Here is a 57,671-nt window from a genome sequence, read left to right as displayed (position 1 = left end):
CCGGGTGCGCCCGTCGCGGGTCGCGCCGAGCTGACCGCTTCCGGTCAGCGGGACGACCAGGCCGACGAGGCTGTCCAGCGCCGCCGGGTCGCCGCCGCTGTCGCGGACGAGGTCGCGCAGCCGGTGGGCGCGGGAGACGTCGTCCTCGTCGTCGGTGAGCGCCATCGCCTCTTTGACCGCGTGCGCGGGCAGCGTGACCGGCATCGTGCGGGCCGCCTCCATCGGCGGGATTTCCGCGAGCACGGCGTCCACCAGCGCGGTCTCGTCGACCCGGCGCACCGAAAGCGTGCCGGCTTCGAGCCGCTGACGGCAGATCAGCGCTGAGGACCGGTAAACGAGTGCGGTGACGGCGGTCGCCCCCTCGGCGTCCGCCACCACCAAATCGACGATGCCGCGGCGTTCGCGCAACGCGGTCACGGCTTCCGCGGCGAGACCGTCCGGCCCGGATTCGTCCGCGAGACCGCGCGCCTGCAACGCCTGACCTGCGGTGGCGAACAGGATCTCGCGTTCGCCCTCGATCCGTCCGTAGGACGGCACCCGCAACGGAAACGGCCAGCTCGCCCCGGCGTGCATGGCCAGCAGATCGGCTTCGACAAGTCCGATGTGGACAGTCTCGTCGCCGGTGCGCGGCGCCACGGCGGTCATTCGGCTTGCCGTTCGAGCCGCTGGAACGCTTCCCGCACGCCGGATTCGTGTTCCTGGTAGCGCCGGATCCCGGCCCGCAGCGCCTCGTGGAATCCGGTCAGCTCGGTGTTCGCCGCTCCCAGTTCGCCGGTGAGCCCGGCGTGCCCGGCGGCCTCGCGCAACCGCTGCGCCAGGTGCAGCGCGGGCGGCGCGGTGCCGAGCCGCGGAAGCCGGTCGGCGAGCCGTCCCGCCGAACCGGCGAGTTCCCCGGTCTGCTCGCCGAGCCTGCCCAGCGCGGCGACCTGCCGGTCCAGTGCGTTCGGGGCGACCTCGTGGCCGGTCATCGAAAGCTCCTGTTCGTCACAGCCCGATCACCGGGCTGATGGTCTTGTCTTCGGGGTGCAGGAGCGGCTGGTCGAGCACCGGCATCTTGTTCTTGTGCTCTTCCTCCTCTTCCTGCGAAGCGTTCGCGCCGCGGCCGGGCAGCATGCCGTTCCCGTTGCCGTTCGCGGCGCGGGCGGCGGCCATCTCCGCCATCGCGGCGTTGCGGGCGAGCAGCGCGCTCTCCATGCCGAGCGTGGAGCGAAGTCCGGCGGACAGACCCGATTCGACCGGGGCCGCGGTCGTCAGCGCGCCCCACGGCATACCGCTGCCCGCGCCGGTTCCGGCTCCACCGAGCGGGCCGACGTAGCTCGAGGCACTGGTCGACTCGTCCGTGCCGTAGGAATCCGCGGTCGTCGCCCCGGCGGGCGGTGGATTGATCGCGCGCGAGCTCTTGTGCAGGCTGGCTTCGTAGCGCTGCATTACGTGCACGGCCACGGCTTTCTGTTCCGCCGCGGCGACATTCGAGGCGAACAGGCTGGCCCCGCCGCCCGCGACGGCACCGATCGCCGCGCCCATCAACGCACCCGGACCGGCGCCGATGCCGCCCGCGCCGGCTCCGAGGATCCCGCCGATGACCGCGCCCGCACCCGCTCCGGCCGCCGCGGCGGCGACTGCGCCCCCAGTCGGGTCGCCGGGCGGTTTCGGCATGGTGTTGCGCGCTACGGCGAGCGAATCGCCCGCGTTCTGGGCCGCGCCGCCGACAGTTCCGGCGCGGTCGCCGATCCCGGACGCGCGCTCGCCGAGCGAACCCAGCCGTCCGGACGCGCGTTCGGCCGCCTCTCCGCTCCAGTTCTCGTGCAGCGTCCCCTGCTGCGCCTTGAGCGAATCAGCGTGCGCGCGCATTTCCGAGCCGTGCCGCTGCCACTCCGCCGCGACCGTGCTGACGTCGCCGACATCGGCCTTCTCCCACAGCATTTGGTACAGCTGCTGGTGCGTGTAAGCGTTCCAGTTGGTGCTGCCGGGCGGGATCGGAGCCCCGAAGTAGCCCTCCCACACGTTGCGCAGCGCGGAAACCACCGGTTTGGCCAGGTCGCCGACCGGCCCCGCCTTGTCGAGTCCCGTGAGTGCCGAGTCCGCCAGGTCCTCCACCCCGGCCGACGCGGCGTCGATCACTGATCCGGATTCGCCGGTCATACCCCCACCTTCGCTTCTGCCCGGGAAGCTGCCGCCGGGCGCACGCGCACGGTAAGGGGAAGCGATGAAATCACGATGAAAGCTGTGATCATCGGGGCGGAACGAGGTCTCCGCTCTCGATCCGGGCCGCGGTGCGGGCGAGCCACGCGGCGTCGTGTTCGAGCCGCGAAACCAGGAAATGCACCTCGATCATCTGCATTTCCGGCACATCGGCGCTGTGGAGCGTTTCGGACAGCTCGCGGTGCTGAGCTTCGACCCGGTCCGCCCGGTCTCGCAAGAGGGTCACCGCACTCGCGGGCGGCAGTGCGCCGAGGTAGGCGAGCGCGATCAGGAACCGGGAGTCGAGGTTCGGGTCAGCGTCGCGCAGCTGCCGTTCGATCCGCCCGCGGAAATCGGCGAGACCCGCCTCGGTCAGCCGCACCGGCTGCGGGTCGCCGTCGCCGTCCGGTGCGACGAGGCCGTTCCGGGTCAGCGTGCCGACCAGCGTGTACACGGTTGACGTCTTCGGGTTCAGGAACGGATAGCGGGTGCGGAGTTCGCGCAGGAGCGCGTACTGGTGGCGCGGGGTTTCCACGAGCAGGCCCAGCATCGGCAGCACGAGCGGATTGTCGAGAGCGTTCGTCGGCACCGGGACAGGGTAGCGCACGGTAGTCGTATACGAGTACATTGCTCGTATACGACTACTGGAGGAGATGCTTGTGTTCACTTTTGGCGTGTGGCCCGGCGTGGTCAGCAGAGACCTGGTGCGGCTGGAAACCTTCATCGACGCGCCGCCGGAGGACGTCGAACGGACCGCGGAAGCGTTGCGGGACCTCGCGAAGGGCACGGAACGGTTCTATGTGCGGTGCTATCGCAGCTACCGGGGTCCGCACGAGCCGACGCCGCCGAACCCGGTGCCGTACCTCGGCGACGGACGGGTGGTCGACTACGTGCTCGGCTACGGCAGCCCGGAGGCCGACCCGGACGGGTTCGCCGCCGCGGTGCGCGCCGCGGTCGGCGAGGTCGCCGAGCTGGGCGGCGGAAAACTGCAGGTCTGTGAGGAGGTCAACGTGCCCGCGCCGCTGGACGGCGGCAACCCCGGCTGTTACGAAGCGCTCGGCGCCGGGCTCGCGGCGGCGCTGGACGAACGGGCGCGGCTGGGGGTCGACGTGGCGATCGGGTTCAACGCCGCGGTCGCGCTGCCCGGCGATCCGTTCTGGTCCGCGGTGCGCGCGGCGGTGGACCCGGAGGTGCTGGCCCGGGTGGATTTCCTGGGCCTGGACTTCTTCCCGGACGTCTTCCGTCCGGTGCCCGCCGACGCGTTGGCCGGTGCGGTGACCCATGTGGTGCGGTCGTTTCGCGCCTCCGCGACGGAGATCGGGATCCCGGCGGAAGTGCCGATGCACATCACCGAGACCGGCTGGCCGACCGGACCGGAGAATTCGGAGGAACAACAGGTTCGGGTGATGGAATCCGTGGCGCGCACGGTGTTCGGACTGGCTGCCGAGACCGGGGTGGACACCTACGAGATTTTCGGGCTGCGAGACGGGTTGTCGAGCGGTCCCCGGGAGAATCGGTTCGGGCTGCTGCGCGACGATTATTCCGCGAAACCGGTGTACGAGACGGTGAAGCGGCTGATCGCCGAATTCTCTTCCTGAACGGAGAGGGGCGAAAGGTGGACATTCCGCCGCGCGCAGGACCCGGTTAGTGCCATCTGGCCCCTGGTCACCGGGAAGGCGAGGCACGATTCTGGAGCGGTCAGAGATCACCAGTGCCCTCAGGGAGATACCGTGCGCAGAAAGAAATTGGTGGCAGGCGCGTTGGGTGCCTGCGCACTGGTCGTGGGCGTGGCGCCGGCGGCCAGCGGCTACGTCGGCGAGGGGCTGCCGGACACTGCCCGGCAGCCGGCCGGGGCGGCCTACCGCGACGGCGACTCCGCCTCCGCCACGTTGAAGGACGCCAAGGGCAACGAGGTCGGTTCTGCCTGGTTCACCGCCGACAGCCGCTCGCACGCAGTCTGGGTCGAGGTGTACCTCACTGGTCATTTCGCGCCCGGTTTCCATGGCATGCACGTCCACGAAAAGGGAAACTGCACTGTCGGCGATCCGAAAAACCCGTTCACCGCGGCGGGCGGCCATCTGATGCCGATGGACCACCACACCGGATTGCCGATCGGACAGCTGCCGTCGGTGCTCGTGCGGTCGAATGGCCGCGGCTACACGAAGTTCCTGCTGGACACCTTCACTCTGGATCAGCTGTTCGGTCCTAACGGGACCTCGATCATCGTGCACTCGAAGTCCGACAATTTCGCGAACATCCCCGCTGACCGCTACAGCGTCCGCAACGATCCCAACGCGCCGGTGCCGGACGAAAAAACCAAGGCGACCGGCGACGCCGGTTCCCGGTTCGCCTGCGGCGTGATCACCCGGGACCAGAACTGAGTCCTTTGTGGACTTTTGCCGGGCAAGGTCCGTGAGGGGAACCCTGGGGGAATCCGATTCCCCCAGGGGTCCCCTCACGGACGGTTAGCCGGGGTGGTGGCGCGGGGGCTGGAGGAGGCGGCGGCTACTACGATCGGCGCATGTCGTGCGCAGGTCTTCGATGAGTAGTCAGCCGGTCACGCTCTCGCGGCCCGTGCGGTTTTTCAGTTTCGCGTCCGCGGCGAGCCTGCGCTGGACCGGCTTTGGCGGCGTGCTGCTGCTGGCCGTCGCGGTGTACGCCGGGGCCGCCGGGATGACCGGGGTGCTGCCGTTCGCGGGCGGGATCGCTGGCGTCGGCCTGGTGGTGCTCGCGTGGGCGTTGCTCGGCGGGCGCGTCCTCGCTTCGGACGTCCCGGACGCGGGGTGGCTGAAGTGGACGCTCGCGTTGTGGTGCGGGCCGTTGCTCGTCGTGCCGCCGTTGTTCAGCGGGGACGTTTTCAGCTATCTCGCGCAGGGCGCGGTGGCCGCGCACGGATTTGACCTCAACGTCGTCGGGCCGCAGCAAGCGCTGGGCTCGGCGTCGGACATCGTCGGCCGGGTCAGCGTTTACTGGCGCGAGACGCCTTCGCCGTACGGGCCGTTGTTCGGAGTGGTCGAGCGGGTCATCGCGCAGGTGTGCGGCGGCAATCCGATCGTCGGCGTCGCGCTGCACCGGCTGGTCGAGGTGGCCGGGCTGGTGCTGATCGTGTGGGCGGTGCCGCGGCTGGCGGCCGCGGCGGGAGCGTCGCCGCGGGTGGCGTTGTGGCTGGGCGTGCTGAACCCGCTGGTTCTGTGGCATGTCGTCGCCGGGATGCACAACGATTCGCTGATGCTTGGCCTGATGGTGGCGGGTGTGGCGGTCGCGCTGGACGCGGTGGGCGACCGGATCCGCTGGTGGCCGCTCGCCGGCGGGGTGCTGCTCATCGCGCTCGGCGCGGAGGTGAAGGTGCCCGCACTGGTCGCGCTGGCCGCGGTCGGCACCGCGCTCGCCCGTCGCCGCGGCCGGATCGGCGAGTTCCTGCTCGCCGGCGCGGCGATGGTCGTCGTCTTCGCGGCGGTGTCCGCGGCGGTTTCGCTGGCGTCGGGGATCGGGTTCGGCTGGGTGTCCGCGCTGACGACCTCGGGGGCGGTCAACAGCTGGATGGCGCCCACGAACTGGTTCGGCTTCCTCGTCGGCGGAGTCGGTTCGCTGTTCGGCGCGCACATTACGCAGACGATGATCGGCGTCGGCAAAATCATCGGTTACGTGCTCACCGCGGCCGCGATCGTCGTCGTGCTGCAACGGCAATGGACTGGCCGGATCGACGCGGTCCGCTCGCTCGGGCTGATGCTGAGCGCGCTGGTGATTTTCGGGCCCGTCGTGCAGCCGTGGTACCTGCTGTGGGCGGTGGTTCCGCTGGCCGCGTCGTTGCCTGCCGGGCGCGTGCGATCCGTGGTGATCACACTCGTCGCGGTGTTTTCCGTCGTGCTTCCTCCGGTGGGCGGCAATTTCAGCGGGCGCGTGGGTTTGCTGGTGCTCGGGTATGCGATCGGGCTGGCGGTGGTGGTCGCGGCGTTTTTCGCGCTGCGCAAAACCTCCACAGTGGACTAACGCTGGCTGAGCCAGACCTGTTCGGCGGCTCGCGCGGACGCGATCGCGTCGTCGATCACCAGCGGTTTCGCCGGGTCGAGTGTGGTGTGGGATTCGGTGGTGTAGAAACGGACCTCGTGCCCGTCCGGGTCGTGCAGGCCGGGCAGGATCCAGCCGAGGGTCGCGAAGTGGACGCCCGCGTGCTGTTCGCCGCGGCGGGCGAGGTCGTCGGCAAGTGCGATCAAGCTGGCCCGGTCCGGGACGCCGAGGGAGAAGTAGTCGAACCCGGCCGCGGCGCGGGCGAGGTCCGGGTTGAGCACGAGGCCGAGGTCTGGCCCGCCGCGCGGATGCGTCATGGTGACCCCGGTCCGGCGGCCGTGCTGGCGGAATTCGAGGGTGATCGCGTAGCCGAGCCGGTCGGCGTACCAGGCGGTCGACCGGTCCAGATCGGCCACCGGCAGTTTCAGGTGATGCATCGGGTGAAAGACCAGGTCAAGGCCGATGCTCGAGCCGAGTTCGGTGCTGCCCGGATCGCGCGGACCGAGGCCCTTGTCGTCGCGGCGGCGCGGGAGCTGTTTCTGGAACACGGCTACGCGGCCACCGCGCTGACGCAGGTCGCGCGGCGCGCCGGGGTCGCGCCGAGGACTGTGTACGTCCGCTTCGGAACCAAGGCGGCGTTGTTCCGGCGAGTCGTCGACGAAGCGCTCGTGGGGGACGCGGAGCCGATCGACGTCGCGCATCGGCCGCGAGCGCGGGACGCGATGAGCGCGGCGACTCTCGCCGAACGGCTGACCGCGCTCGCCGACGTCGCGGTCGGAATCGCGGACCGCGCCGGAGCTTTGCTGGAGGTCGCGGCGCAAGCCGAGGGCGTGGAGGCGGAAATCGCCGAGGCGGCACAGTCTGGGCGGAGGGAAACGGCGCGGCTGTGCGAGGAATTCTGGTCCCGTGCAGCGGAGGACGGTCTGCTTGAGTCCACTGTGGACTTAGCGTGGCTCGCGAGCACAACGGACGCCTTGCTGTGCGCGGATACGTTGGTGCATCTGCGCCGAGTCCACGGCTGGTCCGCGGCGGAATACGGCCGCTGGTTGCGAGCGGCACTGGTTGCCCTGGGCGGAGCGTCCGGTTAGGTTGCGATCATGGACATCGAGGTGCTCGTGTTCGACGTGCTCGGCACACTGGTCGACGAACCGGCCGGAATCCGGGCAGGGATCCGGAAATTCGCGCCGTCGCTCGCGGACGCAGAGATAGAAGAGCTGCTTTCGGTGTGGCAGAAGCATGTCGAGCAGGAACAGAGCCGGATTGTCGCCGGGGAACGGCCGTTCGCCGCGAGTGCCGTCATCGACCGGGAAGCAGCGCAGGCCGTCGTCGATGCCGTCGGTGCTGGCGACGCGGCCGAGCTGGCGTTAGCGGCCCGGCAATTGCCGCCGTGGCCGGACACCGTCGAGGGGCTCGCCCGCCTTGCCGAACGCTTCCCGCTCGTCGGGCTGTCCAATGCGAGCCGAACCGTGCTGCTCGACCTGTGCGCGAACGCCGGACTGCGCTGGCACACCGTGCTGTCCGCCGAGGACGCCCGCACCTACAAGCCAGCTCCGGATGTCTACCGGCTCGCCGTCGACGTCGCTGGCCGCGACCCGGAGCGGCTGCTGATGGTCGCCGCGCACGCCTGGGACCTGCGCGGGGCGCGGGAAGCGGGGTTCCGGACCGCGTACGTCGGCCGTCCGGTCGGCGATCCGCCTGGCCCCGGCGACAGCTTCGACCTCCATGCCGACGGGCTGATGGATCTCGCCGCACAACTCGAGCGCGGGACGCGTCGCGACTGAGCCCGGAACGGGGCATGATCTCGGGCGTGACTGCGCCCCAGGTGACCGATCTCAGCGACTTCGAACGCAGCGTGGTCGAGTTCGCCCGGAACGGCAAGCTGCTCAACGCCCCTTCGATCGGCGTCGCCGAGCTGGCCGAAACCGAACGGCCGGAGCACCTCGTGCGCGCGGAGGTCTTCCGCGACCTGCTGCTGGGCAGGCACGGCGACCTCGATCCGCGCGGGATCATGCTGGCCCGGGCGCGCATCACCGGCGAACTGAACCTCGACGGCGCCTCCGCGGCGGCCGGGCTGATGCTGCTCACCTGTGTCTTCGACCAGCCGGTGCTCGCGCGCCAGGCGAGGTTGCCGCACCTGTACCTGATCGGCGGGCGGCTGCCGGGACTGCACGCCTCCCGGGTGCGGATCGAGGGCGACCTGCACCTGTCCGACCACGTGCGGATCACCGGGACGACCGCGGAAGGGGCGATCCGGCTGATCGGCGCGCGCGTCGGCGGAAGCCTGCTGTGCCGGGGCGCGGACATCTCCAATCCGAACGGGCCCGCGCTGGAGGCGAGTTCGGCGGAGCTGGGCAGCGGCCTGTATCTGCATCGGGGCACGCGGATCACCGGTTCGTCAGCCGACGGCGCGATCCACCTCAACGGCGCGTGCGTCGGCGGTCCGCTGGAATGCCAGAACATCACGGTCTCCAATGACCTCGGACCGGCCATCGAGGCGGACACCCTGACAGTCGGCCGCAGCATGCTGATCCGGGATTCGCACCTGAGCGGCAAGGGCGAGATCGGCGCGGTGCGGTTGCAGGGCGCGCAGATCGGCGGGCAGCTCGAGTTTTCCGCGACCACGCGCGTCACATCGCCCGAGGGCAGGCTGCTCGGGCTCTCCGACGCGAAGGCCACCACGGTGTTCATGCCGGACAAGCTCGTGTGCCCCGACGGCAGCACGAGTGCCGAATGCGACCATCCCGAACTGGCGTGGCTGGACGGATTCGCCTACACCGCCATCGATCCATCGTTCGGCTGGCGGCGCTGGCTGCATCTGCTTCGCTGCCACACCGAGTACTACGACGCCACCGGTTACCAAAAGCTGGCGGCGGTAGAACGGACCGCGGGCCACGACGGCAACGCGCGCACCATCCTGATCGCTCAGCAGGACGACCTGCGCCGCCGTTCGCCGGACGCTCTCGGCGGGCGGATGTCGCGAGTGTTCCACTGGATTTGGGGTGCCCTGGCCGGTTATGGCTACCGCGCCCGGCGTACCGCGGCGGCGTTGCTGCTCGCGCTCGTGGCCGCTGGTGCGCTCGGATTGTGGGCGGGGGCAACGGAAACCCAGCCCGGGCACCACGCGGCGGAACGGGTCGCGACCGGGGCGGCGTGTTCGCCGGTGGAACTGATCGGCCTGGGACTCGACCGGGGGTTGCCGATCGCGCCGACTGGTCTGCGGAGCCGCTGCGACCTCGACACAGCGAGTGTCGCCGGTCAGGTGTTCACCGGGGCGATCTGGGGCGTGCAGATCGCGGTGTGGGGGCTGGCGACGCTGGCGCTGGCCGGGTACACGAACCTGGTGCGCAAAACCGGCTGAGTTTCCACGCTGCTCACAGCAGATCTGCCGTCAGCGGCGAAGGCGGACACGGCCGGACGCGCGGCGGCACAGTCGAGGCATGACCAACGAATCGACTCCGCCGATGTTCGATCAGCGGCTCCGGGAACGGTTCCTGAGCCAGCGGGTCCTCGTGCTGGACGGCGTGCTCGACGACGACAACGGGACGGTCCTCGCGACCCAGATGCTGTCCCTGGCCGGAGAAGACCCGGTCAAGGACATCGCGCTGTGGATCCACTCGCCCGGCGGTTCGGTCCCGTCGATGCTCGCGATCCGCGACGTGATGCGGCTGGTGCCGTGCGACGTTTCGACGCTCGCGCTCGGCTTGGCGTGCAGCGCGGGGCAGTTCCTGCTGTCCGCGGGCACGCCAGGGAAGCGATTCGCCCTGCCGCACGCGCGCATCCTGATGCACCAAGGATCGTCGGGCATCGGCGGCTCGGCCGTGGAGGTCGAGGTACAGGCCGACGACCTGCGCTACACCCGGGACACCGTGCTGGGCCTCACCGCGCAGGACACCGGGCAGCCGTTCGACCGCATTTTCGCCGATTCCCTGCACGACCGGTGGTACACCGCCGCGGAGGCCAAGGACTACGGCTTCATCGACCAGATCGTCGACCGCCTGGAGCAGGTCGTGCCGGTGCGCACGCACGCGATGGGCCTGGGGGTACGCGCATGAGCACCTACACCATCCCGAATGTCGTGACCCGCAGCCCGGGCGGCGAGCGGATCATGGACGTCTATTCGCACCTGTTGTCCGAACGGATCGTGTACCTGGGCACGGCGATCGATTCGGGCGTCGCGAACGCGCTGATCGCGCAGCTGCTGTTCCTGGAATCGGACAACCCGGAACAGGAAATCAACCTGTACATCAATTCCGAGGGCGGCGACCCGGCCGCGATGCTGGCGCTCTACGACACGATGCGCTTCATCAAGGCTCCGGTGGCGACGACCTGCGTCGGCCAGGCGGTGGCCACGGGCGCGGTGTTGCTGGCCGCCGGTGCGGAAGGCCGCCGGTCGGTGCTGCCGCACGCGCGGGTGGTGCTGCATCAGCCCGCCGCGCAGGGGCGCGGGACGATCCCGGACCTGATCCTGCAGGCGGACGAGGTGATCCGGGTCCGGACCCAGCTGGAGCGGATCACGTCCCGGCACACCGGCCACGACGTGGAGCAGCTCCGGCACGACACCGACCGCGACCGGGTGTTCGACGCGGCCGGGGCGGTGGAGTACGGGCTGGCGGACCAGGTGATCGAAGCTCGTCCGTGAGGCGGGGTGCGCGGGCCGGCCTGGGGTTGCGGCCCGCGGCCTCGCCGTTCAGGCAGCCATCAGCACCGGCCCGGCCGGACGGCGTGCCGGGCGCGGGCCGACCACGCTGATCCGCCGCATGTCCCCGGCGATCCCGCTCAGCAGACCGGCGAGGCTCACCCCGAGCGCGCCGGTCACCGCGGCGATCATCTCGCTCGACGGTTCCTTCCGGCCGCGTTCGATCTCGGACAGGTACTGCGGCGAGATCCCGGCCCGCTCGGCGACGTCGACGAGCCGCTCGCCCTGGTTTTCCCGGGCGGCGCGGAGACTGCGGCCGAGCACCTCGCGCCACAGGGGTTCCGTCTCGTCGTCCCGGACGGGGGCGCGGCGCTGGTGGAAAGGAAGGATGTCCGCCATAGGCCCAGCCTGGCATCCGCCCGGCCCGCGGCGACAGCGGTTCCGCTCAGGGCAGAACGCCGCCGGTCACCCCACGGCCAGGCTGGCGAGCATGATCATGCCGAACACCAGCGCGAGCGCCGACACCCCGATGCCCACTCCGGACAGCGGCTTTCCGGTGCGCCGCCCGATGACGCCGACGAGGCCGCACGCCAGCCCGGGCAGGCCGAAGGGGAACGCGAGGTACGCCCGGATGCCGGACAGGTCGATCGGCAGCAGCGGGACCACGCAGCCGAGCAGGCCGAGCACCAGCGCCGTCACGCCGAGCCAGACGCCGTTCGCCGGTGGCGCCCATTGCTGGGCAGGCGGGTAGCCCGGGTACTGCGGGGCGTTCGGCTGCGCGGGCCAGGGCTGTCCGGGCCATGGCGCCGGTGGCGGCTGCGGGGGGGGGGTTCGGACGCTGGGCCGTCAGTCATCGGAAGCTCCTCGCCGTGCGCAAGAAAGGTCGTCACACCTTAGATCCCCGGCGCGAGAAGCCCAATGCGCTGGACGGTGGTCGGTAGGGTGCCGACGAGGCAGCAACCAGCGACCGACGAGGTGACGCATGGACCGGCGCGAACTGATCGACCAGGCTCTCCGCGGCGTCGAGGCCTGGGAACGCAAATGGGGTCCGTTCACCCCGTCCCCGGCGAGCCAGCCGGACGTCGATCTCCCCGCGCTGCTGGACGCCTACGCCGCGCGGATGGACGCGTCCTTCCCGTTCTTCCACCCTCGTTACGCAGGGCAGATGCTCAAACCGCCGCATCCGGTCGCGGTCGCGGCGTACCTCGCCGCGATGGTGGTCAACCCGAACAACCACGCGCTCGACGCCTCGCAGGCCACCTCGCCGATGGAGGTCGAGGTCATCGCGGACCTGGCGCGGATGTTCGGCTTCGCACAGCCGTCGCTCGGCCACCTCACTTCCAGCGGGACGATCGCGAACCTCGAAGCCCTCTGGGTCGCCCGCGAACTGGCCCCGGGCAAGGCGGTCGTCCATTCGCGGGACGCGCACTACACGCACGGGCGCATGTGCCAGGTGCTCGGCGTGGAATCCCGTGCGGTGCGAGCACTTCCCGACGGACGCGTTGACATGTCAGCGGTCGAAGCTGAAATCCGCCGCGGCGGGGTCGGGACGGTGGTGCTTACTCCAGGAACCACCGGTCTCGGGGCCGTTGACGACATCCAGCAAGCCCTCGCGCTGAAGGAACGGTACGGAGTCCGCCTGCACGTCGACGGTGCGTACGGAGGCTTCTACACCCTGCTGGACGAGTACGAGGCCTACCGTGCGATCGGCTCGTGCGATTCCGTTGTCGTCGATCCGCACAAGCACGGCCTCCAGCCCTACGGCTGCGGCGCGGTGGTGTTCGCCGACCCGGCGGTCGGCCGGTTCTACAAGCACGATTCTCCCTATACCTACTTCACTTCCGACGAACTGCACCTCGGGGAGATCTCCCTGGAATGCTCCCGCGCGGGTGCCGCTGCCGGAGCGCTTTGGCTTACCCTGCAAGCATTTCCACTGGAACGAAACCGCGGCCTTGGCCGGTTGCTGGCCGCGTGCCGACGGGCGGCGAACGATTTCGCCGGGCTGCTCAAAGATTCCGACCGTTTCGCGCTGCATCTCGAGCCCACGTTGGACATCGTCTCCTACTGGCCCCGACGGACCCGGATGAGCGAAATCACCGAGGCGGCCAACACCATCCTCCAGAAAGGCATGGCGGACCGGGAAAACCCGCTCTACCTGTCCACGCTGCGCGTTGACGCGGACGCTTTCGCCGCACTGCACCCGGACGTCGAACGCGACGCCGAAACCGTCACCATCCTCCGGTCGGTGTTGATGAAGCCGGAGCACGAAGCCTGGGTTCCGGAGCTCAAGCACGCGCTTGACGCGCTGACGGACTGAGCTTCCCCCACCGCCCCCAACTGTGACTCGCGTCAACAACGCGCGCCAACAACATAGCGCGTGTGCAACTATTGCGGAGGCCGACAAGAGGCACCTACACGCAGAGCACGACACCAAGGAGACGCGGGCTCATGCCACTAGCACTGGTAGCGCTGGCCATCGGCGCGTTCGGGATCGGCACCACCGAATTCGTGATCATGGGCCTGCTCCCCGAGATCGCCGCCGAGTTCGCCGTGTCCATCCCGGCCGCGGGCTTCCTGGTGACCGGGTACGCGCTCGGGGTCGTCGCCGGAGCACCGGTGATGACGATGCTGGGCACCAAGATCAACCGCAAAACCATGCTCATGCTGCTCATGGGCCTGTTCATCGCCGGGAACCTGCTGTCGGCGGTCGCGCCTGTCTACGGCGTAATGCTCGCCGGGCGGATCGTCGCGTCGCTCGCGCACGGGGCGTTCTTCGGGATCGGCTCGGTCGTCGCGGCGGAGCTGGTCGCGCCGGACAAGCGGGCCGGGGCGATCGCGATCATGTTCACCGGGCTCACCGTGGCCAACATCGTCGGCGTGCCGCTGGGCACGTTCGTCGGACAGGCGGCCGGCTGGCGGGTCACCTTCGGGATCGTCGCGGCGCTGGGCGTCGTCGGGCTCGCGGGAGTCGCGAAGCTGGTGCCGGATCTGCCGCGGCCCGAGGGAGCGCATCTGCGCAAGGAGCTGGCCGCGTTCCGGAACATCCAGGTGGTGCTCGCGATGGCCATGACGGTGCTCGGTTTCGGCGGGGTCTTCGCCGCGATCACCTACATCGCCCCGATGATGACCGAGATCGCCGGATACTCGCCCGGTGCGGTGACCTGGCTGCTGGTGCTGTTCGGCATCGGCATGTTCCTCGGCAACCTCACCGGCGGGCGGTTCGCCGACCGCAAGCTCATGCCGATGCTGTACGTCAGCCTCGGCGGGCTCGCGATCGTCCTGGCGTTGTTCACCGTCACCGCGCACAGCAAAATCTTCGCCGCGGCAACGATTCTGCTGATCGGCGCGCTCGGCTTCGCCACTGTGCCGCCGCTGCAGAAGCGCGTGCTCGACCAGGCGCACGGCGCGCCGACGCTCGCGTCCGTGGTCAACATCGGCGCGTTCAACCTCGGCAACGCGCTGTCCGCGTGGCTCGGCGGCGTCGTGATTTCCGCCGGATTCGGCTACACCGCACCGAACTGGGTCGGGGTCGCGCTCGCCGGTTCCGCGCTCGGTCTCGCGTTCTTGTCGGCCGCGCTCGAGCGACGGCCGCGCGTCGCGAAGGCCGAAACCCTTGTCCAGAACTGAGAAAGGCAATTGTGATGAAGGTCCGCCTCAACAACGGCGTCGAGATCCCGCAACTCGGCTTCGGCGTCTTCCAGGTCCCGGACGACCAGACGACGGCCGCGGTGGCCAGCGCGCTCGAAGCCGGGTACCGCAGTATTGACACCGCCGCGATCTACGGCAACGAAACGGGCGTCGGACGCGCCATCGCCGACTCGGGGATCTCGCGCCGGGAACTCTTCGTCACCACCAAGCTGTGGAACGACGACCAGGGTTACGACTCCACCCTGCGCGCCTTCGACGCCAGCCTCGCCAAGCTCGGTCTCGATTACGTCGACCTCTACCTGATCCACTGGCCGACGCCCGCCCGAGACCGTTACCTCGACACCTGGCGCGCGCTGGAGCACCTCGCCAAGGACGGCCGCATCCGCGCCGCCGGAGTGTCCAATTTCCAGCCCGCGCACCTGCGCCGCCTGCTCGACAACAGCGACCTCGTGCCCGCGGTGAACCAGATCGAGCTGCACCCCGGCCTGCAGCAGGCCGAACTGCGCGCCTTTCACGCCGAGCACGGCATCGCCACCGAAGCGTGGAGCCCGCTGGCCCAGGGCGCGGTCCTGAACGACCCGGCGATCGCCGAAATCGCCGCGCGCACCGGGAAATCCGCCGCTCAGGTCGTGCTGCGCTGGCACCTGCAGCTGGGCAACATCGTGATCCCCAAGTCCGTGACGCCCGCCCGGATCCGGCAGAACCTCGACGTTTTCGACTTTGAGCTGACCGACGCCGACCTCACTGCGATCGCCGCCGCCGACCGCGGCCTGCGCACCGGGCCGGACCCGGACCAGCTCAACTGAGCGCTCGTTGCGGAGCAACGAAAACCCGGTCACCGGGAGCCTCTCGCGGCTCTCGGTGACCGGTCGCGTCCGGCCCGCTCACGCCGGTTGACAATCGGCGCGACCGCCTGCAAAGGTGGCCGGAGGTGACGAGGCTGGTCGCCGCACTGGGGATGTTCGATGAGGACTCGGCGGTTACAGGCCGCCCGATTCCTTGTGCTGTCACGGCTTTTCGCGGACCTCCCCGCCCCGCCCCAGGAGGACGCCGATGACTGCCGATGCCGGGCTGCTCGCCCAGCTGCTGCCCTACGACCCGTTCGATCCCGCCTTCATCAGCGATCCGTACCCGACCTACCGCACGCTGCGCGAGGAAAGCCCGATCCTGCGGACGCCCGCGGGCCTGTGGGCGCTGACCGGCTTCGAGGACTGCTCGGCCGTGCTGCGCGATCCCCGCTTCGGCTGGGGAGACGGCGCCACGGTCGCCGACCACTTCAACACGGCCGAGGACGGTTCCGTCGTGCGGCCGTTCATCTTCGCCGACCCGCCGGAGCACACGCGAATCCGGACACTGGTCAGCAAAGCGTTCGCCGCGCGCCGGGTCGACGGCATGCGCGACCGGGCTCGCGAGCTGGCGCAGGAGCTCGTTGGCGCGGCCGTCGCGAGCGGAACGGCCGACCTGATGTCGGCTGTCGCGCATCCGCTGCCGGCGTTGCTGCTCGGCGAGCTGATGGCCGTCGAACCCGAACACGAACCGCGCTTTCGGCAGCTGACCAGCGACATCGCCCGCGGTCTCGACCCGAGTTTCTTCCTGACGCCAGAGGAAATCGCCAAACGCGACAACGGCCGCCGCGAGCTGCGCGAGTATTTCGCGACGCTCGTCGAAGCGCGCCGCGGCAAGCCGGGCGACGATCTCGTCAGCAGCCTGGTCGCGGCCGAGGAAGCGGGCGATCGGCTCACTGAATTCGAAATCCTGGTCACCTGCACGCTGCTGCTCGGCGCGGGCTACGCGACCACGGTGAACCTGATCGGCAACGGCATGCTCGCGCTGCTGCGGACGCCCGGCCAGCTCGACTGGCTGCGTGCCCACCGCGACGCGATTCCCGGCGCGGTCGAGGAAATGCTGCGCTACGACGCCCCGGTTCAGGTGGTTTCCCGGACCGCGCTCGCGGAAGCGGAGATCGGCGGGACCACGTTCGGTCCGGGTGAGCAGTTGATGTTGCTGCTCGGCGCGGCCAACCGCGACCCCGCTCTGTTCGAGAACCCGGAGGAACTGCGGGTCGACCGCCCGGCGAGCCGCAACCTCGCGTTCGGGCTCGGCATCCACTTCTGCGTCGGCGCGCCGGTCGCGCGGCTCGCCGCACAGGCCGCGGTGGACGCGCTGCTCGACCACGACCTCGCGCTCGCCGGGGAACCCAGCCGGGTGCCGAACGTGGTGATGCGCGGGCTCGCCGAACTGCCGGTGGAGTTCCGCGGCTGACCGGCGTGCGCGCGAAGCGGGTGCCGGACACGGAAAACCGCGCATCCTGATGAGTGTTGCGCCGGGAACGGTTCGAGAACGCGCCGTACCCTGCCGGAGCACATTGCCGCAACCGTATTCCGGCGGGAATGCGCGGCAGTTACGGTAATTCGTCCGGACGCCCGAGTTAAGTTGCCGACCGGGCAAGCCGCGCCGAGTCCCGGAAATGGCTGACGTTTCCGATATCTGGGCGCTGCCGAGAATGGAGCAACGCGGAATTCCAGTGTGAATATGCTCGGATTCGGCTCCGGGAAGTGACCGATCAGGTGCGCGCGGTAGTCCTTTATGGTCAGTTGTCCTTGGACTGTCGAGGATAGACGCAGGTCACGGCGCTGCGGTGGCGTCGGACACGCGGCGCGACCGAGACGGTACCGCCTGGATAGGCCCAACCGGAGGCTTGACGTAGTTCGGATCCGTGCGGCAATGTCGGGCTCAATCACGGAATGCGCTGGGGGTCGCAAGAGTGGCACAACAACCTGCCCTGTCCACTTCACGCGGGGCTGCCGAAGTCACCGGTCAGGATCTTCCCGAGATCCTCGGCGGTTTCGATCTTTCCGATCAGGACCGGTTCGCCGCCGGTTTCCCGTACGACGTTTTCGCCCGGCTCCGCGAGTCCGCTCCGGTGCTGCGGCATCCGCCGGGACGCACCCGCGACGGCGAGGATTTCTGGGTGCTCAGCCGCTACCACGACATCGTCGAGGCGGCGGAGAACCCGGTTTTCTCGTCGCAGGGCGGCGGTTCCCGCGAGGGCGGCGGGACGCACCTCGACGACCTGCCCGCCGGGACGTACTCCGGCGGAATGCTGAACATGATGGACGATCCCCGCCACCGGCTGCTCAAGGACCTGGTCGCGCCGATGGTCACCGGCTCCGGGCTCGGCAAGCTCGAACCGGTGGTCCGGGACCGCGCCGCGGCCGTGGTGTCCCGTGCGGTCGAACGCGGCTCCGGCGATTTCCAGACCGCGGTCGCCGGCCGGTTCTCGGTCGAGATCATGGCCGCGCTGCTGGGAGTTCCGGCGCAGGACTGGGATCGCCTGGTGGGCTGGACCGACGTCGCGATGGGCTACGAGGACCGCGATTTGGGCGAGTCGAGCGACCGCAGCCAGTCGGTGCTGCTCGACATGTACAACTACAGCCGGGAACTCGTGGCGGCCAAACGCGCGGACCCGGGCGACGACTTCCTGTCCGGGGTCATCCACGCCGACCTGCCGCAGGTCGAAGGCGTCGCGCCGCTGTCGGACTACGAGCGCGAGGTGTTCTTCAACCTGCTTTCGCTGGCTGGCACCGAACCGACGCGCAACGCGATCGCGATCGGCATGCTGGCGCTGGCGGAGCGGCCCGAGCAGTGGCGCGACCTGCGCGCGGACCGGTCGCTGCTGGACGGTGCGATCGAGGAGATGCTCCGCTGGTCGAGCCCGACGCCGTACAACCGGCGCACGGCCACCGAGGATATTCAGTTCGGCGGCCACCTGATCCGGAAAGGCGACAAGGTGACGCTCTGGTGGGCGTCGGCCAACCGTGATCCGGAGGTTTTCCGGAACCCGGACACTTTCGACATCCGCCGCGATCCGAACCCGCATCTCGCCTTCGGCCACGGCACGCACACCTGTCTCGGGCTCACCCTCGCCCGGTCCGAACTGCGCGCGCTGTTCACCGAACTGCTCGACCAGGTCGCCGAGGTCCGCCTGACCGGGCCGGTTCCGTGGGCACGCAACAACAAGCACACGGTCGCGCTCGAAATGCCGGTGGAGTTCGTTCCCGCCTGACGCGCCGCTCCCGGCCGCACCTGCCCGGCGGCCGGGCACCCTCCGAACTCGACCGACGCACCGCCGAACCGATTGGTGTCCCGTCATGTCCGAAACCACCGCGCTGGCAAACCTTTTCCCGTTCGATCCGTCCGATCCCGGGTTCCGCGCCGACCCGTACCCAGTGTTCCGCTCGATGCGCGAGCAGGCTCCCGCGCTGCGGACCGCGCCCGGAATGTGGGTCGTGACCGGGTTCCCGGAGTGTTCGGAGGTGCTGCGCAACCGCAGTTTCGGGCACGGCGACGGCAGCCTCGTCGCTTCGCAGATCACCACGAACGCCGAGGGAGAGGAAGTCCGGCCGTTCGTCTTCCTCGACCCGCCGGACCACACCCGGATCCGCCGCCTGGTCACGAAGGCGTTCTCCGCGTCGATGATCGAGAAGCTCCGTTCGCGGGCGGAGGAACTGGCCAGCGGGCTGCTCGCGAAGGCCGCGGCCGAGCCGGACGGCGAGCCGGTGAACCTGATGACCTCGCTCGCGCTGGCGCTGCCGTCCCAGCTGATCTCCGAACTGCTCGGCGTGCCCGCGGAGGACAAACCGCTGTTCGAACAGTGGTCCGCCGCGCTCGGCCGCGGGCTCGACCCGGATTTCCTGCTGACGCCGGAGGAAGCCGAGCAGCGCGACCGCGCCCGCACCGAATTCGACGACTACTTCGCCGAGCTGGCCCGCCGCCGGCAGACCGAACCGGCGGCGGACCTGGTGAGCGCGCTGGTCGCGGTCGCCGAGGACGGGGACCGGCTCACCCGGACCGAGCTGGTCAGCACGTGCCGGCTGCTGCTGTCCGCGGGCTATCTGTCCACCGCGCACTTGATCGGCAACGGCGTCGCGGCGCTGCTGCGGCATCCGGAACAACTGGAGTGGTTCCGCGCGAACCCCGGCGAGGTGGTCGGCGTGGTCGAGGAGCTGCTGCGGTTCGACTCGCCGGTGCAGGTCGCCGGAATGCGGCTGGCGTTGGAGGACACCGAAATCGCCGGTCAGCCGGTCGCCGCGGGGGAGGCCGTGACGATCATGGTCGGCGCGGCGAACCACGATCCGCGCGCCTTCGAGAACGCGGACGCTCTCGACGTCCGCCGCAAGCCCGAGCGCAACCTCGGGTTCGGCGTCGGCGCGCACTTCTGTGTCGGTGCTCCGCTGGCCCGGCTGTCCACGCAGGTCGCGCTCACCGAGCTGGTCACGCGGTACCGGATCGAGCGGGCGGACAAGGCAGCCACCCGCATCGACAACCTCGTGCTGCGCGGATACGCGGATCTTCCGGTTCTGCTCAACGCTGCGTGATCGACACCCGGGGGGTGGTGCGTCCAGTGAGTTCGGCGAGAGAAGACGACCCGGTCGCGGTCGTCGGGATGTCCTGCCGGCTGCCGGGGGCAGCGAACCCGGCTGAGTTCTGGAAGCTGTTGCGGGACGGGGCGGAGGCGGTCGGGGAAGCCCCGGAGACCCGGTTCGTCCCCGGTGGTCCCGAGCCGCTGCGCACCCCGGACGGCCAGCCGGTGCGGGCCGGTTTCCTCGACCAGGTCGACAAGTTCGACGCACAGTTCTTCGGCATCTCCCCGCGCGAGGCGGCGGTCACCGATCCGCAGCAGCGGTTGATGCTGGAACTGTCGTGGGAAGCGCTGGAGGACGCTGGCACGGTACCCAGCGCGTCCGGTGTGGTCGGTGTGTTTTTCGGTGCTGTCGCTGGGGATTTCGGCACCATCGCGGACACTGTCTCGCAGCACACCGCCACCGGGCTGAGCCGAGGACTCATCGCCAACCGGGTTTCGTACGCACTCGGCCTGCGCGGGCCGAGTCTCACCGTCGACAGTGCACAGTCATCGTCGCTGCTCGCGGTGCATTTGGCTTGCCGCAGCTTGCGGGATGGCGAGTGCGAGGTCGCGCTTGCGGGCGGGGTGAATCTCAACCTCACTCAAGGTGCCCACGACGTCATTGAGGCGTTCGGCGCGTTGTCTCCGGACGGTCGCAGTTACACCTTTGACGCGCGCGCCAACGGATATGCGCGTGGTGAAGGCGGCGGGGTCGTCGTGTTGAAGACACTGTCGCGGGCGCTCGCGGACGGTGATCAGGTCTACGCGGTGATCCAGGGCAGCGCGGTCAACAATGACGGCGGCGGTGCCGGATTGACTGCGCCGAGCCAGCAATCGCAAGAGGAAGTACTGCGGCTGGCTTGCCGCCGGGCAGGGATCTCGCCGAGTGAAGTGTCCTATGTGGAGCTTCACGGAACTGGCACGCCACTGGGCGATCCGATCGAGGCGGCGGCGCTCGGGCGGGTGTACTCCGCGAAGCGGGAGCTGCTGGTCGGGTCGGTCAAGACCAACATCGGCCATCTCGAAGGCGCGGCCGGGATCGCGGGACTGCTCAAGGCAGTGCTGTGTCTCGCGCATCAGTCGGTGCCGCAGAGCCGGAATTTCGAGACGCCCAATCCGGCGATTCCGTTCGACGAGCTGCGGATGCGGGTCGTCACCTCGGCGGAGCCGCTGCCGGAGTCGGCGCGGGTCGCGGTCAGCTCGTTCGGGATGGGCGGGACGAACTGCCACCTGGTGCTGTCGGGCTGGGCGGCCAGCACTTCGCGGACCGACTCCGACCTGCCGGTCTTGCTCCCGCTGTCCGCGCGCAGCGAGGCCGCGCTGGGTGAGTTGGCGTCCGGCTTGCGCGAGGTCGAGGCGGCACCGGCTGACCTGGGGTACTCGCTCGCGACGACCCGGGCCGCGTTGGAGCGGCGGGCGGTCGTGGTCGCTGCGGACGCGGCCGAGGTCGACTCCGGATTGGCCGCGCTCGCGTCGGGGGCTGGGGCGATCCAGGGCACTGCGGAGCCTGGGGAAGTCGCGTTCCTGTTCACCGGTCAGGGCAGTCAGTGGGCCGGGATGGGACGGGCGCTCTACGAGCGATTCGAGGTCTTCGCGGCAGCGTTGGACGAGGTGTGCGCGGAGTTCGACACTCATCTCGACCGGCCGTTGCGCGAGGTGATGTTCTCCGCTTCGTCCACACTGGACGAGACGGCCTACACCCAGCCCGCGTTGTTCGCGATCGAAGTCGCGTTGCTCCGCCTGCTGACAGAGTGGGGCGTGCGGGCGGATGTCCTGCTTGGACACTCCGTCGGCGAGCTGGCCGCGGTCTACGCCGCTGGTGCTTTGTCGCTGTCCGACGCGTGTGCGCTGGTGGCTGCCCGAGGCCGGTTGATGCAGGCGTTGCCGGGCGGCGCGATGGTTTCGGTGCGGGCCAGTGAAGCCGAATTGCGGTCCGAGGTGGACGCGCGGGCCGACATCGCGATCGCCGCGGTCAACGGACCGTCGGCGACGGTGTTGTCCGGCGCTGAGGACGCGGTGCTGGAGATCGCGCAGCGGTGGGCCGCGCGGGGCCGGAAGACTCGCCGGTTGCGGGTCAGCCACGCGTTCCACTCGCCGTTGATGGACCCGATGCTGGACGAGTTCCGGGCTGTCGCTTCGGCGGTCGCCTGGCGCGAACCGCAGCTGCCGGTGGTGTCCAATGTGACCGGTCGTGAGCTGAGCTTCGACGAGATCCGGTCGCCGGAGTATTGGGCTCGGCACGCGCGCGAGGCGGTGCGGTTCGCCGACGGGATCCGGCGTTGTGCCGAACGCGGCGTGACAACCTTTGTGGAGCTGGGGCCGGACGGGACGTTGTCCGCGCTGGGGCGCGATTCCGCTGACGCCGCGTTCCTGCCGGTGTCGCGCGGCCGGGATCGGGACGAGGTTCGTGCGCTGCTCGAAGCTGTGGCGCGCGCGTACGTTCGCGGGCTTTCTGTGGACTGGCAGTCGTTCTATGCCGCGCACGGTGCGCACCGGGTGAAGTTGCCGACGTATCCGTTCCAGCGGCAACGGTATTGGCCGGGCGCGGTGATCGAGCCGGTTTCGGCGAAGTCCACTGTGGATAGTGCGCCGAACTTGCTGGAGCTGGTTCGCCAGCATGCTGCCGCGGTGCTGGAGTACGAGTCGCCGGACGCGGTCGATGTGCGGCGTCCGTTCAAGGATTTGGGTTTCGGGTCGTTGATGCTGGTCGAGTTGAGCGATCGGCTCACTGAGGCGCTGGGGCGGCGAGTCTCGCCTGCGACGCTGTTCGACCATCCAACCCCGGCCGCGGTGGCCGCGGCGCTGTCCGGTGGTTCCGAAACGGTGCCGGACGAGGTGGTGACGCCGGTCGACGAGCCGGTTGCGATCGTCGGAATGGCGTGCCGGTTCCCCGGCGGGCTCGACGGACCGGAAGAGTTCTGGCAGTTCGTGCGCGGTGAAGGCGACGCGATCGGCGACTTCCCGGACGATCGCGGCTGGGACCTGGCCGGGTTGTCCGGCGAATCGGGGACGAGTTACGTCCGGCAGGGCGGTTTCCTGTCCGGTGCGGCGGAGTTCGATGCGGAGTTGTTCGGGATTTCGCCGCGTGAGGCATTGGCGATGGATCCGCAGCAGCGGTTGCTGCTAGAGACTTCGTGGGAAGCGTTCGAGCGGGCCGGGATCGACCCGTTGTCCTTGCGCGGCAGCCGGACCGGAGTGTTCGTCGGTGCCACCGCGCAAGACTACGGCGCACGGATGCACGAATCGTCCGAAGGGGACGGTTACGTGCTGACCGGCACGACGCCGAGCGTCGCGTCGGGTCGGGTGTCGTATTCGTTCGGGCTCGAAGGTCCGGCGGTGACGGTGGATACGGCCTGCTCGTCGTCGTTGGTGGCGCTGCATTTGGCGGCGCGATCGCTGCGGTCCGGGGAGTGTTCGCTCGCGCTGGCGGGCGGGGTGACCGTGCTGGCTTCGCCGGGGATGTTCATCGAGTTCAGCAGGCAACGCGGGCTGGCTCCGGACGGCCGGTGCAAGGCGTTCTCCGCGGATGCGGATGGAACGGCTTGGGCCGAGGGCGTCGGAATGGTGTTGCTGGAGCCGCTTTCGGTAGCCCAACGCAACGGGCGGCGGATTCTCGGCGTACTGCGCGGGTCTGCGATAAACCAGGACGGTGCGTCGAATGGCCTGACGGCACCGAATGGTCCTTCGCAGGAGCGGGTGATTCGGGCGGCGCTTGCTTCGGCAGGGTTGTCTGCTCGGGACGTTGACGCCGTTGAGGCACACGGCACTGGCACCGCGCTCGGCGATCCGATTGAGGCACAGGCGTTGCTGGCCACCTACGGGCAGGACCGGGAACGTCCACTGTGGCTGGGATCGGTCAAGTCCAACCTCGGGCACATGCAGGCGGCGGCCGGGGTCGCCGGAGTCATCAAGATGGTGCTCGCCATGCGGGACGGCGTCTTGCCGCGGACGTTGCATGTGGCCGAGCCTTCGCCGCACGTCGATTGGTCGGCCGGCGCGGTGGAGTTGCTGACGGAGTCCGTGGAGTGGCCTGCGACGGATCGGCCGCGGCGGGCCGGGGTGTCGTCGTTCGGCATCAGCGGAACCAACGCGCACGTCATCGTGGAACAGGCCCCCGCTGCCGAGCGCTCAGCGGTTGAGGGAACGGCTCCGGTGTTGCTGGCCGGACAGAACGCGGCGGCGGTACAAGCCCAAGCCGCGCGGCTGCGGGACTTCGTGACCGACCGTCCAGAAGCGACAGTCGCCGACCTCGCGTACGCCAGCGTGACGACCCGCGCCGCGCTGGAACATCGAGCGGCACTACTGGCCGACGACCGAGCCGAGTTGCTGCGGCAATTGCACGCACTGGCCGATGGACGCGAAGCACCGGGCATCGTCCAGGGCACTGCCGACATCACGGGCGGCATCGCTTTCGTTTTCCCCGGCCAGGGCGGCCAGTGGGCAGGGATGGCACAGCGGTTGCTCGCCGAGTCGCCGGTGTTCGCTGCTCGGCTGAATGCCTGCGCGGACGCCTTGCAGTCGCATGTGGACTGGAAGCTACTCGAAGTGCTCGGCGACCCGGCCGCGCTCGAACGCGTCGACGTCGTACAGCCCGCGTTGTTCGCGGTGATGGTTTCGCTGGCCGAACTGTGGCGTTCCCACGGCGTCGAACCCTCGGCGGTGATCGGGCACTCGCAGGGAGAAATCGCGGCGGCCTGTGTCGCGGGTGCGTTGTCGCTGGAGGACGCGGCGGCGGTCGTCGCGTTGCGGGGCAAAGTGCTGACCGCGTTGACCGAGCCCGGCGGCATGTTGTCCGTGCTGTTGCCGCCGGCCGCAGTGGAACCTCGGCTTACGCCGAAGGTCTCGATCGCGGCGGTGAACGGACCGTCGGCTGTCGTGCTGTCGGGTGATCCGGGCGAACTGACGAAGCTGCTGGCCGAATTCACCGCCGAGGGTGCGCGCGCCCGGCTGATCCCGGTGGACTACGCCGCGCACTCCGCACAGGTCGAACCGCTCCGCGAGCAGCTGGTGGAGTTGCTGTCCGGAATCGTGCCGCGCCCGTCGGCTATCCCGTTTTATTCCACGGTCACCGGTTCCCGGATCGACACCACCGAGCTGGATGCCGAGTACTGGTACCGGAACCTTCGCGAGACCGTCCACTTTGAGCAGGCTGTCCGGGCAGCGGCCGAGGCGGGGAACCGGTTCTTCGTCGAGACCAGCCCGCATCCGTTGCTGGTGGCCAATGTGGAGGATGCCGTCCCCGGCGCGGCGGCGGTCGGTTCGCTGCGGCGGGACGAAGGCGGTTCCGAGAGGTTCCTGGCCTCGCTGGCGGAAGCCTACGTTCGCGGGATCGCGGTGGACTGGCCGATCAACGGGACTGAGCCTGCCCTCGAGTTGCCCACGTATGCCTTCCAACACCAGCACTACTGGCTCGAAACCCCGGCAGGTTCCGCGGACCCGGTGGCGCTCGGGCTGCAGCCGTCCACGCATCCCTTGCTGGGTGCCGTGACGTCGGTCGCTGGGGCGTATCCGTTGCTGGCCACCGGGAACGTGACGGTACGTAAGCACTCCTGGCTGGCTGATCACGCTGTGTTGGGCACCGTCGTGCTGCCGGGCACCGCGTTCGTCGAGCAGGCGGCTTGGGCCGGTGCGCAGCTCGGCTGCCCATCCGTCGAAGAACTCACGCTGCAGGCTCCGCTCGTCGTGCCGGACCGGGACGGCGCGCAGATTCAGCTGACGGTCGGATCCGCCGGGGACGACGGCCAGCGCACGGTGGAGATCTACTCCCGTACCGACCCGAGTGCCGACTGGACTCGCCACGCGACCGGCCTGCTCGGCGCAGGCAGTCGTCCGGTGGCCGACCTCAGCGTGTGGCCACCTGCTGGTGCCGTCGAAGTGCCTTCGCGCTACGAGACGTTGGCCGATCGCGGTTACGGCTACGGTCCGGTCTTCCAAGGGCTCCGGAAGATCTGGCGTCGTGGTGACGAAGTGTTCGCGGAGATCAGTCTGCCGGAAGCGCCAGGCCAGTACGTCGTGCATCCCGCGCTGCTCGACGCCGCGCTGCACGCCATCCTCCCGGACACCGGCGACACCATGCTGCCGTTCACGTTCACCGGAGTCCGGCTGTATCCGACCAGCGCGACCACTCTGCGCGGGCGTCTGACTGCCGCCGGTGCCATTGACCTAGCCGACGAACACGGCAACCCAGTGGCCACTGTGGACTCGGTCGCGCTCCGCCCGGTGACGATGAACCAGTTCGGCACCGAATCGCTTTACCGCGTCGAGTGGTCGCCGATTTCCGTGCCAGCTGAGGGCTCTCTGCTGATGGTGGCCGAGTTGTCCGAAGTGGACGAGGTGTCCGCAACGATCGGTGTCCGCGCGGACACCCCGGACCGGGCGCTCGCGGTGGTACAGCAGTGGCTTGCCGAAGACCGGTTCGCCGAGTCCCGGCTGGCGTTAGTGACCAGCGACTCCGTGGCCGCAGCGGCCGTCTGGGGCTTGGTGCGTTCGGCCCAGTCCGAACATCCCGGCCGATTCGTGCTGGTCGAGGACGGTGACGAGCGGCTGCTCGCCCGCGCCGTGGCGACTGGAGAGCCGCAGCTCGCCCTCCGCGCTGGCCGAGTTCTGGTGCCGCGGCTGACGAGAGCGACTGGTACGGCAACGAAACCGCCATGGGGCCCGCATTCCACAGTGCTGATCACCGGCGCTGGCGGGACGCTCGGCAAGCTGATTGCCCGGCATCTGGTGACGGAGCACGGGGTGCGGCGGCTGGTGCTCGTCAGTCGCCGAGGTGCGGCGGCTCCGGGTATGGCGGAGTTGCGCGCCGAACTGTCCGAACAGGACTGCGCGGTTACCGTGGCGGCCTGCGATGTGGCGGACCGGGACGCCGTCGCGGCGTTGCTCGCGGAGCACCCGGTCACCGCCGTCGTGCATGCCGCTGGAGTGCTGGACGACGCGGTGATCGAATCGCTTACCGCGGACCGGGTCGAGCACGTCATGCGCGCCAAGGTCGCGGGCGCGCGCAACCTCGACGAGCTGACGAGCGACCTCGAGGCGTTCGTCCTGTTTTCCTCGATCGCCGGAACCTTCGGCAGTCCTGGCCAGGCCGCGTACGCAGCCGCGAATGCGGTGCTCGACGCGCTGGCCGCTGACCGTCACACGCGCGGTTTGGCGGCATCCTCGCTGGCCTGGGGATTTTGGGCGGACCGCAGCGAGATGACCGAGCACCTGAGCGAGGTCGACATGGCCCGGATGGCGCGTGCCGGGGTGATCCCGCTGTCCGCCGCCGAAGGGCTGGCGCTCTTCGACACCGCGACCGCGCTCGACGAGCCAGTGCTCGTCCCGGTGCGGCTCGACCTCGCCGCCTTGCGCGCACAGGACCGAGACGGCTTGCTGCCTGCGGTTTTGCGCGGCTTGGTGCCGCGCTCGACCACCGCCGACTCCGGTGCCCTGCTGAACCGGCTCACCGGCAGCGACGGCGAACAGCACGCGCTGGACCTGGTGTTGGCGCAGGTCGCGGTGGTCCTCGGGCACTCCGATCCGGCCGGGCTGTCGCCGGACCGGCCGTTCAAAGACTTCGGGTTCGACTCCTTGACCGGCGTCGAACTGCGCACTCGGCTGAGCCGCCTGACCAGTCTGCGGCTGCCCGCGACGGCCGTTTTCGACCATCCGACCCCGGCCGCGCTGGCGGACTACCTGCGTGGCCAGCTAGTCGGCGCGAAACGCCCGGTCGCGGCTGAGCCAGCGCGTCCCGCGGACGAGCCGATCGCGATCGTCGGGATGGCCTGCCGGTACCCGGGCGGCATCGATTCGCCCGAACAGCTGTGGCGGTTCGTCTCCGAGGGCGGCGACGCGATCGGCGAGTTCCCCGACGACCGCGGCTGGGACGTCGACGCGCTGTTCCACGCCGATCCCGACCATCCCGGCACCAGTTACGTCCGGCAGGGCGGTTTCCTGTCCGGCGCGGCGGAATTCGACGCCGCGTTGTTCGGGATCTCACCGCGGGAGGCCTTGGCGACGGATCCGCAGCAGCGGTTGCTGCTGGAGACTTCGTGGGAAGCGTTGGAGCGAGCCGGAATCAACCCGTTGTCCTTGCGCGGCAGCCGCGCCGGGGTGTTCGCCGGTCTGATGTATCACGACTACAGCGCGGCCTTCGGGGAGATTCCGGAGGAGCTGGAAGGCCAGGTGCTGACCGGCACGAGCGGGAGCGTCGCATCAGGACGGGTGTCGTATTCGTTCGGTCTCGAAGGCCCGGCGGTCACTGTGGACACCGCGTGCTCGTCGTCGCTGGTGGCGCTGCATTTGGCGGCGCAGTCGCTCCGGTCGGGGGAGTGTTCGCTGGCGTTGGCCGGAGGGGTCGCGGTGATGGCGACGCCGACCACGTTCACCGAGTTCAGCCGTCAGCGCGGTCTCGCGCCGGACGGCCGGTGCAAGCCGTTCGCCGCGGCGGCCGACGGCACCGGCTGGTCCGAAGGCGTGGGCATGCTGGTGCTGGAACGGCTTTCGGACGCCGAGCGCAACGGACACCGCGTGCTGGCTGTCGTGCGGGGCTCCGCGGTAAATCAGGACGGTGCGTCGAACGGGTTGACCGCGCCGAATGGTCCTTCACAGGAACGGGTGATCCGGGCGGCGCTCGCTTCGGCCGGTTTGTCTGCTCAGGACGTTGACGCGGTCGAGGCGCACGGTACGGGCACGGCGCTGGGCGATCCGATCGAGGCTCAGGCCTTGCTGGCCACCTATGGGCAAGAGCGCGAGCGTCCACTGTGGCTTGGTTCGCTGAAATCGAATCTCGGGCACACTCAGGCGGCGTCCGGGGTGGCCGGTGTCATTAAGATGGTGCTGGCAATGCAGGACGGCCTGCTGCCGCGAACGTTGCATGTGGACGAACCTTCGCCGCACGTCGATTGGTCGGCGGGCGCGGTGGAGTTGCTGACGGACAACGTTGAATGGCCCGCAGTGGACCGGCCGCGGCGGGCGGGAGTGTCGTCGTTCGGGATCAGTGGGACCAACGCGCACGTCATCCTTGAACAAGGCCCCGCCGTTGAACGAGCGGAGGTTCCTTCCTCCGGTCCGGTACCGGTCTTGGTGTCCGGGCGCGGCGAAACGGCGTTGTCTGCGCAGGCCGCGCGATTGCGTGAGTTCATGACTGAACGACCGGATCTCACTGTCGCGGAACTTGGCTACGCCTCGGCAGTGACGCGCGCTGTGCTGCCGGACCGGGGCGTGGTGGTCGCGTCCACCCGGGACGAACTGCGGCAAAAGCTCGACGCGCTCGCTACTGGTCGTGAGGTGCCGGGAGTGATCCGCGGCACCGCCGCGACCGCGCCCGGCCGGGTGGTGTTCGTGTTCCCGGGCCAGGGCTCGCAGTGGGTCGGGATGGCGCGGGAGCTGGCTGCGGAGTCCGCCGAGTTCGCGGCGCGGCTGGCGGAATGTGCTGAGGCGCTGGACGAATTCGTGGACTGGTCGCTGGACGAAGCGTTGACCGACAGTGCGTTGCTGGACCGCGTCGATGTCGTGCAGCCCGCGTCGTGGGCCGTGATGGTGGCGTTGGCCGGACTGTGGCGGTCGTACGGAGTGGAACCGGCCGCGGTGATCGGCCACAGCCAAGGCGAGATCGCCGCGGCCTGCGTGGCGGGTGCGCTGTCGTTGCGAGACGGCGCGCGCGTGGTGGCTTTGCGGAGCAAGCTGATCAGCGAGGTTTTGGCTGGTCAGGGCGGCATGGTTTCGGTGGCATTGCCGGTCGGCGACCTGGCGGACCTGCTGGGCGAGCTGGAAGTCGCCGCGGTGAACGGGCCCTCGTCCACAGTGGTCTCCGGAAGTCCCGAAGCGGTCGAGAAGCTGCTAGAAGTCTGCGAGTCGCGCGAGATCCGGGCGCGCCGTATCGCGGTGGATTACGCGTCGCACTCCACGCAGGTCGAGTCCATTCGGGACCGGCTGACCGAACAGCTCAGCGAGATCTCCCCGCGCAGTGCGGAGATCGCGTTCTATTCCACAGTGCACGGAGCGGTCATCGACACTCACGGTCTCGACGGTGACTACTGGTACACGAATCTCCGTCAGACGGTGCGCTTCGAGGAATCGGTCCGCGCCGCGTTGTGGGACCGCTTCGGCACCTTTATTGAGGTCAGCCCGCATCCGGTGGCCGCGCAGGGAATCCAGGAGACCATCGACACCGCCGACAGCCCGGCGCTGGTCCTCACGACCCTCCGTCGCGACGACGGCGGTCTCGACCGATTCCTCTCCTCGGCGGCCGAAGCGCACGTGCGCGGGGTGGTCGTCGATTGGGCGAAGACGTTCCCGGTCACGCCAGCACGGCCGGTCGAGCTGCCTGGTTACGCGTTCCAGCGCCAGCGGTACTGGCCGGCCGGCTCGGGCCAGTCCCCAGTGGACAAGTGGCGTTACGCGGTCGAGTGGCAGCCCGTCGGTGCTCCGGCGAAGACTGAGCCAGGTCAGTTGGTGGCGCTCGTTCCGGCCGGGTACCGCGGCTGGGCAACGACCGTCCTGACCGGACTGTCCGCGCGAGTGATCGAGTTCGATCCGGAACACGCCGCTGCGGCGGTGGCGGAGATCGGCCGTCCCGACGCGCTTGTTTCTTTGCTCGCGGCGGATGACCGGCCGCATCCGAGTTATCCGCAGCTGTCGCGCGGTGTCGCTGGAAGCCTCGCGCTTGCGCAGGCCGTGCGCGATCTCGATATTCCCCTGTGGACGGTCACCCGCGGCGCGGTCAGCGGCCCGGACCCGATGCAGGCGCAGATCTGGGGCCTGGGCCGAGTCGTGGCGCTGGAACACCCGAAGGCCTGGGGCGGCCTGATCGACCTGCCGGAGGATTTCGGCCCGGATGAGCTGACCGCCGTGAAGCACGCCATCGCCGGCGGCTGGGCCGACGAGGATCAGTTCGCCCTCGGCCCCGACGACGTCCAGGTCGCCCGTCTCGTGCGTGCCCCGGCCATCGGCGGAAGAACCTGGCAGGCCCGGGATACCGCCATCGTCACCGGCGGCACCGGTGCGCTCGGCCCGGACATCGCCCGCTGGCTGGCCCGCGAAGGCGCGGACCACGTGGTCCTGGTCAGCCGCAGCGGACCGGCGGCCGACGGCACCGCGGAACTCGAAGCCGAACTCACCGAACTCGGCGCGGAGGTCACGATCGCCGCCTGCGACATCGCGGACCCGGATGCGGTCGCGAAGCTGCTCGACAGTCTTCGCGAGCGCGGGTGCGTCGTGCGTTCGGTGTTCCACGCTGCCGCGCTGATGAAGCTCGGCGCGGTGAAGGACATCGATCTGGAGGAATTCGCCGCCGTCGTCGAGGCGAAGATTTCCGGTGCGGAGAACCTGGCCCGGCTGCTCGACCACGACGAGCTCGACGCACTGGTGTTCTTCTCGTCCATCGCGGGCGTCTGGGGAAGCGGCGACCACGGTGCGTATGCCGCCGGAAACGCGTACCTCGACGCACTGGCGGTGCGGCTGCGGGCCAAGGGCTGCCCAGCTACCTCCGTGGCGTGGGGCGTCTGGGACGGGGCCAAGTTCCCCGATGGCGTCGACCCGGATCAGTTGCGCCGCCAGGGTTTGCCGTTGATCGGTACCCGGCCCGCACTCGCTGCCCTGCGCCGGATTCTCGGGCAGGACCAGGCGATGCTCGCCGTGGCGGACGTCGACTGGGCGCGCTTCGTGCCGCCGTTCACCTCCGCGCGCTCCCGGCCGTTGCTGACCGGTGTACCGGAAGCGGTACAGGCCATGAGCGAGTCGACACCGCAGGAAGAATCTGCTTTGGCCGGTCGTCTGGCCGCTATGTCCGAAGTGGAGCAGCGCGCGACGCTGCTGCGGCTGGTTCGTGAACAGGCGGCGCTTGTTCTGGGGCACAGCAGTCCCGAGGCCATTGGCGACGACCAGCCGTTCCGAGACCTCGGCTACGACTCGCTGACCGCGATGGAGTTGCGCGGCCGGCTGGGCGAACGCGTCGGGCTCCGGTTGCCGGCGACGCTGGTGTTCGACCATCCGACGCCGGTCGCGGTCGCCGACCATCTGCGGTCGCGGATCGCTCCCGCGGCCGGGTCGATCGGGACCGAGCTGGACCGGCTGGCCGTCCGGCTGTCCGCAGTGGACGAAAGCGAGCGAGCGGACGTCGCCGAGCGGTTGCGGGCGATGCTCGCGACGGTGCGGGGCGAGCCGGACGACGACCTCGGCACGGCGACCGACGACGAGATGTTCGACCTCATCGACCGCGAACTGGGCCTGGACTAGGGGAATCGAATGGCTGACGAGGACCGGCTGCGCGACTACCTCAAGCGCGTGACGACCGACCTGCGCAAGGCGAAGCAGCGCGTGCGGGACTTGGAGGAAGCCCAGCGCGAGCCGATCGCGATCGTCGGGATGGCCTGCTGCTACCCGGGCGGCGTCCGCTCGCCCGAGGACCTGTGGCAGCTGGTGGCTGAGGGCCGCGACGCGATTTCGCCGTTCCCGGCGGACCGGGGCTGGGACCTCGACGCTCTGCACGACCCCGACCCTGCGCGTTCCGGCCGGTCGTATGTCCGAGCAGGCGGGTTTCTCGACAATCCTGGCTCGTTCGACGCCGGGTTGTTCGGAATCAGCCCGCGCGAGGCGCTGGCGATGGACCCGCAGCAGCGACTGCTGCTGGAAACCGCGTGGGAATCGCTCGAACATGGCCGGATCGACCCGTTGTCGTTGCGGGGCAGCCGAACCGGAGTGTTCGTCGGGCAGAACTACCAGGAGTACGGGCCAGGGCTCGCAGTCGCGCCGCAGCGCGTGGAAGGCAACCTGGTCACCGGCGTGGTGCCGAGTGTCGCTTCTGGACGAATCTCGTACAGCTTCGGCTTCGAGGGTCCGGCGGTCACTGTGGACACTGCGTGCTCGACATCCTTGGTCGCACTGCATCTGGCGACGCAGTCGTTGCGTGCCGGGGAATGCACGCTCGCACTAGCCGGTGGCGTGACGGTGCTCGCCACTCCGGGCACGTTTGTGGAGTTCAGCCGTCAGCGAGTCCTCGCGCCGGACGGCCGGTGCAAGGCATTCTCCGCTGGCGCGAACGGAATGGGCATGGCCGAGGGGGTCGGTCTGCTTGTCTTGGAACGACTTTCCGAGGCCGAGCGCAACGGACACCGGGTGCTGGCCGTGGTACGCGGCTCGGCAGTGAACCAAGACGGTGCCTCGAACGGCCTGACCGCCCCGAACGGCCCTTCGCAGGAGCGAGTGATCCGGGCGGCACTCCACTCGGCCGGACTGTCCACTGAGGACGTAGACGCCGTTGAAGCGCACGGCACCGGGACGGCGCTGGGCGATCCGATCGAGGCGCAGGCATTACTGGCGACTTACGGTCAGGATCGGGACCGTCCGCTGTGGCTGGGCGCGTTGAAGTCCAACATCGGCCACACACTGGCGGCTTCGGGCGTGGCGGGCGTGATCAAGATGGTGCAGGCGCTCCGTGCCGGTTCGCTGCCGAAGACGTTGCATGTGGACAATCCGTCGTCGCATGTGGACTGGGACAGCGGCGACGTTCGGCTATTGTCCGAACCCGTCGAGTGGCCGACGGTGGACCGTCCGCGGCGAGCGGGGGTGTCGTCGTTCGGGATCAGCGGCACGAACGCGCACGTGATCTTGGAACAGGCTCCGGCGACAGAAATCGTCCCGCGGACTGTCGCTGGGCCAGTTCCGGTCGTGGTTTCCGGTCGCGGGGTGGCGGCAATGCAGGCGCAGGCCGCGCAGCTGCGAGACCACGCCACGGCGACTCCGGACTTGGCGCTCGCCGATCTCGGCTACTCGTCGGCGGTAACCCGGGCGGCCTTGCCGGACCGAGGCGTCGTGATCGCAGACAACCGGGCTGACCTCCTGGAAAAACTCGATGCCCTCGCCGACGGTCGCGACGCGCCGGGCGTCCTCCGCGGGACCGCCAGCCGAACGCCTGGGGGAGTGGCGTGCATGTTCCCCGGCCAGGGTTCGCAACGGCTGGGCATGGGCCGCGACGCCTACGACCGGTTCCCGGTCTTCGCGGAAGCCTTCGACGAAGCGTGCGCGGCGGTCGGTCAAGAACTGCGCGAAGTACTGTGGGGCAACGACGAGAAGCTGCTGGAACGAACCCAGTACGCCCAAAGTGGACTGTTTGTAGTCGGCATTGCGCTGTGGCGGCTGGTGGAATCGTGGGGTATCGAGCCCGCCTGCGTTCTCGGACATTCCGTCGGCGAGCTGACCGCTGCTTGTGCGGCAGGCATTTTCTCCCTCAACGACGCGGCACGACTCGTAGTGGCGCGTGGCCGGTTGATGGACGCGCTTCCCGAGGGCGGCGCGATGGTCGCGGTGTCGGCTTCGGAAGAAGCGGTACGACCGAGGCTCACCCCGGCAGTCGCACTGGCGGCGATCAACGGTCCGGAATCGGTGGTGCTCTCGGGTGACGAGGACGCCGTCGCGAAGCTGGCCGAATCCCTTGCCGCCGAAGGTCATCGGACGCGACGGCTCCGCGTCAGCCACGCCTTCCACTCGCCGCGGATGCAGCCGATCCTGGAGGAATTCCGGCAAGTCGCGGAGTCGGTGGAGTACCGCCGTCCGCGCATCCCGTTCATCTCCAGCGCGGACCCCACGACTCCGGACTACTGGGTGCGCAACATCGCCGGCACAGTGCGGTTCGCCGACGCCATCAGCAAGGCGAACTCCACTGTGGACGCCCGAACCTTCCTTGAACTCGGGCCCGATCGCGCGCTCTCCGCCGCAGGCACGGAATGCCTGAGCGACGCGGTCTTCATCCCGATGATGCGCCGCGATCAGCCCGAGGCCGGCACCATCACCACCGCCGCCGCGCAGTTGTACCTGCACGGCACGCCGCCCGCCTGGCACTCCTTCGAGGCGAACCTTGTCGACTTGCCGACTTACCCCTTCCAGCGTGACCGCTACTGGCTGGACGGCGTCAGCGCAGGTCATCCGCTGGCCTGCCAGACGGTGGAGCTCGCCGAGGGCGGGATCCTCCTGACCGGTCGACTGGCTACTGGCGACCAGCCGTGGCTGGCCGAGCACGTTGTCCTGGGTACGACCGTGGTTCCTGGCAGCGCGCTTGCCGAGCTGGCCTTGCACGCCGCCGCCGAGACCGGCTGCCCGACCGTCGAGGAACTTGTCCTCGAAGCCCCGCTCGTCCTCGACGGTCCGGCCGACCTGCAGGTGAAGGTCGGCGAGGCCGACGAAACCGGCCGTCGTCCGTTGACCGTCCACGCCCGCTCCGCTGGCGGCGGCTGGACCTGTCACGCCCGAGCGACCCTTTCCGCCGCGTCCGTCGAACCACCCTGCCTGTCCTGGCCTCCGGACGGCACCTCGCTCGACGTATCCGCCACCTACGCGGACCTCGCCGGAGTCGGGCTCGGCTACGGCCCGTCCTTCCAAGGGCTGCGCGCCGCCTGGCGATCCGGATACGAGATCTTCGCCGAGGTCGACCTGGCCGACCAGGCGGAAGCAGAGCGGTACGGCATCCATCCGGCGCTGCTGGATTCCGCCCTGCACGCGGTCCGCCACTTCTTCGGCTCGCGGCTGGTGCTGCCCTTCGCTTGGCGGGGCCTGACCCTGCACGCGAGCGGGGCGGCGTCGGTACGCGTGCGGCTCACCGAAACCGGAACCGACACCGTGGCGGTCGAGATGACCGACACCCACGGCGCGCCAGTGCTGTCGATCGAATCCCTCGCCGTCCGACCGGTGTCTGCCGGACAGCTCGGCAGCCATGAGTCCCTGTTCGGCGTCGAGTGGTTCGACGTGGCCTTCGCCGAAACGGCTGCCGACGAAGCCGTCCTCGCACCGGGGACCACTGCGGGTGAAGTGCTCGCCAAGGTCCAGAACTGGGTGTCCGAACCGCGGACCGCTCCGCTCGTAGTGTGCACCAAGCACGCCGACACCGACCCGGCCGCAGCCGCGGTGGCCGGCCTCATCCGGTCAGTGCAAGCCGAGCACCCCGGCCAGTTCGTCCTGGCCGACCTCGACGCCGACACGCCGCCCGCTGGCCTCACAACTCTGGGCGAACCGCAGGTCCGGGTCCGCGCGGGCCAGGTGTCCGTGCCGCGGCTGGTGCGCCTGCCCGCCGCCGACGAGCGGTTCGCCTGGAACCCGGACGGCACCGTGCTGATCACCGGCGGGACCGGCACCCTCGGCCAGCTCGTCGCCCGGCATCTGGTCGCCGCACACGGGGTTCGCCGGCTCGTGCTGCTCAGCCGGACCGGCGGCGAGGTCGAGCAGCTGGACGCCGACGTCACCGTGGTCGCCTGCGACATCACCGACCGCGAAGCCGTCGCTGGAGTATTGAAGGAACACCAGATCACCGCGGTAATCCACGCCGCCGGGGTGACCGACGACGGAATCGTCACCTCGCTCACCGACGAACGGATGGCCGCCGTCGCGCGCCCGAAGGTCGACGGTGCGCTCATCCTCGACGAGCTGACGGAGCACCTCGACGCCTTCGTCCTGTTTTCCTCCGCTTCGGGAACGCTCGGCAACCCCGGCCAGAGTGCGTACTCCGCTGCGAACGCGGCCCTCGACGCTCTCGCCCGCCGCCGATGGGAAGCTGGTCAGCCCGCGACGTCGATCGTCTGGGGTCTGTGGGAGCAGAGCAGCGGGATCACCGGGAAGCTCAGCGACGCCGACCGAGCCCGGATCGGTCGCGCGGGCCTGACCCCGTTGCCGACCGGGACCGCGCTCAGCCTTCTCGACGCTGCCGTTGCGTCGGGTGACCCCGCACCGGTCGCGATAGGACTCGACCCAGCGGCGGTGCGCGCGGCCGGTCCGGTTCCGGCAATGCTGCGCCGACTGGTTCCGACCACCGAAACGCGCAGCGCCAAGCGAGCCGTGCGGCTGGACGTGGCGGCACTGTCCGGAATGGAGCGACAGCAGGCGCTCGCCGACTTGGTCCGCGCCGAGTCCGCGACCGTCCTCGGCTACGGCTCGCCAGACGCGATCGGTCCCGATCGCGCGTTCGCCGAGCTCGGTTTCGATTCGCTGGCCGTCGTGGAACTGCGCAACCGGCTCGCGTCCGCTACCGGCGTTTCCCTGCCGCCGACAGTGGTTTTCGACCATCCGACCCCGGCCGCGCTCGCCGAGCACCTGCACCGCCGGTTGCCGTCGGAGGACGGAACCGCGGACCCGTCGCTCGGCGCGGAGTTCGACCGGCTCGAAGCGGCGCTGGAGCACGCCGACGCGCTCGACCGGCCGAAGATCGCGATGCGGCTGTCCGCGCTGCTGGCGAAATGGACCGGCGCCGAACCGGCTGCGTCCGGGGAGCAAGACCTTTCTTCCGCCAGCGACGACGAGTTGTTCGACCTCGTCGACGGCCTCGGCGCGAACTGAGCTAGGGGGACACACACGCATGGCCGGTGAGGACAAGCTCCGCGAATACCTGAAACGCGCGCTCGCGGAAGCCCAGCAGGCACAGCAACGGCTGCGCGAGGTGGAAAACGCACGACGCGAGCCGCTGGCGATCGTCGGCATGGCCTGCCGTTACCCGGGCGGCGTTTCCTCGCCGGAGGAGCTGTGGGACCTGGTCGCCGAGAGCCGCGACGCGATCTCGCCGTTCCCTGACGACCGCGGCTGGGACACTCGCGACGTTCCCGTTGGCACTGGCGGGTTTCTCGCCAACGCTGGTGCTTTCGACCCGGCCCTGTTCGGCATCAGTCCGCGCGCCGCGCTCGCGATGGATCCGCAGCAACGGCTGCTGCTGGAAGTGGCCTGGGAAGCGTTTGAGCGAGCCGGAATCGACCCGCTTTCCCTGCGGGGCAGCCAAACCGGCGTGTTCTCCGGCGTCATGTACTACGACTACGCCACTTTGATGGACGCTGTGCCGGAAGAACTGGCCGGTTTCGTCGGGCACGGCAATGCCGCCAGTATCCTTACTGGACGCATTTCCTACACCTTCGGTCTCGAAGGCCCAGCGGTCACTGTGGACACTGCGTGCTCGTCGTCGTTGGTAGCCCTGCATTTGGCGTCCCAATCGTTGCGATCGGGGGAGTGTTCGCTCGCGCTGGCCGGCGGTGTCACGGTGATGCCCAACCCGGGCACCTTCGTGGAATTCGGCAAGCTCGGTGGTTTGGCAGCAGACGGCCGGTGCAAGTCCTTCTCTGCCAGCGCGGACGGAACTGGCTGGTCGGAAGGCGTCGGCCTGCTGGTGCTGGAGCGACTGTCCGACGCCGAGCGCAACGGACACCAGGTGCTGGCCGTTCTCCGCGGCTCCGCGGTGAACCAGGACGGCGCGTCCAACGGCCTGACCGCACCGAACGGTCCGTCGCAGGAACGTGTGATCGTGCAGGCGCTCACGAACTCCGCGCTGACCCCGGAGCAGATCGATGTCGTGGAAGCGCACGGCACTGGCACTGCGCTGGGCGACCCGATCGAGGCTGGCGCGTTGCTCGCGACCTACGGCCAGGGTCGCGAACGGCCATTGTGGCTTGGCTCGTTGAAGTCCAACCTCGGGCACACACAGGCCGCGTCCGGGGTCGCGGGCGTGATCAAGATGGTGCAAGCGATCCGCGCCGGAATGTTGCCTAAGACGTTGCATGTGGACGAACCTTCCCCGCACGTCGACTGGAACAGCGGTGCGGTCGAACTGCTCACCGAAGCACAGCCGTGGCCAGAGACCGGCCGCCCGCGCCGGGCAGCCGTCTCGTCGTTCGGCATCTCCGGGACGAACGCGCACACCATCATCGAGCAGGCTCCGGAAGTCCCGGCCGAAGAGAGTCCACGGAAGACACTTCCGGCCATTCCGTGGGTGATCTCCGGCAAAACTGAAGCAGCTCTGCGGGAACAAGCGCGGCGACTGGCCGAAGTGGACGCCGACCCGATGGACGTCGGGTACTCGCTCGCCGCCACCCGTGCCACTCTCGACCACCGGGCGGTCGTGCTCGGTGCCGACCGGGCCGAACTCCGTGCCGCACTCGCTGAGCTGACCTCGACTCCAGCTTCCGCCGGGCGGCTCGCGTTCTCGTTCTCTGGCCAGGGCGCGCAACGGCCGGGCATGGGGCGAGAGCTGTACGAGACGTTCAGCGTCTTCGCCGAAGCTTTCGACGAGATCTGCGCTCACCTGGATCCGTTGCTGGACCGTCCGTTGAAAGACGTGGTCTTCGGCGACAGCGACCTGGTGCACGAGACGCAGTACACGCAGACCGGGCTGTTCGCGATCGAGGTCTCGCTGTTCCGGCTGGTCTCGTCGTGGGGCGTGAAACCGGACTACCTGATCGGCCACTCGATCGGCGAACTCGCCGCCGCGCACGTAGCCGGAGTGTTTTCCCTTGCGGACGCGGTGAAACTCGTCGCCGCGCGCGGCCGGTTGATGCAAGCGCTGCCTCGTGGCGGGGCGATGGTGGCGATCGAAGCGACAGAGGACGAAGTCGTCCCCGGCTTGGCTGATGGCGCGAATCTCGCCGCGGTCAACGGCCCGCGTTCGGTCGTGGTTTCCGGGGATGAGGACGCTGTCCTCAAGGTCGCGGAAACTTGGCGAGCTGAGGGCCGCAAAAGCAAGCGGCTGACGGTGTCGCACGCGTTCCACTCACACCGGATGACCGCGATGCTGGACGAGTTCGGCGAGCTCGCCGCGAGCATCGCTTACACCGCTCCGGTTATTCCGGTCATCTCCAACCTGACCGGAGAGATCGGCACCGAACTGCACGAACCTTCGTACTGGGTGCGGCACGTCCGCGAAGCAGTCCGATTCCACAATGGACTTACCGCGCTGGCCGCGCACGGCGTCACGCGCTACCTGGAGCTGGGTCCGGACGGGGTGCTGACCGCGCTCGCACCAGCCGATGCCGTGGCCGGTGCCGCGACCCGCAAGGGCCGTCCTGAAGTGGCCACCCTGTTCACCACACTCGGCCGCCTGCACGCCGCTGGGGTCGACGTCAACTGGGCCGCGGTATTCGCGGGCACCGGTGCCCACCGAATCGAACTGCCGACGTATCCGTTCCAGCACGACCACTACTGGCTCGAACCTCAGCCGCGGCGCGGGCAGTTGGCCGCCGCAGGCGCGCGCGACGCCGAACATCCGTTGGTGCGCGCAGTCATCACCTTGCCCGGCTCGGCGGGAACCCTCCTCACTGGACGCTTGTCCGTCGCCGCCCAACCGTGGCTGGCCGACCATCAGGTCTCCGGCACAGTCCTTTTCCCCGGCGCGGCGTTCGTCGAACTGGCCCTGCAAGCGGGCAATCACACCGGCTGCGCGACCGTCGAAGAGCTGACCCTGCACGCGCCGCTCGTGCTGCCCGAAGGAGAAGCTGCCGACCTGCGAGTATGGGCCCGTCCCGACACTGTTCCCGGCCGCTGGACGCTCGAAATCCACTCGCGCGCTGAGTCCGGCAGCGAACAAGACTGGACCCAGCACGCGACCGGCATCCTCAGCGAACAATCGAGCCCCGCCGCGCACGGCCTCACCGAATGGCCGCCCAACGCGACCGCAGTGGACCTTGATGGCCTCTACGAACAACTCGAAAACTCCGGCCTCAGCTACGGTCCCGCCTTCCGCAACCTCCGCGCGGCCTGGCGCGATGGCGACACCCTCTACGCCCACATCGCACCCACCGGAACCCCGGCCGCACAACGCTTCGACCTCCACCCCGCACTCCTCGACGCGTCGCTGCACGCACTCGCCCTCACCGGCGGAGAGACCGCGCAGCTGCCGTTCTCCTGGCAAGGCATCCGAGTACACGCCACCGGTGCTCGATCCCTGCGCGTCCGGCTTACGCCCACCCACGGCTCGGTAGCGATCGACCTCACCGACGACACTGGTGCCCCCGTCGCATCCATCGGCGCACTGGCGTTGCGGCCGATCGGCGCCCCGGCCCGGCGGACTGCGCAAGATTCGCTATTCCGCGTGAGCTGGGATGCCCTGCCACTGCAGCCGTCCTCAATCGACGGACGCTGGGCTATCGTCGGTGCTCCGATGGCAGGCCTCACCGCAGAGTCCTTTATGGACTTAGCGGCGATTCCCGAAGGTTTCGACACCGTAGTCGTCCGCGCGGCAACGGCCGAGGTCGGCCCGGCCACTCACGAAATGCTGGGAACTGTCCAGGAATTCCTGGCCGCGGAACGGTTTGCCCGGCTGGTCGTCGTAACCACGGAAGGACTCGCCGCGGCCGCGGTACGGGGCCTGCTCCGGTCCGCACAGGCAGAGCACGCCGGACGAATCGTCATCGTCGAGCTGGAGGACCCGAACGTCGCCCCGCCGCTGCTCGGCGCCGCCCTCGCCACCGGCGAACCGCACTTCTCCTTCCGGGACGGGGAAGTCCGGGTGCCCCGTCTCGCCCGCCCGGAGCTGACCCCGCCCGACGGGCACTGGCGGCTGGACGTCACCACGCGCGGCACGCTCGACAACCTCGCGCTCATTCCGTGCCCCGAGGCCGGAGAACCGCTGGCCGAGGGACAGGTGCGGATCGCTGTCCGCGCCGCTGGCGTGAACTTCCGCGACGTCCTGCTCGCGCTGGGCATGTATCCGGACGAGGTCCCGCTCGGCGGGGAGGGCGCGGGCGTGGTCACCGAGGTCGGACCCGGCGTGCCGGACCTGGCCGTCGGCGATCGGGTGACCGGGATGTTCGGCGGCTCGTTCGGCCCGGCCGCCATCGCCGACCACCGGCTGGTCGCGTCCATTCCGGACAGCTGGTCCTTCGAGCAAGCCGCCGCCGTCCCGATCGCCTACCTCACCGCATACCTCGGGCTGGTCGAACTCGGCGGTCTCAGCGCCGGGGAATCGGTGCTGATCCATTCCGCGGCCGGCGGCGTCGGGGTCGCGGCCGTGCAACTCGCTCGCCACCTCGGAGCGGAGGTGTTCGGCACCGCCAGCCCCGGCAAATGGGACACTCTGCGCGAGCTCGGCCTCGACGACGCGCACATCGCCTCGTCCCGCACGCTCGAGTTCGCGGACAAGTTCGGCCAGGTCGACGTCGTCCTCAACTCCCTGACCGGCGAGTTCGCCGACGCCTCGCTGCGCCTGCTGCGGCCGGGCGGGCGGTTCCTGGAGATGGGCAAGACCGACCTGCGCGACCCGGCGGCCTACCCCGAACTGAGATATCAACCGTTCGACCTGATGCGCGTCCGGCCGGACGACATCCGGCGGCTGCTCACCGACGTGCTCGCGCTGTTCGCACAGGGCGCGCTGCGGCTCCCGCCGATCACCAGCTGGCCGGTGGCGGGCGCACGCGACGCGTTCCGGTTCCTCAGCCAGGCGAAACACACCGGCAAGGTCGTGCTGACCCTGCCCCGGCGGCTCGATCCGGACGGCACCGTCCTGATCACCGGCGGCACCGGCACCCTCGGCCGCCTGGTCGCACGGCACCTGGTCGCCGAACACGGCGTCCGGCATCTGCTGCTGGTCAGCCGTCGTGGCACGGCCGAGGGCCTGTCCGATTTGGACGCGACGGTCACGGTCGCCGCCTGCGACGTCACCGATCCGGCCGCACTGTCCACTGTGCTCAGCAAGATCCCGGACGCCCATCCGCTCACCGCGGTCTTCCACGCCGCCGGAATCACCGATGACGGAACGGTCGAATCGCTCACTCCGGAACGAATCGACGCCGTGCTGCGCCCGAAGATCGATGCGGCGTGGCAGCTGCACACCGCGACCCAAAACCTCGACTTGGCGGCGTTCGTCCTTTTCTCATCCGCCACCGGCGTCCTAGGTGGACCGGGACAAGCGAACTACGCCGCAGCGAACGCCGCCCTGGACGCCCTCGCGCAGCATCGGCGCGCAGCCGGTCTTCCCGCGCAATCCCTGGCCTGGGGCCTGTGGGCGCCGAGCAGCACGCTCACCGGCGAATTGACCGACGCCGATCTGGCCCGCATCGCCCGCTCCGGCGTCGGAGCGTTGTCGGCCGAGGAAGGTTTGGCGCTGCTCGACGCCGCGATGGCGGTCGACGAGTCGGTGCTGGTCCCGCTGAAACTTCGCCCGGAACGCGCGGAAACAGTCCCGTGGCCCTTGCGCGGCTTGATCAAAGCCCCAGTACGCCGGGCGGCGGCCAAAACCGCGGAGCCCGCACCGCAGCAGGTGGACAATTTCGAGGAATTGGTCTGCGCGGAGGTGGCCGCGGTCCTCGGGCATCACGGAGCTTCGGCGATCGACCCGCAGCGGGCGTTCGCCGACCTCGGCTTCGACTCACTGTCCGCAGTGGAATTGCGCAACCGCCTCTCCGCCGCCACCGCGACCACGCTCCCTGCGACGCTGGTGTTCGACTACCCGACCCCGGCCGCGCTCGCCGCGCACCTGAGCCGTTCCGCGGAACCCGAGCCAGTGGTGCCAGCCCAGCAGGCGTCCGCCGACGACGAGCCGATCGCGATCATCGGCATGGCCTGCCGGTTCCCCGGCGACACGCGTACGCCCGAACAGTTCTGGCAATTCCTCCTGCAGGACGGCGACGGCGTCACCGAATTCCCGCGCGACCGCGGCTGGAATCTCGACACCCTGTTCGACGACGATCCCGACCGATCCGGAACCAGTTACGTCACCCAAGGCGGATTCCTGGCGTCAGCGGCGGAATTCGACGCGGACTTCTTCGGAATCAGTCCCCGCGAAGCCCGCGCGATGGACCCGCAACAGCGGTTGCTGCTGGAGACGTCGTGGGAAGCGCTCGAACGCGCGGGCATCGACCCGGCGGTGGTGCGCGGAAGCCAGACCGGGGTGTTCGTCGGCGCGATGCGCCAGGATTACGGCCCGATGCTGCACCAGCCCGTTCCCGGAGGTGAGGGCCACCGGTTGACCGGCAGCGCGGCAAGCGTCGCCTCCGGCCGGATTTCCTACACCTTCGGCTTCGAAGGCCCGGCCATGACGGTCGACACCGCTTGCTCGTCGTCGCTGGTCGCGATGCATCTCGCCGGAAACGCACTTCGCCGCGGCGAATGCACTCTCGCCCTGGCTGGTGGCGCGACCGTGATGGCCACGCCCGGCCTGTTCACCGAGTTCAGCCGTCAGCGCGGGCTCGCCCCGGACGGTCGATGCAAGGCCTTCGCTGGAGCTGCCGACGGCACGGCGTGGGCCGAAGGCGCGGGAATGCTGTTGCTGGAAAGGCTTTCCGACGCCGAGCGCAACGGGCACCGTGTTCTGGCGGTGGTGCGCGGCTCGGCAGTGAACCAGGACGGTGCGTCCAATGGCCTGACCGCGCCGAATGGCCCTTCTCAGGAACGAGTGATCCGCGCCGCGCTAGCCTCCGCTGGTCTGTCCACTGCGGACATCGACGCGGTGGAAGGACACGGCACGGGAACGTCGCTGGGCGACCCGATCGAGGCTGGAGCGCTGCTCGCGACCTACGGCCAGGACCGCGACCGTCCATTGTGGCTCGGCTCGGTCAAGTCCAATATCGGGCACACGCAGGCCGCTTCCGGCGTGGCGGGCGTGATCAAGATGGTGCTGGCCATGCGAGACGGCCTGCTGCCGCGCAGCCTCCACGTCGATGAACCGTCGCCACACGTCGACTGGTCATCCGGTGCCGTGCGCCTGCTGACCGAGCCGACGGCATGGCCGGAGGTGGATCGTCCGCGCCGGTCAGCGGTTTCGTCGTTCGGCGTGAGCGGCACCAACGCGCACATTATCCTTGAGCAGGCTGCCGTTGCGGAGGTTCCGTCCGGGAAACCGCTGTCGGCACCGTTGGTGCTTTCCGCGCGCTCTCCGCAAGCGCTCGCTGACCAAGCCGCTCGCTTACTGTCCTTTGTAGACCAGCCAGATCTTGCCCGCGCCCTCGCGACCACGCGGACCGCGCATCCGTACCGCGCGGCCGTGCTCACCGATTTCCGGTCCGGTCTCGCCGCGCTCGCCGAGGGGGTCGACGCCCCTGGCGTGGTCAACGGCAAAGCGGAGGCAGGCAAACTCGCCTTCACCTTCTCCGGCCAAGGATCGCAACGACTCGGCGCAGGACGGGAACTCAGTGCGGAATTCCCGGTGTTCGCGGCTGCTTTCGACGAGGCGTGCCAGGCGCTCGATCCGCACCTTCCCCGCGGTATCCGGGAGATCATTTTCGCCGCCGAAGGCACTCCTGAAGCCGCGCTGCTGGAACGCACCGGCTATACGCAGGCCGCGCTGTTCGCCACCGAAGTCGCGCTTTACCGCTTGCTTGAACATTGGGGCCTGCGCCCGGACTATCTGGCCGGACATTCAGCCGGTGAGCTGGCGTGCGCGCACGTCGCGGGCGTGCTGACGCTGGCCGATGCCGCGGCGGTGGTCGGAGCGCGGGCGCGGCTGATGGACCGGACGTCCGGGAACGGCGCGATGTTCGCGATCGAGGCCACCGAGGACGAAATGACCCCGACGCTCGCCGGCCGCGAGCACGAGGTCGGCATCGCCGCGGTCAACGGGCCGACGTCGCTCGTGCTGTCCGGGGAAGACACGGTCGTCGCCGAGATCGCCGCGCAGTGGCGCGAACGAGGCCGACGAACCCGACGGCTGGACGTGAGCGTGGCCGCGCATTCCCCGCAGATGGACGAGATTCTCGGGGAATTCCGGGAAGCCGTCGCCGCGGTGACCTTTGGCGAACCGGCGTTGCCGATCGTCTCGACCGTAACCGGACAACTCGTCGCACCGGAGGAAATGCGCACTCCGGACTATTGGGTGCGGCATTTGCGCCAAGGTGTCCGGTTCTTCCCCGCGATTCGCTCATTGGCCGAGCTTGGGGTAACTGCCTTTGTGGAGGTCGGGCCAGCCAACGTATTGACCGCGACCACTGCGGACTGCCTGCCGGAAACGGCGGACGCGCTCCTGGTCTCGTCGATGCGCAAGGACCGTCCGGAAGCCGCGGCGCTCCTGGAGACGGTGGCCCGGCTCCACGTGCACGGGTTCAGTCCGGAGTGGACCGAAGTGTTCGCCGGACGCGAGGCCGCGACGGTGGACCTGCCGACGTATGCCTTCCAGCACCGGCACTTCTGGCTTACCGCTCCGGAACGCGACGCAGCCGCGGCCGGTCTCGCCCCGATCGATCATCCGCTGCTGGGCGCGAGCGTCGCACTGGCCGACGGCGACCGCGCCGTGTTCACCGGCCGCATTTCGGTTTCCGCGCAGCCTTGGCTGGCCGATCACGTGGTGTCCGGGCAGATCGTGGTGTCCGGGACTTCGCTGCTGGAACTGGCTCTCCGGGCCGGTGCCGAACTGGGTTGCGGGACCCTCGCCGAGCTGATCCTGGACACACCGCTGGTGCTTCCGGCGGACGGCAGCGTCACCGTGCAGCTCGTCGTGGCCGAACCGGACGAATCCGGCCGTCGTGCACTGGACTGCTATTCCCGATCGGATCCGGCACTGCCTTGGACCAGGCATGCGCGCGGCGTCCTGGCACCGACTGAGCCGGTAGAAGCGGAATGGCCCACCCTGCCGGATGGCGAGTCCGAAGTAGACGTGGACGAGCTGTACGCGACGATGGCGGATCGCGGCCTCGACTATGGCCCGGTGTTCCGCGGCCTGCGGCGGGTGTGGTTGCCGGACGGTGACCTGATTGCCCTGGTCGAGCTCCCGGACGAGACCGAACCGGACGCCTTTGGCCTGCACCCGGCACTTCTCGACGCGGCCTTGCACGCCTTGGCTGCCCGGGATGAGACCGGCGCCGCGTCGCTTCCGTTCTCCTGGAGTGGCGTCACCCTGCACACGACCGGTGCTCGCACGCTGAAGGTGCGGCTGACTCCGGTTCCCGGCGGATACTCAGTGACAGCCGCGGATCACCATGGCCGACCGGTTCTGTCGGTGGAATCGCTGGCACTGCGACCGGTTTCGCTGGATCGGCAGGTGGACGACGCTCTGTTCACCGTGGACTGGCAACCGATCGAGCTTCCCGTCTCAGACCTCGGCTACACCGCGTGGGGCGGCGAAGCTTCGGAGTTCGTGGTCCTGCCCAGTTCCTCCGGCGATGCTCTGACGGAGCTGCATCGCGTGTTGCCGATCCTCCAGACCTGGTTGGAAGACGACCGGTTCGCTCAGTCCGCATTGGTCGTGCTCACGAGAGAGGCGGATCCGGCTGGCGAGGCCGTCCAAGGCTTGGTCCGCGCCGCCCAGGCGGAAAACCCGGGCCGGTTCATCCTGATCTCAGCCGACACCGACGCACCAGACCTCAGCGGTGCGCTGGCGTCCGGCGAGCCCCAGATCTCTTTGCGAGACGGAAAAGCGTACGTGCCACGGTTGGTCCGCGCACCGTCCACTGTGGATGAGGAGTGGACTGGCACCGTCCTGATCACCGGCGGCACCGGAGGACTCGGCTCGTTGCTGGCCCGGCACCTGGTCGCCGAACGCGGCGTGCGAGACCTGGTGCTCGTCAGCCGCCGAGGCCGCGCGGCGACCGGGGCAGCGGAGCTCGAAGCCGAGTTGTCGGAACTCGGCGCGACCGTTCGGATTGAGGCGTGCGACGTCGCCGACCGGAGCGCGACGGCAACCTTGCTCGGCTCGATCGACAATCTCGGCGCGGTGGTCCACGCGGCGGGCCTGCTGGACGACGGCGTCGTGGAGTCCCTGACACCGGAGCGGATCGACCAGGTCTTCCACGCGAAGGCGACCGCGGCTCAGAACCTCCACGAGCTGACTCCGGGCGTGCCGCGGTTCGTGCTGTTCTCCTCGGCGGCAGGCATCCTCGGCAGCCCCGGGCAGGGCAACTACGCGGCGGCCAACGCTTATCTTGATGCCCTTGCTCGCCAACGGGTCGCCGGCGGGCTTTCCGCGGTGTCGCTGGCGTGGGGTCCGTGGGCGTCCGGTATGGCAGGCGCACTGGACGAGGCTTCCCGGCGGCGCATCGAACGTCTTGGCCTCACCCCGCTCACTCCGGAAGAGGGTCTGCGCCTATTCGACGCAGCCGTTGCCGGGCCGCCGCTGTCGGTGCCGCTCCGGCTGAACCTTCCGGCACTTCGCGAGCGTGCGAAGACCGGGGAGAACCCGGTGTTGCTGCGGAGCCTGATCCGAGTCCCGGCGAGGTCCGCTGTGGCCAGCACGTCCGGCCTGAGTGCCGAGCTGGCTGCGTTGGACGAAGCAGGCCGTCGGCGTTTGCTGCTGGACACGGTGCGGTCGGCAGTAGCGGCGACACTCGGCCACGACGAACCGGTCGACGAGCACCGAGCGTTCAACGATCTCGGCTTCGACTCATTGACCTCAGTCGAACTGCGCAACCGACTGTCCACAGTGAGCGGACTGCGGCTGCCGACGACGTTGGTGTTCGACCACCCGACGACCGAGTCCGTTGTGGACTATCTGTTGTCGAAGCTGACCGCGCGGGCAACCACTCAGCGCGCAGTGGCGACCACGCCGTCCGACGAGCCGATCGCCATCGTCGGCATGGCCTGCCGGTATCCCGGCGGGGTCGAGACCCCGGAAGACCTGTGGCACCTGGTCACCCGCGACGGAAGCGGGATCTCGTCCTTCCCCGCCGACCGGGGCTGGGACCTCGACCGGCTCTACCATCCCGACCCCGACCATCCCGGCACCAGTTACGTCACCGAAGGCGGCTTCCTCGCCGGCGCGGCGGAATTCGACGCGGAGTTCTTCGGGATCAGCCCGCGTGAAGCCGTCGCGATGGATCCGCAGCAGCGGTTGCTGCTCGAGGTGTCGTGGGAAGCGTTCGAGCGCGCCGGGATCGACCCGACATCCGTGCGCGGCAGCCGGACCGGGGTGTTCGCCGGGGTCATGCACCACGACTACGCGAGCCGGATGCCCGTTCTGCCCGAGGAAGCCGAGGGCTACCTCGGAGCCGGAACGGCCGGAAGCGTCGCCTCCGGCCGGGTTTCGTACTCGTTCGGGCTGGAAGGCCCAGCGGTCACGGTGGACACCGCGTGCTCGTCTTCCTTGGTAGCCATGCATTTGGCCGCGCAGTCGCTGCGCGCGGGGGAGTGCACGCTCGCGTTGGCCGGCGGGGTCACCGTGCTCGCGACACCTGGTTTGTTCACCGAGTTCAGCCGCCAGCGCGGCCTCGCTCCCGACGGTCGCTGCAAGGCGTTCTCGGCGGCTGCCGACGGGACGGTGTGGGGCGAAGGTGCGGGCATCCTGTTGCTGGAACGCTTGTCGGACGCCAAGCGCAACGGCCGCCGGATTCTCGCTGTCCTGCGCGGTTCGGCAGTGAACCAGGACGGCGCGTCGAATGGCCTGACCGCGCCGAACGGCCCGTCGCAGGAACGCGTCATCCGGACGGCTTTGCAATCGGCCGGATTGTCCACACAGGACATCGACGCGGTGGAAGCGCACGGCACCGGCACCGCGCTCGGTGATCCGATCGAAGCACAGGCGTTGCTCGCGACCTACGGACAGGACCGGGACCGTCCGCTGTGGCTGGGCTCGATCAAATCGAACATCGGCCACACTCAGGCGGCGGCCGGGGTCGCGGGCGTGATCAAGATGGTGCTGGCGATGCGCGACGGCCTGCTGCCCCGCACGTTGCACGTGGATGCGCCGACCCCGCACGTGGACTGGGAAAGCGGAGCGGTTCAGCTGCTCACCGAACCGGTGGAGTGGCCGGAGGCGGACCGGCCGCGGCGGGCGGCGGTGTCGTCGTTCGGCATCAGCGGCACGAACGCGCACGTGATCGTGGAACAGCCGCCGGCCGCCGAACCCCCGGCGCGGGCGGAAAGCCCGGTGCCGGTCGTGGTGTCCGGCCGGGGCGAACCCGCGCTTCGCGCTCAAGCCGCGCGGCTGCGTGCCTGGCTCGACGAGGAAGCCGACTGGACCGGCGCTGCCTACACCCTCGCGACGGCGCGGACGGCGTTCGAGAACCGAGCAGTCGTGCTCGCGGGCGACCGGGCTGGGCTGACGGCTGGCCTCGATGCGCTGACCAGCGGCAACCCGGCGGCTGGGTTGGTGGAAGGAACTACGCGGGCCGCCGGGCAGGTGGCGTTCGTGTTCCCTGGCCAGGGCTCGCAGTGGGTCGGGATGGCGCGCGAGCTGGCGGCAAGCTCGAAGGTTTTCGCGGCCCGATTGGCGGAATGTGCGAAGGCGCTCGCCGAGTTCGTGGACTGGTCCCTGGATGACGCGCTGGCCGACAGCTCACTGCTGAACCGGGTCGACGTCGTGCAGCCCGTGTCGTGGGCTGTGATGGTCTCGCTGGCGGAGCTGTGGCGTTCCTATGGCGTGGAACCAGCCGCGGTGGTCGGCCACAGCCAGGGAGAGATCGCCGCTGCGTGCGTCGCCGGAGCATTGTCTTTAACAGACGGTGCGCGAATCGTTGCGTTGCGAAGTCGGCTGATCGGCGAAGTGCTGGCTGGGCAGGGCGGAATGGTCTCGGTAGCCCTGCCGGTCGACGAGCTGACCGACCTCCTCGTCGATCTGGAGGTGGCGGCGGTCAACGGCCCGTCGTCCACAGTGGTCTCCGGCAGCCCGGCGGCGGTCGACAAGCTGCTGGAAGTGTGCGAATCCCGGGACATCCGGGCCCGGCGGATCGCGGTGGACTACGCGTCGCATTCCACCCAGGTCGAGTCCATTCAGGACCAGCTCGCCGCGCACCTCGCCGGAAGCACCGCCGGACCCGCCGCGGTTCCGTTCTATTCGACGGTCACCGGGGATTGGCTCGACACCGACGGTCTCGACGCCGGGTACTGGTACCGGAATCTCCGACAGACAGTCCTCTTCGATCAGTCGGTGCGCGCGCTCTACGCGGCCGGATATCGGACGTTCATCGAGGTCAGCCCCCATCCGGTGCTCGTCCCGACGATCGCCGAAAGCGTGCCGGACGCGGTCGCAGTCGGCTCGCTCCGGCGCGACGACGGCGGTCTCGACCGTTTCCACCAGTCCCTCGCCGAGGCTTACGTGCGGGGCGTCCAGGTCGAGTGGGCCGCGGCCTTCCCCGCCGGGATCCAGCCTGCCGAGTCGCCGACGTATGCCTTCCAGCGCCAGCGGTACTGGCTCGACGCGCCCGTGACCAGCGCAGACGCCGAAGACGCTAGCTTCTGGGCCGCCGTGGAGGGTGACTCGCTGGCGACGTTGCTCGGCGTGGACGAGAGCGCGCTCGCCCCGGTGCTTCCCGCGCTTTCGGAATGGCGCAAGAAGAGCCAGCAACGGTCCGATGTGGACTCCTGGCGCTACCGGACGGTGTGGCGTCCCGCGCCAGTCGCGGAGGTCCAGCTCACCGGCCGGTGGGTGCTGGTGTCGCGAGAGGAGAACCCGGCCTACGCCCGGGCGCTGGCAGACGCTGGCGCCTCGGTGGTCACCGTCGAGCCGGGCTCGCCGATCGGCGAAGCGGACGGCGTCGTCTCTCTGCTCGCGCTCAGCGACGACGGCCTCGAATCCACTCTGGACCTGATCAAGACCGCAGGCGACACTCCGCTGTGGCTGGTCACCTCCGGCGCGATCGCGACTGGCCCAGAAGACGAGGTCACCGCGCCTCGGCAAGCCATGGTGTGGGGATTGGCCCGGACCGCCGCGCTTGAATACCCGCGCCGCCGCGGTGGTGTCGTCGACCTCGACGGGCCTGCGCTGCTCCCGGCAGTGCTGGCCGGAAACGAGGACCAGGCGGCGATCCGCGAGTCCACAGTGTTCGTACGCCGTCTCATGCCCGCTCCATTGCGGACAGACTCCCGCTGGCAACCGCGCGGCACGGTGCTGATCACCGAGGGACCCAGCCAGCCCAGCGAGGCCATCACCCAGTGGCTGGCCGAGAACGGCGCGGAGCGAGTGGTCCTGATCGGCGATGACACTGCGAAGCCGTTCCCGGACGACCTCGGCGTACCGGTCATCCGCGAGGTGTGCGACGTCGCGGACCGAGAGGCGCTGACCCGAGTGCTGGCCGCTGTCCCCGGCGAACTGACCGCCGTCATCCACGGAGCGGGAGAGGTCACCTCGGGAACGCTGGCCGATACAACGCCGGACGAGCTTGCCGCAGCCGTGCGGACGAAGGTGCTTGGTGCGGTCAACCTGCATGAACTGGTGTCCGATGTGGACGCCTTTGTGCTCTTCTCGTCGGTTTCCGGCGTGTGGGGTGCGGCCGAGCAGGGTGCGTTCGGGGCGGCCAACACCTTCCTGGACGCCTTGGCTGAACACCGCCGTCAGCAAGGTTTGCCCGCTACCTCGGTCGCGTGGGGGCCGTGGGCTGGTGCGGGACTAGGCGCTGGCGACGAGGAAACCGAACGCGACCGCCGGGAACAACTCCGCCGACGCGGCGTCTTCGCACTGTCCGCCGAACGCGCCCTTCCCGCCTTGGCCGACGCGGTGGCGAATGGGGATCCCACCGTCGTCCTCGCGGATATCGACTGGAATCGGTTCCTGCCCGCGTTCACCGCGGTTCGCCCGAGCGCGTTGTTCGAGGAACTGGAATCGACGCCGGAGAACGACAACACCGCCGAACCGACGCTGGTGGCCAAGCTGACGGGGCTGTCCGAAGAGGACCAGCTGCGCGAGCTGACCGAACTGGTCCGCGGCGCGGTCGCGGCCGTGCTGTCCCATCCGGACCCGGCGGCGTTGCCCGCCGGACGAGCCTTCCGCGAACTCGGCTTCGACTCGCTCGCCGCGGTCGACCTCCGGAACCGGCTCGGCGCGGCCACCGGAGTCCGGTTGGCGGCCACCGTCGTCTTCGACTACCCGACGCCCGCCGACCTCGCGAAGCACCTGCGCACGCAACTCGTGGCGACGCAAGTGTCCGGCGTGCCAGCAGGTTCCGTGGACGAGGAGCTCGATCGGCTGCACGGAATGCTCACCGCGGAGTCCGACGAGGACACTCGCCGCCGCGTCCGGGAGCGGCTGGCCGCACTCGTCGCCGAACTGACCCCGGAGGCCGAGGACGAGCCAGTCGCGGACCGGCTCGGCGCGGCGTCCGACGAGGAGATCTTTCGGTTCATCGACACGGAGCTGAACTGACATGAGTGACGCCGAGCGGCTTCGCGAATACCTGCGCAAGGTCACCGTCGATCTGCACGAGACCCGGAAGCGGATGAAAGAGCTCCAGGACCGGGCCGCGGAACCCATTGCCGTCGTGTCGATGGCCTGCCGCTATCCCGGCCGGGTGCGGTCTCCGGAAGACTTGTGGCAACTGGTCGACGAAGGCCGCGACGCGATCTCCGCCTTCCCCGCCGACCGTGGCTGGAATCTCGACGAACTCTTCCATCCGGACCCCGACCACGTCGGCACCACGTATGTCCGAGAGGGAGGATTCCTTTCTAGGGTAGGCGGTTTCGACGCCGAATTCTTCGGCATCTCCCCGCGCGAAGCACTGGCGATGGACCCGCAACAGCGTCTCCTGCTGGAAGTTTCGTGGGAAGCACTCGAACGAACTGGCCTTGATCTGGCCGCGCTACGGGGAAGCGCGACCGGAGTGTTCGTCGGCAGCGGAGCGCCGGATTACAGCATGGTGGTCTCGCAGGCGACCGAAGACCTCGGCGGATACCTGATGACCGGCAACGCGGGCAGTGTACTGTCCGGTCGGATTTCCTACACTTACGGCTTCGAAGGTCCATCGCTCACGGTGGACACCGCGTGCTCGTCTTCGCTGGTCGCGTTGCACTTGGCTTGCCGCGCGCTGCGCCGCGACGAATGTTCGCTCGCGCTGGCTGGCGGCGTTTCCGTGTTGAGCACCCCCGCCGGATACGTCGAGATGAGCCGTCAACGCGGCATGGCCCCGGACGGTCGAATCAAGGCCTTCGCCGCCGCGGCGGACGGCACTGCCTGGTCCGAGGGTGCCGGACTCCTTGTCCTGGAAAGACTTTCCGATGCGCAACGGCACGGCCACTCGGTGCTGGCGGTCGTTCGCGGGACCGCGATCAACTCCGACGGGGCAAGCAACGGTCTCACCGCACCGAACGGTCCTTCACAGGAACGCGTGATCCGGCAAGCCCTCGCTGACGCGGGAGTTCCGGCGGCCGATGTCGACGCGGTCGAGGCGCACGGCACCGGCACCGAACTCGGCGACCCCATAGAGGCCAACGCTTTGCTCGCCACCTACGGACGGAACCGGCCATCCGACCGTCCATTGTGGCTAGGCTCTCTCAAGTCCAATCTCGGTCACGCCGGCGCGGCGGCCGGGGTCGCGAGCGTGATCAAAATGGTCATGGCGCTCCGGGCGGGAACTCTGCCCAAGACGTTGCATGTGGACGAACCGTCCCCGAAGATCGATTTCGCCCAAGGCGGCGTCGAACTGCTCACCGAACCCCGCCCGTGGCCCGTTTCGGACCGGCCGCGCCGGGTTGGCGTCTCCGCGTTCGGCATCAGCGGCACCAACGCGCACGTGATCCTGGAGCATCAACCCGAACCGGCCGTCGTCCCGCCGGAATTCACTTCGCCGATTCCCTTGCTGATTTCCGGCCGTACCGAGACCGCGGTGCGGGCACGGGCCGAGCGATTGCTCCCGCTCGTTGCCGGACCCGAGCGGCTCGCTGACGTCGGCTGGTCGCTGCTGCGCTCGGCGGATTTCGAATACCGAGCGGCAGTCGTGGCCGACCACCGAGCCGCCGCCAGCACAGCCCTGCGCGCCTTGGCGTCCGGTGAAGAAAACCCCAGGTTGGTCCGCGGCGTGGCTCAGCCGGTCGGGCAAGCGGTGTTCGTCTTTCCCGGCCAAGGTTCCGAATGGGTCGGAATGGCCGCTGGTCTGCTGGAGTCCGCGCCCGCCTTCGCACGTTCGATGGCGGACTGCGAGTCCGTCCTTTCCGGACTGGTGGACTGGTCGCTGCGCTCCGCGATCGGCGACCAAGAATTGCTGAAGCGGATCGACGTCGTACAGCCAGTGCTGTTCTCGGTGATGGTCTCGCTGGCGGAACTCTGGAAATCTTATGGAGTTTCCCCAGCCGCCGTTGTCGGCAGCAGTCAGGGCGAGGTCGCCGCGGCTTGCGTCGCTGGCGCACTGTCCCTTGCGGACGCCGCGAAGATCGTCGTCCTGCGCAGCCGGTTGTTCGCCGAAGAACTGGAAGGCCGCGGCGCCGTGGTCGCCGTCGGCGCACCCGCCGCACAAGTGAAGCAACGCCTGGCCGCTTTCAACGGACAGTTGACCATTGGCGGCATCAACAGCCCGAGCGCCGTCACGGTAGTGGGAGAACTCGAGCCGCTGGAGGCGTTCGTGGCCGCCTGCACGGCGGACGGAATCCGCACTCGCGCAGTGTCCACAGTGGCCTCGCACTCGCCGAAACTCGAACCCTTGCGGGAGCGGTTCCTGAAAATGGTCGCCGACATCACCCCGCGACCGGGCGAAATTCCGTTCTGCTCCACCGTCACTGGCGAATTCGTGCCGACCGAGTCGCTCAACGCCGAGTACTGGTACGACAACGTCCGCGAGATGGTCAACTTCGACGGCGGTATCCGCACACTGATCGCCGCTGGACACCGCTTCTTCATCGAGGCCAGTCCGCACCCGGTGCTCACGTCGTCGATCACGGAAACCGGTGAAGACGCCGCCGTCGAGGTGACGACAGTCGGCTCGCTCCGCCGCGACGAGGGCGACCTGTCGCGATTCCTCCTTTCCGTCGCCGACGCCCAGGTGCACGGCCTGCCGGTGGACTTGACCCCTGCGTTTGAAGGCGCGGAACCGCGACACGTCACCCTGCCGACCTACCCGTTCCAGCACGAAACCTACTGGCCGGAAGTTCGCCCGGCGACCAGCGCGGCTCCCGAGGATTCCTGGCGCTACCGGATCACCTGGCGACCAATGCCAGACCCGGCCACGACAACGCTTTCCGGCCACTGGCTCGCGGTAGTCCCGGAGAACAACGCCTGGGCCGACCACTGCCTGGACGCCCTCGCCAGCCGCGGCGCGAAGCTAACCAGAATGACCGAGATCGACCGAGACCTCCTGAACCAGCCCGGCACTCGAGGCATCATCTCGCTCCTCGACTTCGCGGGCACGCTCGCGCTGCTCCGCGCCCTCGACACAGACCTTCCGCTGTGGCTCACCACCTCCGGCGCAGTCGCGGCCGACAACACGACGCCAGATCCTGACCAGGCCGCGATCTGGGGCCTCGCCGCAGCGATCGCAGTCGAGCGCCCCGGTGTCTGGGGCGGAGTCATCGACCTGCCGGAATCACTCGACGATTCGACCACCGCACTGTGGTCGGCCGCCTTGTCGAACGACACCGGCGAGGATCAGATCGCAGTACGGAACGCAGGCTTGTTCGCCCGCCGCCTAGTCCGTGCCGCGCCTAGCGTCGGAACTTGGTCGTGGCAGGGCACGGTCCTCGTGACCGGTGCCGACACTCCCATGGGCGCACACACCGCCCGCTGGCTCGCCGACAACACCTCCGCGGAACTCGTCCTGACTGTCCAACCAGGACAGACGACATCGATTGACGCACCGGTAGTCGAATGCGACCTTGCCGACCACTCCGCAGTCGCTAATCTGCTTGCCTCGCGGGAACTTTCGGCGATCGTGCACACAGCAGTCCCGCTGGACGAAGGCTCACTGGACAATCTGACCCCGGAGATGTTCGAGTCCGGCTTAGCCGGTGCCCGGAACCTGCACGACCTGGCCGATGTCCCGCTGATCCTGTTCTCTTCGATCTCCGGCACCTTCGGCGGAGTCGGCCAAGGCGTCTACGCCGCTGTCACCGCCACTTTGGACGCCCTAGCCGAGCGAGACGGAACGTTCTCCGTCGCCTGGGGCCCATGGGCAACCGGGGAGGAAGCCGACGAGGTCCGCCGCGAACGCCTAGGCAGCCGGGGAATCCGCCTGCTCGACCCGGACCGGGCAATGTCCGCGCTGTCGCTGGGAAAGTCCCACCTCCTGCTCGCCGACCTCGACTGGCCAACCTTCGCCGATGCCTACCGCGCCAACGGCGACCGTCCGCTGATCGCCGACCTCGCCCCCCGTCCGGTCCCGAAGGCCACCGAAACCGGACAAGCCGACCGGCTCGCCGCGTTGCCCGTCGAAGAACGCCAGCGGGCTTTGCTCGACCTGATCCGCAGCAAAGCCGCCGCCGTGCTGGGTCATCATTCAGCCGCCTCAGTAGACCCGCGCCGCCGATTCCTGGAACACGGCTTCGATTCACTGACCACAGTGGACCTTCGCAACCGCCTCAACGCCGCGACCGGCCTACGGGTCCCGGTGTCCGCGTTCCTGGAACACCCCACCCCGGAGGCGTTGGCCCATCGGCTGAATGGCGAATTCAGTGGACCGAGGGTGGCAGACAGTCCGCTGGCGGCCCTTCTGACGCAAGCCCGGGAGTCCGGCAAACTGCCCGAATTCCTGGACGTCCTCGCCGCAGCCGCCAAACTCCGCCCCACCGCCGACGAAGGCCAGCCCACGACAGTCCCGCTCACCACGACCGGCCCCGCGCCGAAGCTCGTCTGCCTCCCATCGGTGCTGGCCACCTCGGGACCGCACCAGTTCGCCCGGTTCGCCGCGGCCCTGCGTGACGAAAGACCCGTCTCCGCCCTCTCCCTCCCGGGTTTCCCAGCTGGAGAACCACTCCCGGCGACCCTCGAAACGCTGGTCGAGACCCTCGCCGCCGAGGTCGCGAGAACCGAGGGCCCGTTCGTCCTGGCCGGCTACTCGTCCGGCGGCCTCCTCGCCAACGCCGTAGCCGCCGCCCTGGAACGCACCGGGACCGCCCCGCTCGCCGTGGTTCTGCTCGACACCTTCGTCCTGGGCCCGGACCCGGCAGCCTGGTCGGGCGTCCTGGACGGAATGGCCGCCCGGCTGGCCGAAACCGGTCTGGCCGACGACACCCGCCTCACCGCGATGGGCGCGTATCTCAGTCTGCTGCGGACGTTCTCCCCGGCGGAGATCGACACTCCGGTGCTCCTGGCGAGAGCCGCCGCGGGCATCCTCGCGGAGTGGCCAGGCCCGCACGACACGACGGAGCTGGCCGGGGACCACTTCACGATTCTCGAAGACGCGGCCGACGACGCCGCGAAGGCAGTACACGAATGGTTGGAGAAGCTGGCGGTGGAAAAGTCATGACAGAGCGAACGACAGTTCTGGTCATCGGAGCCGGACCGTGCGGGCTCGCGGTCGCGGC

At 69.2% G+C, this 57,671-nt stretch carries 26 protein-coding genes (2 of these 26 running past the window's edge); 19 read left to right on the top strand and 7 right to left on the bottom strand.

Annotation, left to right across the window (positions count from 1 at the left end; genetic code table 11):
• The 4 genes from ACZ63D_RS34735 to ACZ63D_RS34720 all read right to left on the bottom strand — a co-directional run.
• Window positions 1–645, bottom strand: the 5' portion of a protein-coding gene (locus ACZ63D_RS34735; RefSeq protein WP_465358562.1) for an ESX secretion-associated protein EspG. The gene continues 153 nt to the left of window position 1, outside the view; 645 of the gene's 798 nt are visible here — the first part of the coding sequence; the start codon lies at window positions 643–645; its stop codon lies beyond the left edge, outside the window.
• The gene (locus ACZ63D_RS34730; RefSeq protein WP_465358561.1) at window positions 642–968 is read right to left on the bottom strand and encodes a hypothetical protein; all 327 of its coding nucleotides are present in this window, start codon (window positions 966–968) and stop codon (window positions 642–644) included. The genes ACZ63D_RS34735 and ACZ63D_RS34730 overlap by 4 nt, the downstream gene beginning before the upstream one ends.
• Before the next feature lie 16 nt (window positions 969–984).
• Window positions 985–2,142 carry a WXG100 family type VII secretion target gene (locus ACZ63D_RS34725; protein WP_465358560.1) on the bottom strand — a complete coding sequence of 386 codons (1,158 nt, stop codon included), beginning with the start codon at window positions 2,140–2,142 and terminating at the stop codon, window positions 985–987.
• A gap of 88 nt (window positions 2,143–2,230) precedes the next feature.
• Window positions 2,231–2,770, bottom strand: coding sequence for a PadR family transcriptional regulator (locus tag ACZ63D_RS34720; RefSeq protein WP_465358559.1), 540 nt, complete (start codon window positions 2,768–2,770; stop codon window positions 2,231–2,233).
• Between the two features lie 70 nt (window positions 2,771–2,840).
• On the opposite strand from ACZ63D_RS34720, the gene ACZ63D_RS34715 reads away from it, so the two are divergent.
• The 3 genes from ACZ63D_RS34715 to mptB all read left to right on the top strand — a co-directional run bounded on the left by ACZ63D_RS34715 (window position 2,841) and on the right by mptB (window position 6,171).
• Window positions 2,841–3,779, top strand: a complete 939-nt coding sequence (locus tag ACZ63D_RS34715; protein WP_465358558.1) for a hypothetical protein — start codon at window positions 2,841–2,843, stop codon at window positions 3,777–3,779.
• A 132-nt stretch (window positions 3,780–3,911) separates the two neighbouring features.
• A complete protein-coding gene (locus ACZ63D_RS34710) occupies window positions 3,912–4,562 on the top strand; it encodes a superoxide dismutase family protein (protein ID WP_465358557.1) in 651 nt (216 codons plus the stop codon).
• A 160-nt stretch (window positions 4,563–4,722) separates the two neighbouring features.
• The gene (gene mptB / locus ACZ63D_RS34705) at window positions 4,723–6,171 is read left to right on the top strand and encodes a polyprenol phosphomannose-dependent alpha 1,6 mannosyltransferase MptB (RefSeq protein WP_465358556.1); all 1,449 of its coding nucleotides are present in this window, start codon (window positions 4,723–4,725) and stop codon (window positions 6,169–6,171) included.
• Here mptB and ACZ63D_RS34700 read toward each other — a convergent pair.
• Window positions 6,168–6,626 (bottom strand): VOC family protein, encoded by a 459-nt coding sequence (locus ACZ63D_RS34700; protein WP_465358555.1) that lies wholly within the window; start codon window positions 6,624–6,626, stop codon window positions 6,168–6,170. The genes mptB and ACZ63D_RS34700 overlap by 4 nt on opposite strands.
• On the opposite strand from ACZ63D_RS34700, the gene ACZ63D_RS34695 reads away from it, so the two are divergent.
• The 5 genes from ACZ63D_RS34695 (at window position 6,621) to ACZ63D_RS34675 (ending at window position 10,828) form a co-directional block, all read left to right on the top strand.
• Entirely contained in the window at window positions 6,621–7,277 is a 657-nt protein-coding gene (locus ACZ63D_RS34695) for a TetR/AcrR family transcriptional regulator (RefSeq protein WP_465358554.1), read from the top strand. The two genes, ACZ63D_RS34700 and ACZ63D_RS34695, sit on opposite strands and share 6 nt — an antisense overlap.
• Before the next feature lie 9 nt (window positions 7,278–7,286).
• Window positions 7,287–7,970, top strand: coding sequence for a haloacid dehalogenase type II (locus ACZ63D_RS34690; protein ID WP_465358553.1), 684 nt, complete (start codon window positions 7,287–7,289; stop codon window positions 7,968–7,970).
• Between the two features lie 26 nt (window positions 7,971–7,996).
• Window positions 7,997–9,547, top strand: a complete 1,551-nt coding sequence (locus ACZ63D_RS34685; RefSeq protein ID WP_465358552.1) for a hypothetical protein — start codon at window positions 7,997–7,999, stop codon at window positions 9,545–9,547.
• Between the two features lie 79 nt (window positions 9,548–9,626).
• Window positions 9,627–10,241, top strand: coding sequence for a ClpP family protease (locus ACZ63D_RS34680; RefSeq protein WP_465358551.1), 615 nt, complete (start codon window positions 9,627–9,629; stop codon window positions 10,239–10,241).
• Window positions 10,238–10,828 (top strand): ClpP family protease, encoded by a 591-nt coding sequence (locus ACZ63D_RS34675; protein ID WP_465358550.1) that lies wholly within the window; start codon window positions 10,238–10,240, stop codon window positions 10,826–10,828. The genes ACZ63D_RS34680 and ACZ63D_RS34675 overlap by 4 nt, the downstream gene beginning before the upstream one ends.
• Before the next feature lie 48 nt (window positions 10,829–10,876).
• Here the strand turns inward: ACZ63D_RS34675 and ACZ63D_RS34670 are convergent, their stop codons facing one another.
• Entirely contained in the window at window positions 10,877–11,224 is a 348-nt protein-coding gene (locus ACZ63D_RS34670) for a helix-turn-helix domain-containing protein (RefSeq protein ID WP_465358549.1), read from the bottom strand.
• 66 nt (window positions 11,225–11,290) lie between these two features.
• The gene (locus ACZ63D_RS34665) at window positions 11,291–11,524 is read right to left on the bottom strand and encodes a hypothetical protein (RefSeq protein ID WP_465358548.1); all 234 of its coding nucleotides are present in this window, start codon (window positions 11,522–11,524) and stop codon (window positions 11,291–11,293) included.
• A 283-nt stretch (window positions 11,525–11,807) separates the two neighbouring features.
• On the opposite strand from ACZ63D_RS34665, the gene ACZ63D_RS34660 reads away from it, so the two are divergent.
• The 11 genes from ACZ63D_RS34660 to ACZ63D_RS34610 all read left to right on the top strand — a co-directional run.
• The gene (locus tag ACZ63D_RS34660; protein ID WP_465358547.1) at window positions 11,808–13,142 is read left to right on the top strand and encodes a pyridoxal phosphate-dependent decarboxylase family protein; all 1,335 of its coding nucleotides are present in this window, start codon (window positions 11,808–11,810) and stop codon (window positions 13,140–13,142) included.
• Between the two features lie 131 nt (window positions 13,143–13,273).
• Window positions 13,274–14,452 carry an MFS transporter gene (locus ACZ63D_RS34655; RefSeq protein WP_465358546.1) on the top strand — a complete coding sequence of 393 codons (1,179 nt, stop codon included), beginning with the start codon at window positions 13,274–13,276 and terminating at the stop codon, window positions 14,450–14,452.
• 14 nt (window positions 14,453–14,466) lie between these two features.
• Complete coding sequence (locus tag ACZ63D_RS34650; protein WP_465358545.1) at window positions 14,467–15,279, top strand: aldo/keto reductase; 813 nt, start codon at window positions 14,467–14,469, stop codon at window positions 15,277–15,279.
• Between the two features lie 247 nt (window positions 15,280–15,526).
• Window positions 15,527–16,735 (top strand): cytochrome P450, encoded by a 1,209-nt coding sequence (locus tag ACZ63D_RS34645; protein ID WP_465358544.1) that lies wholly within the window; start codon window positions 15,527–15,529, stop codon window positions 16,733–16,735.
• Window positions 16,736–17,237: 502 nt separating this feature from the next.
• Window positions 17,238–18,539: a cytochrome P450 gene (locus ACZ63D_RS34640; protein WP_465358543.1), complete on the top strand. Its 1,302-nt coding sequence runs from the start codon at window positions 17,238–17,240 to the stop codon at window positions 18,537–18,539.
• Between the two features lie 85 nt (window positions 18,540–18,624).
• The gene (locus tag ACZ63D_RS34635; RefSeq protein WP_465358542.1) at window positions 18,625–19,851 is read left to right on the top strand and encodes a cytochrome P450; all 1,227 of its coding nucleotides are present in this window, start codon (window positions 18,625–18,627) and stop codon (window positions 19,849–19,851) included.
• A gap of 26 nt (window positions 19,852–19,877) precedes the next feature.
• A complete protein-coding gene (locus ACZ63D_RS34630; protein WP_465358541.1) occupies window positions 19,878–32,093 on the top strand; it encodes an SDR family NAD(P)-dependent oxidoreductase in 12,216 nt (4,071 codons plus the stop codon).
• A gap of 9 nt (window positions 32,094–32,102) precedes the next feature.
• On the top strand, window positions 32,103–37,175 hold the full coding sequence (locus tag ACZ63D_RS34625; RefSeq protein WP_465358540.1) for a type I polyketide synthase: 5,073 nt from the start codon (window positions 32,103–32,105) through the stop codon (window positions 37,173–37,175).
• Window positions 37,176–37,194: 19 nt separating this feature from the next.
• Window positions 37,195–52,590 (top strand): type I polyketide synthase, encoded by a 15,396-nt coding sequence (locus ACZ63D_RS34620; protein WP_465358539.1) that lies wholly within the window; start codon window positions 37,195–37,197, stop codon window positions 52,588–52,590.
• A gap of 1 nt (window position 52,591) precedes the next feature.
• Window positions 52,592–57,613 (top strand): beta-ketoacyl synthase N-terminal-like domain-containing protein, encoded by a 5,022-nt coding sequence (locus tag ACZ63D_RS34615; protein ID WP_465358538.1) that lies wholly within the window; start codon window positions 52,592–52,594, stop codon window positions 57,611–57,613.
• Window positions 57,610–57,671: the beginning of an FAD-dependent oxidoreductase gene (locus ACZ63D_RS34610; RefSeq protein ID WP_465358537.1), read on the top strand. Its footprint extends 1,396 nt past the window's final position; only the first 62 of its 1,458 coding nucleotides appear in the window; the start codon lies at window positions 57,610–57,612; the stop codon falls past the right edge of the window. The genes ACZ63D_RS34615 and ACZ63D_RS34610 overlap by 4 nt, the downstream gene beginning before the upstream one ends.

It is taken from the genome of Amycolatopsis sp. NPDC104775, from assembly GCF_055583325.1.
Note: the sequence above shows the minus strand (reverse complement) of the source record. Positions and strands in the feature narration are given on the sequence as shown.

What these genes read in the sequence shown, in the direction of transcription:
- ACZ63D_RS34730 (WP_465358561.1), bottom strand. Translation starts at nt 968, where the DNA reads ATGACCGGCCACGAGGTCGCCCCGAACGCACTGGACCGGCAGGTCGCC.
- ACZ63D_RS34725 (WP_465358560.1), bottom strand. Translation starts at nt 2,142, where the DNA reads ATGACCGGCGAATCCGGATCAGTGATCGACGCCGCGTCGGCCGGGGTG.
- mptB (WP_465358556.1), top strand. Translation starts at nt 4,723, where the DNA reads ATGAGTAGTCAGCCGGTCACGCTCTCGCGGCCCGTGCGGTTTTTCAGT.
- ACZ63D_RS34695 (WP_465358554.1), top strand. Translation starts at nt 6,621, where the DNA reads ATGCATCGGGTGAAAGACCAGGTCAAGGCCGATGCTCGAGCCGAGTTC.
- ACZ63D_RS34700 (WP_465358555.1), bottom strand. Translation starts at nt 6,626, where the DNA reads ATGCATCACCTGAAACTGCCGGTGGCCGATCTGGACCGGTCGACCGCC.
- ACZ63D_RS34690 (WP_465358553.1), top strand. Translation starts at nt 7,287, where the DNA reads ATGGACATCGAGGTGCTCGTGTTCGACGTGCTCGGCACACTGGTCGAC.
- ACZ63D_RS34680 (WP_465358551.1), top strand. Translation starts at nt 9,627, where the DNA reads ATGACCAACGAATCGACTCCGCCGATGTTCGATCAGCGGCTCCGGGAA.
- ACZ63D_RS34675 (WP_465358550.1), top strand. Translation starts at nt 10,238, where the DNA reads ATGAGCACCTACACCATCCCGAATGTCGTGACCCGCAGCCCGGGCGGC.
- ACZ63D_RS34670 (WP_465358549.1), bottom strand. Translation starts at nt 11,224, where the DNA reads ATGGCGGACATCCTTCCTTTCCACCAGCGCCGCGCCCCCGTCCGGGAC.
- ACZ63D_RS34660 (WP_465358547.1), top strand. Translation starts at nt 11,808, where the DNA reads ATGGACCGGCGCGAACTGATCGACCAGGCTCTCCGCGGCGTCGAGGCC.
- ACZ63D_RS34655 (WP_465358546.1), top strand. Translation starts at nt 13,274, where the DNA reads ATGCCACTAGCACTGGTAGCGCTGGCCATCGGCGCGTTCGGGATCGGC.
- ACZ63D_RS34650 (WP_465358545.1), top strand. Translation starts at nt 14,467, where the DNA reads ATGAAGGTCCGCCTCAACAACGGCGTCGAGATCCCGCAACTCGGCTTC.
- ACZ63D_RS34645 (WP_465358544.1), top strand. Translation starts at nt 15,527, where the DNA reads ATGACTGCCGATGCCGGGCTGCTCGCCCAGCTGCTGCCCTACGACCCG.
- ACZ63D_RS34635 (WP_465358542.1), top strand. Translation starts at nt 18,625, where the DNA reads ATGTCCGAAACCACCGCGCTGGCAAACCTTTTCCCGTTCGATCCGTCC.
- ACZ63D_RS34625 (WP_465358540.1), top strand. Translation starts at nt 32,103, where the DNA reads ATGGCTGACGAGGACCGGCTGCGCGACTACCTCAAGCGCGTGACGACC.
- ACZ63D_RS34620 (WP_465358539.1), top strand. Translation starts at nt 37,195, where the DNA reads ATGGCCGGTGAGGACAAGCTCCGCGAATACCTGAAACGCGCGCTCGCG.
- ACZ63D_RS34615 (WP_465358538.1), top strand. Translation starts at nt 52,592, where the DNA reads ATGAGTGACGCCGAGCGGCTTCGCGAATACCTGCGCAAGGTCACCGTC.